General features: G+C 68.0%; 49 protein-coding genes, 1 tRNA gene and 2 pseudogenes (1 of these 52 running past the window's edge). 18 read left to right on the top strand and 34 right to left on the bottom strand.

The genetic code is table 11. The annotated features are described in order from the left end of the window. The 3 genes from metG to GOALK_RS05725 all read left to right on the top strand — a co-directional run. A protein-coding gene (metG, locus tag GOALK_RS05735) for a methionine--tRNA ligase (RefSeq protein ID WP_006357856.1) crosses the window boundary here: on the top strand, nucleotides 1-734 show its final stretch. Its footprint begins 856 nt before the window's first position; the window shows 734 of its 1,590 coding nt (coding positions 857-1,590); its start codon lies beyond the left edge, outside the window; it ends in the stop codon at nucleotides 732-734. Nucleotides 735-749: 15 nt separating this feature from the next. Further along, nucleotides 750-1,898 carry an aminodeoxychorismate synthase component I gene (locus GOALK_RS05730; RefSeq protein ID WP_006357855.1) on the top strand — a complete coding sequence of 383 codons (1,149 nt, stop codon included), beginning with the start codon at nucleotides 750-752 and terminating at the stop codon, nucleotides 1,896-1,898. A 62-nt stretch (nucleotides 1,899-1,960) separates the two neighbouring features. Then, nucleotides 1,961-3,208, top strand: a complete 1,248-nt coding sequence (locus GOALK_RS05725) for a helix-turn-helix domain-containing protein (protein ID WP_006357854.1) — start codon at nucleotides 1,961-1,963, stop codon at nucleotides 3,206-3,208. On the opposite strand, the gene rsmI is transcribed toward GOALK_RS05725, so the two are convergent. Continuing rightward, nucleotides 3,132-4,031, bottom strand: coding sequence for a 16S rRNA (cytidine(1402)-2'-O)-methyltransferase (rsmI, locus tag GOALK_RS05720; RefSeq protein ID WP_006357853.1), 900 nt, complete (start codon nucleotides 4,029-4,031; stop codon nucleotides 3,132-3,134). The genes GOALK_RS05725 and rsmI overlap by 77 nt on opposite strands. A gap of 38 nt (nucleotides 4,032-4,069) precedes the next feature. Here rsmI and GOALK_RS05715 point away from each other — a divergent pair, with 38 nt between their 5' ends. After that, a complete protein-coding gene (locus tag GOALK_RS05715; RefSeq protein ID WP_006357852.1) occupies nucleotides 4,070-5,653 on the top strand; it encodes a dolichyl-phosphate-mannose--protein mannosyltransferase in 1,584 nt (527 codons plus the stop codon). 31 nt (nucleotides 5,654-5,684) lie between these two features. Here the strand turns inward: GOALK_RS05715 and GOALK_RS05710 are convergent. The 7 genes and pseudogenes from GOALK_RS05710 to GOALK_RS05680 all read right to left on the bottom strand — a co-directional run bounded on the left by GOALK_RS05710 (nucleotide 5,685) and on the right by GOALK_RS05680 (nucleotide 12,789). Further along, nucleotides 5,685-7,461: pseudogene (locus GOALK_RS05710) on the bottom strand (BCCT family transporter). 32 nt (nucleotides 7,462-7,493) lie between these two features. Continuing rightward, a complete protein-coding gene (locus GOALK_RS05705; RefSeq protein ID WP_006357849.1) occupies nucleotides 7,494-7,871 on the bottom strand; it encodes a GntR family transcriptional regulator in 378 nt (125 codons plus the stop codon). Nucleotides 7,872-7,880: 9 nt separating this feature from the next. Then, nucleotides 7,881-9,149 (bottom strand): arginine deiminase, encoded by a 1,269-nt coding sequence (locus tag GOALK_RS05700; protein ID WP_006357848.1) that lies wholly within the window; start codon nucleotides 9,147-9,149, stop codon nucleotides 7,881-7,883. A gap of 3 nt (nucleotides 9,150-9,152) precedes the next feature. Then, a complete protein-coding gene (locus GOALK_RS05695; RefSeq protein WP_035750334.1) occupies nucleotides 9,153-10,388 on the bottom strand; it encodes an MFS transporter in 1,236 nt (411 codons plus the stop codon). Next, the gene (locus GOALK_RS05690; protein ID WP_035750331.1) at nucleotides 10,385-11,404 is read right to left on the bottom strand and encodes a patatin-like phospholipase family protein; all 1,020 of its coding nucleotides are present in this window, start codon (nucleotides 11,402-11,404) and stop codon (nucleotides 10,385-10,387) included. Before GOALK_RS05690 ends, GOALK_RS05695 begins: the two co-directional genes overlap by 4 nt. A gap of 49 nt (nucleotides 11,405-11,453) precedes the next feature. Beyond that, entirely contained in the window at nucleotides 11,454-11,900 is a 447-nt protein-coding gene (gene soxR, locus GOALK_RS05685) for a redox-sensitive transcriptional activator SoxR (protein WP_006357845.1), read from the bottom strand. A gap of 25 nt (nucleotides 11,901-11,925) precedes the next feature. Continuing rightward, nucleotides 11,926-12,789: a universal stress protein gene (locus tag GOALK_RS05680; protein WP_035750863.1), complete on the bottom strand. Its 864-nt coding sequence runs from the start codon at nucleotides 12,787-12,789 to the stop codon at nucleotides 11,926-11,928. 154 nt (nucleotides 12,790-12,943) lie between these two features. On the opposite strand from GOALK_RS05680, the gene GOALK_RS05675 reads away from it, so the two are divergent. Together GOALK_RS05675 and GOALK_RS05670 are read left to right on the top strand one after the other, a co-directional pair. Beyond that, nucleotides 12,944-13,258: a hypothetical protein gene (locus GOALK_RS05675; RefSeq protein ID WP_006357843.1), complete on the top strand. Its 315-nt coding sequence runs from the start codon at nucleotides 12,944-12,946 to the stop codon at nucleotides 13,256-13,258. Between the two features lie 51 nt (nucleotides 13,259-13,309). Next, entirely contained in the window at nucleotides 13,310-14,800 is a 1,491-nt protein-coding gene (locus tag GOALK_RS05670) for a serine/threonine protein kinase (protein WP_006357842.1), read from the top strand. Nucleotides 14,801-14,825: 25 nt separating this feature from the next. On the opposite strand, the gene GOALK_RS05665 is transcribed toward GOALK_RS05670, so the two are convergent. Genes GOALK_RS05665 through GOALK_RS05645 form a run of 5 tightly spaced genes read right to left on the bottom strand, consistent with a single transcriptional unit; the run spans nucleotide 14,826 to nucleotide 21,222 of the window. Then, on the bottom strand, nucleotides 14,826-15,638 hold the full coding sequence (locus GOALK_RS05665; protein WP_006357841.1) for a protein kinase domain-containing protein: 813 nt from the start codon (nucleotides 15,636-15,638) through the stop codon (nucleotides 14,826-14,828). Nucleotide 15,639: 1 nt separating this feature from the next. Continuing rightward, entirely contained in the window at nucleotides 15,640-17,760 is a 2,121-nt protein-coding gene (locus tag GOALK_RS05660; protein WP_006357840.1) for a cation:proton antiporter, read from the bottom strand. Nucleotides 17,761-17,777: 17 nt separating this feature from the next. Continuing rightward, nucleotides 17,778-19,181, bottom strand: a complete 1,404-nt coding sequence (locus GOALK_RS05655) for an FHA domain-containing protein (RefSeq protein ID WP_006357839.1) — start codon at nucleotides 19,179-19,181, stop codon at nucleotides 17,778-17,780. Next, entirely contained in the window at nucleotides 19,178-19,627 is a 450-nt protein-coding gene (locus GOALK_RS05650; RefSeq protein ID WP_006357838.1) for a hypothetical protein, read from the bottom strand. The genes GOALK_RS05655 and GOALK_RS05650 overlap by 4 nt, the downstream gene beginning before the upstream one ends. Next, the gene (locus GOALK_RS05645) at nucleotides 19,627-21,222 is read right to left on the bottom strand and encodes an FAD/NAD(P)-binding protein (protein WP_006357837.1); all 1,596 of its coding nucleotides are present in this window, start codon (nucleotides 21,220-21,222) and stop codon (nucleotides 19,627-19,629) included. The genes GOALK_RS05650 and GOALK_RS05645 overlap by 1 nt, the downstream gene beginning before the upstream one ends. Nucleotides 21,223-21,649: 427 nt before the next feature. Between GOALK_RS05645 and GOALK_RS05640 the strand changes: the two genes are divergently transcribed. The 5 genes from GOALK_RS05640 to GOALK_RS05620 all read left to right on the top strand — a co-directional run bounded on the left by GOALK_RS05640 (nucleotide 21,650) and on the right by GOALK_RS05620 (nucleotide 26,644). Continuing rightward, nucleotides 21,650-22,693, top strand: coding sequence for an AurF N-oxygenase family protein (locus tag GOALK_RS05640; protein WP_006357836.1), 1,044 nt, complete (start codon nucleotides 21,650-21,652; stop codon nucleotides 22,691-22,693). Nucleotides 22,694-22,741: 48 nt separating this feature from the next. After that, entirely contained in the window at nucleotides 22,742-24,340 is a 1,599-nt protein-coding gene (locus GOALK_RS05635) for a 4Fe-4S binding protein (RefSeq protein WP_006357835.1), read from the top strand. Further along, on the top strand, nucleotides 24,261-24,734 hold the full coding sequence (locus tag GOALK_RS05630; RefSeq protein ID WP_006357834.1) for a hypothetical protein: 474 nt from the start codon (nucleotides 24,261-24,263) through the stop codon (nucleotides 24,732-24,734). The genes GOALK_RS05635 and GOALK_RS05630 overlap by 80 nt, the downstream gene beginning before the upstream one ends. After that, complete coding sequence (locus tag GOALK_RS05625) at nucleotides 24,731-25,681, top strand: EamA family transporter (protein ID WP_040004028.1); 951 nt, start codon at nucleotides 24,731-24,733, stop codon at nucleotides 25,679-25,681. Before GOALK_RS05630 ends, GOALK_RS05625 begins: the two co-directional genes overlap by 4 nt. A gap of 156 nt (nucleotides 25,682-25,837) precedes the next feature. Next, on the top strand, nucleotides 25,838-26,644 hold the full coding sequence (locus GOALK_RS05620) for a maleylpyruvate isomerase family mycothiol-dependent enzyme (protein ID WP_035750860.1): 807 nt from the start codon (nucleotides 25,838-25,840) through the stop codon (nucleotides 26,642-26,644). Nucleotide 26,645: 1 nt separating this feature from the next. Here the strand turns inward: GOALK_RS05620 and GOALK_RS05615 are convergent, their stop codons facing one another. Next, entirely contained in the window at nucleotides 26,646-28,295 is a 1,650-nt protein-coding gene (locus GOALK_RS05615; RefSeq protein ID WP_006357831.1) for a DEAD/DEAH box helicase, read from the bottom strand. A 310-nt stretch (nucleotides 28,296-28,605) separates the two neighbouring features. Beyond that, a complete protein-coding gene (locus tag GOALK_RS05610) occupies nucleotides 28,606-29,169 on the bottom strand; it encodes a helix-turn-helix domain-containing protein (protein ID WP_006357830.1) in 564 nt (187 codons plus the stop codon). A gap of 57 nt (nucleotides 29,170-29,226) precedes the next feature. On the opposite strand from GOALK_RS05610, the gene GOALK_RS05605 reads away from it, so the two are divergent. Continuing rightward, nucleotides 29,227-29,955 carry an AzlC family ABC transporter permease gene (locus GOALK_RS05605; protein WP_040004027.1) on the top strand — a complete coding sequence of 243 codons (729 nt, stop codon included), beginning with the start codon at nucleotides 29,227-29,229 and terminating at the stop codon, nucleotides 29,953-29,955. Continuing rightward, a complete protein-coding gene (locus tag GOALK_RS05600) occupies nucleotides 29,952-30,275 on the top strand; it encodes an AzlD domain-containing protein (RefSeq protein WP_040004026.1) in 324 nt (107 codons plus the stop codon). The genes GOALK_RS05605 and GOALK_RS05600 overlap by 4 nt, the downstream gene beginning before the upstream one ends. 87 nt (nucleotides 30,276-30,362) lie before the next feature. Here the strand turns inward: GOALK_RS05600 and GOALK_RS05595 are convergent, their stop codons facing one another. From GOALK_RS05595 to GOALK_RS05580, 4 genes are all read right to left on the bottom strand, one after another. After that, the gene (locus GOALK_RS05595; RefSeq protein WP_006357827.1) at nucleotides 30,363-31,634 is read right to left on the bottom strand and encodes a family 1 glycosylhydrolase; all 1,272 of its coding nucleotides are present in this window, start codon (nucleotides 31,632-31,634) and stop codon (nucleotides 30,363-30,365) included. Between the two features lie 59 nt (nucleotides 31,635-31,693). Then, nucleotides 31,694-32,638: an esterase/lipase family protein gene (locus tag GOALK_RS05590; RefSeq protein WP_040004024.1), complete on the bottom strand. Its 945-nt coding sequence runs from the start codon at nucleotides 32,636-32,638 to the stop codon at nucleotides 31,694-31,696. Nucleotides 32,639-32,760: 122 nt separating this feature from the next. Next, nucleotides 32,761-33,192 carry a DUF5994 family protein gene (locus GOALK_RS05585; RefSeq protein WP_006357825.1) on the bottom strand — a complete coding sequence of 144 codons (432 nt, stop codon included), beginning with the start codon at nucleotides 33,190-33,192 and terminating at the stop codon, nucleotides 32,761-32,763. Nucleotides 33,193-33,399: 207 nt separating this feature from the next. Next, nucleotides 33,400-33,475: transfer RNA gene (locus tag GOALK_RS05580), tRNA-Ala, on the bottom strand. Between the two features lie 90 nt (nucleotides 33,476-33,565). Here GOALK_RS05580 and GOALK_RS05575 point away from each other — a divergent pair. Then, the gene (locus GOALK_RS05575; protein ID WP_081474319.1) at nucleotides 33,566-34,315 is read left to right on the top strand and encodes a hypothetical protein; all 750 of its coding nucleotides are present in this window, start codon (nucleotides 33,566-33,568) and stop codon (nucleotides 34,313-34,315) included. Nucleotides 34,316-34,390: 75 nt separating this feature from the next. Here GOALK_RS05575 and sepX read toward each other — a convergent pair whose 3' ends face one another. The 5 genes from sepX to GOALK_RS05550 all read right to left on the bottom strand — a co-directional run bounded on the left by sepX (nucleotide 34,391) and on the right by GOALK_RS05550 (nucleotide 39,409). Then, nucleotides 34,391-35,587, bottom strand: coding sequence for a divisome protein SepX/GlpR (sepX, locus tag GOALK_RS05570; RefSeq protein ID WP_006357823.1), 1,197 nt, complete (start codon nucleotides 35,585-35,587; stop codon nucleotides 34,391-34,393). A gap of 126 nt (nucleotides 35,588-35,713) precedes the next feature. Next, nucleotides 35,714-36,361, bottom strand: coding sequence for an SIMPL domain-containing protein (locus GOALK_RS05565; protein ID WP_006357822.1), 648 nt, complete (start codon nucleotides 36,359-36,361; stop codon nucleotides 35,714-35,716). A 13-nt stretch (nucleotides 36,362-36,374) separates the two neighbouring features. Then, complete coding sequence (locus GOALK_RS05560) at nucleotides 36,375-37,031, bottom strand: GNAT family N-acetyltransferase (RefSeq protein ID WP_040004022.1); 657 nt, start codon at nucleotides 37,029-37,031, stop codon at nucleotides 36,375-36,377. A gap of 38 nt (nucleotides 37,032-37,069) precedes the next feature. Next, complete coding sequence (gene glp, locus GOALK_RS05555) at nucleotides 37,070-38,374, bottom strand: molybdotransferase-like divisome protein Glp (protein ID WP_006357820.1); 1,305 nt, start codon at nucleotides 38,372-38,374, stop codon at nucleotides 37,070-37,072. Between the two features lie 93 nt (nucleotides 38,375-38,467). Continuing rightward, complete coding sequence (locus tag GOALK_RS05550) at nucleotides 38,468-39,409, bottom strand: UTP--glucose-1-phosphate uridylyltransferase (protein WP_006357819.1); 942 nt, start codon at nucleotides 39,407-39,409, stop codon at nucleotides 38,468-38,470. 133 nt (nucleotides 39,410-39,542) lie between these two features. On the opposite strand from GOALK_RS05550, the gene GOALK_RS05545 reads away from it, so the two are divergent. Beyond that, nucleotides 39,543-40,121, top strand: coding sequence for a 5-formyltetrahydrofolate cyclo-ligase (locus tag GOALK_RS05545; RefSeq protein WP_174324720.1), 579 nt, complete (start codon nucleotides 39,543-39,545; stop codon nucleotides 40,119-40,121). A gap of 84 nt (nucleotides 40,122-40,205) precedes the next feature. Here GOALK_RS05545 and GOALK_RS23360 read toward each other — a convergent pair whose 3' ends face one another. Together GOALK_RS23360 and nhaA are read right to left on the bottom strand one after the other, a co-directional pair. Beyond that, nucleotides 40,206-40,532, bottom strand: coding sequence for an FmdB family zinc ribbon protein (locus tag GOALK_RS23360; RefSeq protein WP_081474318.1), 327 nt, complete (start codon nucleotides 40,530-40,532; stop codon nucleotides 40,206-40,208). Between the two features lie 111 nt (nucleotides 40,533-40,643). Further along, nucleotides 40,644-41,870 carry a Na+/H+ antiporter NhaA gene (nhaA, locus tag GOALK_RS05535; RefSeq protein WP_006357816.1) on the bottom strand — a complete coding sequence of 409 codons (1,227 nt, stop codon included), beginning with the start codon at nucleotides 41,868-41,870 and terminating at the stop codon, nucleotides 40,644-40,646. Between the two features lie 226 nt (nucleotides 41,871-42,096). Between nhaA and GOALK_RS05530 the strand changes: the two genes are divergently transcribed. Together GOALK_RS05530 and mscL are read left to right on the top strand one after the other, a co-directional pair. Then, entirely contained in the window at nucleotides 42,097-42,768 is a 672-nt protein-coding gene (locus tag GOALK_RS05530; RefSeq protein ID WP_050918656.1) for an SAF domain-containing protein, read from the top strand. A 156-nt stretch (nucleotides 42,769-42,924) separates the two neighbouring features. Next, nucleotides 42,925-43,764: a large conductance mechanosensitive channel protein MscL gene (mscL, locus tag GOALK_RS05525; protein ID WP_006357814.1), complete on the top strand. Its 840-nt coding sequence runs from the start codon at nucleotides 42,925-42,927 to the stop codon at nucleotides 43,762-43,764. 124 nt (nucleotides 43,765-43,888) lie between these two features. Here the strand turns inward: mscL and GOALK_RS05520 are convergent, their stop codons facing one another. From GOALK_RS05520 to GOALK_RS05485, 8 genes and pseudogenes are all read right to left on the bottom strand, one after another. Next, nucleotides 43,889-44,509, bottom strand: a complete 621-nt coding sequence (locus tag GOALK_RS05520) for a GNAT family N-acetyltransferase (protein WP_006357813.1) — start codon at nucleotides 44,507-44,509, stop codon at nucleotides 43,889-43,891. A 1,474-nt stretch (nucleotides 44,510-45,983) separates the two neighbouring features. Beyond that, a complete protein-coding gene (locus GOALK_RS24480; protein WP_255219188.1) occupies nucleotides 45,984-46,112 on the bottom strand; it encodes a hypothetical protein in 129 nt (42 codons plus the stop codon). A gap of 270 nt (nucleotides 46,113-46,382) precedes the next feature. Then, nucleotides 46,383-47,069, bottom strand: coding sequence for an MspA family porin (locus tag GOALK_RS05515; RefSeq protein ID WP_006357811.1), 687 nt, complete (start codon nucleotides 47,067-47,069; stop codon nucleotides 46,383-46,385). A 68-nt stretch (nucleotides 47,070-47,137) separates the two neighbouring features. Beyond that, complete coding sequence (locus tag GOALK_RS05510) at nucleotides 47,138-47,779, bottom strand: MspA family porin (RefSeq protein WP_006357810.1); 642 nt, start codon at nucleotides 47,777-47,779, stop codon at nucleotides 47,138-47,140. A gap of 696 nt (nucleotides 47,780-48,475) precedes the next feature. Beyond that, nucleotides 48,476-49,141, bottom strand: a complete 666-nt coding sequence (locus GOALK_RS05500) for a MogA/MoaB family molybdenum cofactor biosynthesis protein (RefSeq protein WP_006357808.1) — start codon at nucleotides 49,139-49,141, stop codon at nucleotides 48,476-48,478. A 97-nt stretch (nucleotides 49,142-49,238) separates the two neighbouring features. Beyond that, nucleotides 49,239-50,714 carry a S1C family serine protease gene (locus GOALK_RS05495; RefSeq protein WP_196813061.1) on the bottom strand — a complete coding sequence of 492 codons (1,476 nt, stop codon included), beginning with the start codon at nucleotides 50,712-50,714 and terminating at the stop codon, nucleotides 49,239-49,241. Nucleotides 50,715-50,951: 237 nt separating this feature from the next. Beyond that, nucleotides 50,952-52,425 (bottom strand): annotated as a pseudogene (locus GOALK_RS05490) (HAMP domain-containing sensor histidine kinase). A 38-nt stretch (nucleotides 52,426-52,463) separates the two neighbouring features. After that, nucleotides 52,464-53,150: a response regulator transcription factor gene (locus tag GOALK_RS05485; RefSeq protein ID WP_006357805.1), complete on the bottom strand. Its 687-nt coding sequence runs from the start codon at nucleotides 53,148-53,150 to the stop codon at nucleotides 52,464-52,466. A 239-nt stretch (nucleotides 53,151-53,389) separates the two neighbouring features. On the opposite strand from GOALK_RS05485, the gene GOALK_RS05480 reads away from it, so the two are divergent. After that, entirely contained in the window at nucleotides 53,390-57,478 is a 4,089-nt protein-coding gene (locus GOALK_RS05480) for a bifunctional nitrate reductase/sulfite reductase flavoprotein subunit alpha (RefSeq protein WP_006357804.1), read from the top strand. Nucleotides 57,479-57,671 lie beyond the last annotated feature (193 nt).

The following is a 57,671-nucleotide window of genomic DNA, read 5'->3' as shown; positions in this document are numbered from 1 at the left end:
TCATCCGGTTCCACTGCGTGTACTGGCCGGCCTTCCTGATGAGCGCGGGCGTCGAACTGCCCAAGCGGGTCTTCGCACACGGCTTCCTGTTCAACAAGGGCGAGAAGATGTCCAAGTCGGTCGGCAACGTCGTCGACCCGGAGAACCTCATCGACGAGTTCGGCCTCGATCCGGTGCGCTACTTCTTCCTGCGCGAGGTGTCGTACGGCCAGGACGGGTCGTACTCGGCCGAGGCGATCGTGTCGCGCATCAACGCCGACCTCTCCAACGAGTTCGGCAACCTCGCCCAGCGCACCCTGTCGATGATCGGCAAGTACTTCGACGGCGTGGTGCCGGCGGCTGCTGACCTCACCGACGCCGACAAGGCCCTGCTGGACCGGGCCGACTCGCTGCTCGGGACCGTCCGCGAGCACTTCGACAACCAGGCCATCCACCTCGGCCTCGAGGCGCTGTGGTCGACGCTGGCCGAGACCAACCGGTACATCTCCGCGCAGGAACCGTGGAAGCTCGCGAAGACCGACCTCGACCGCACCGGCACCGTGCTCTACGTGTGCGCCGAGGTCGTGCGCATCGTCGCGGTACTGAGTCAGCCGGTGATGCCGGAGTCGTCGAACAAGGTCCTCGACCTGCTCGCGGTCGGCGACGACCGTCAGTTCAGCGCCGTCGCCACCCGCCTGGCGGCGGGAACCGCGCTGCCGAAGCCGTCACCCGTGTTCCCGCGTTACGAGAACTGACCGACCTCGCCACACATGGCCGCGTCCGCGCTCGATGCACTCCGGGCCCTCCACGCCGAGACCGTCAACCGGGGACTCCCGCCGCCCGCGGCGCTGATCGGCGACTGGCTCGGCGCCGACGCGGTGATCGCGCCGAGCATCGAGATCGTCCCGGGCTGCACCCCGCCCGACGACCCGGACCGCTTCTGGTTCGGGCACATCGGCTTCCCGGTGCGCGCCGACGAGTCGGCGCTGCCGACGAATGCCGGCGGCCTCACCGACGGTGTTCTCGTCCTCCGCGACGGCGAGTGGTCCACACTCGGCACCGGCATACCCGACTGGGCGCACGCGGTGCTCGACGCCCCGCACCCGCAGGTCGAGCGCCCCACGACGACCGCCTGGAACCCGCCGGCACGCGAACCGCATCTGGCCGCGATCGGACACTGTCTCGACGCCATCCGCGCCGGCGAGGTGTATCAGGCGTGCGTGTGCACCCGGTTCACCGGCACGTTGTCTTCAGACCCGGTGGACTTCTTCGCCGACCTCGCCGGAGCCACGGCCCCTCCGAAAGCGGCTTTCCTGCAGGGTGTTTGGGGTGCGGTGGCAAGCCTGTCGCCGGAGACCTTCCTGCGTCGTACCGGCAACATCATCAGTTCCTCACCGATCAAGGGGACACTGCCCGCACACGCCGACCCCGACGCACTGTCCGCCTCCGCGAAAGACATCGCGGAGAACATCATGATCGTCGACCTCGTCCGCAACGACCTGGGGCGGATCGCGGTCACCGGCAGCGTCCGGGTGCCCGAACTCCTGTCGGTGGTGCCCGCGCCCGGCGTCTGGCACCTGGTCTCGCGAGTCGAGGCGATCGTGCGGCCCGGCACCGGCAACGACGCCGTGCTCGACGCGACCTTCCCGCCCGCGTCGGTCACCGGCACCCCCAAGCTGCGCGCGATGGAACTGCTCGCCGATTGGGAGCATGCCGCCCGCGGCGTCTACTGCGGGGCGATCGGCATCGCCGGACCCGACCGGGCCCTCGATCTGAACGTGGCCATCCGTACGGTCGAGATCGCGCCGGACGGCAGTCTCGGACTCGGCGTCGGCGGCGGCATCACGATCGACTCCGTCCCGGAGAGCGAGTGGCAGGAATGTCTCGACAAGGCTTCCAGCATCGTCGCTAACATTTGACCGCATACGCTGCAGCATCCTAAATTCCGGACTTGATCGTTGATTTCGGTAACATTCCGTCCATGACTCTGTCCATCCAGGCGACAACCGACCTCACGGAGCTCGTCCGGGAGATCAATCGCGACCGCGAGGCCATCATGTCCGGCGCGACACCGCCTCCCGGATTCGCGGGTGAGGTGGTCGAGTCCTGGAGCCGCGTGCAGGCCGCGGACCATCCCTCGACGGTCGACGATCACCATCGCGGACGCATCAGCCGCGACGAGCTCGAAGCCCGCCGGGCCGCCCATCCGCTCCGCCACGCGGTGGACTCCCTCAAGCGGGTGTTCGCCCAGTCGACCGACGACCCGCTGATGGCCCTGGGCATCTTCGACGCCGACGGCGTGATGCTGTGGCGCGGCGGCTCGCCCGCGGTGTTCCCCGAGGCGAACCGCCTCGGTCTCGTGGAGGGCAGCCGGTGGGACGAGGATTCCGCCGCGACCACCGCCGTGGGTTTGGCGATCCGCAACCGCCGACCCAGCCGTCTCTTCGGCCCGGAGCACTACAGCCGATCGCTGCACGGGTTGTACTGCACCGCGACACCGGTTCACGACCCGCGCACCGGCGAGATGATCGCGGTCGCCGGGCTCGCCGGCCCGGCGATGCAGATGCAGCCGGCGGTCTCGGCGTTCACGGCCGCCCTGGCCACGCTGGGCGAGCACGAGGTGACGCTCGCCCATCAGCGCGCACTCGCCGACCTCCGCTACCACGGCGCGGCCCAGCTGGCCGGCCTGCACGGGCCCGGACTCCTCATCGACGACGACGGCTGGGTCGCCGAAGGTCGTGGGTGCACGCCACCGGTCCGGGTGGCCGCGCCGACCGAGGACATGCGTCAGTTCGTACCCGGACTCGGGATGTGCGTCGTCGAACGACTCGGGACGGGCTGGCTGGTGCGTCCGGCGGGCCCCTCGGGCCCGGTCATCGCCGAACTCGACCTCGACGGAGAGCCGACGATCACGGTCTCCGGCGACGACGACCCGTGGCGCACGGTCCTCACCCGTCGCCACGCGCAGATCCTGCTGCTGCTGGCCGATGCGGGCGACCAGGGACTGACCTCACAACAGTTGAGCCAGTTGCTCTTCGGCGACCAGAATCACACCGTCAGCGTGCGCGCCGAGCTGTCGCGACTGCGCCGCGTCGTGGGTGCGCTCGTCTCGAGCCGGCCCTACCGGCTGGCGCCGCGCGTCGAGCTGCGGGTCAGCTCGGATCAGCTCGACGCCTATCGAGAACCGACTGGTAGACGTCGCGCCGCGAGGCACCCGAGCCCTGCGTGACCTCTGCGCAGGCGTCTTTGAGCCGCATCCCGCCGGCCACCAGTTCCTCGGCGCGGTCGGCCAGTTCCTCGACGTCGGGTTCGGTGGGCACCGCGCCGGCGATCACCACCGTGATCTCGCCCCTGACGCCGCCCGCCGCCCAGTCGGCCAGTTCGGCCAGACCGCCGCGGCGGACCTCCTCGTAGGTCTTCGTCATCTCCCGGCACACCGCGGCGCGCCGGTCGGGTCCGAGGATCTCGGCCGCCGCGGCCAGGGTGTCGGCCAGCCGGTGCGGCGACTCGAAGAAGACGGCCGTGCGCGGCTGGGTGACGAGTTCCCGCAGCCAGTCCGCGCGGGCCCCCGGCTTGCGTGGCGCGAATCCCTCGAAGCAGAACCGCTCCGACGGCAACGCCGACACCGCGAGTGCCGTCGTCACCGCCGACGGGCCGGGCAGTGCCGTCACGGGCAGGCCGGCCTCGGCGCAGGCCACCACGATCCGGTAACCGGGGTCGCTGACCGACGGCATCCCCGCGTCGGTGACGAGCAGGACCGTCTCGCCACCGGCGATCGCTTCGACGAGTCCGGGTGTCCGGGCCGCCTCCACCTGGTCGTAGTAGCTGACGACGCGTCCGCCGATCTCGACGCCGAGCGCGGTGGCCAGCGCACGGGTGCGGCGGGTGTCCTCGGCGGCGACGATGTCGGCCGTCTGCAGGGCCGACCGCAACCTGGGCGAGGCGTCGCCGACCTGCCCCATGGGTGTGGCGGCCAGCACCAGCCGGCCCGTCGTCCCGGTGTCGGGTGCGGGGTCGTCGGTGGAGTGCGTGTCGGGCTCGGCGGCATTCATCGTCAGCCAGCTTACGAGGGCCCACTAGGATCGAGCGGGTGACCATCACCGCCGCGCGTGACACCTCTGTGCCCGCCGGTGTCCCGGTCCCCGCCGCGGTCCCGCCGCCCCGCCTCGGACCGGAGGTCCCGGCCCCGCTGTTCGGTGCGCCGGATCGCGGTCGCGGCCTGGTGGTCGGCGTCGTCATCACGCTCGTCGCCGTCCTGACCCGGTTCTGGAATCTGAGTCACCCCACGGACAAGGGCACCCCGGTCTTCGACGAGAAGCACTACGTGCCGCAGGGCTGGCAGGTGCTCACCGGCGGCAACTGGATCGAGGACAACCCGGCGTACGGGCTCGTGGTGCATCCACCGATCGGCAAGTGGATGCTCGCAGCATCAGAAGCCGTGTTCGGATACGGCCCGCTCGGCTGGCGGGTCGCGCCGGCGATCTCCGGCGTCCTCATCGTCGTCCTCGTCTACTGCGTCGTGCGCCGGCTGACCCGGTCCACACTCGTCGGTGCGATCGCCGGGATCTTCGCGATCTGCGACGGCGTGTTGTTCGTGCAGTCCCGGATGGGGATGCTCGACATCTTCCAGGCCCTGTTCATCGTCGCCGCCTTCGCCGCGCTCGTCGCCGACCGCGACCAGGTCCGCGAACGGATGTATCGCGTCTACCTCGAGGGCCGGGTGGGCGACAGTCCGTTCGGACCGCGCCTCGGTTTCCGCTGGTACCGCTTCACCGCCGGCGTCATGCTCGGTCTCACCTGCGGGACCAAGTGGTCCGGCGTCTACTACGTCCTCTTCTTCATGGCGCTCGCGATCGGTTTCGACGTCGCGGCCCGCCGCGCGTATCACGTGCAGCGCCCGTGGGTCGGCACGCTCGTCCGCGACGTCGTGCCCGCCGGTGCGAGCCTCGCGGTGATGCCGGTGGCCATCTACTTCCTGACCTACATCCCGTGGTTCAACAGCGAGACCGCCGTCTACCGCTACTCCGAGGGCAACTCCATCGGTACCGGCGGCACCTTCTCCTGGGTGCCCGGGGCGTGGCGTTCGCTCTGGTACTACGAGTCCGGCATCCTCGAGTTCCATTCCGGGCTGACCAACTCGGCAGGCAACCAGCATCCGTGGGAGTCCAAGCCCTGGACCTGGCCGATGAGCCTGCGCCCCATGCTCTACGCCCTCGAGAACGGGCCCGACCAGTGCGGCACGGGTGAGTGCGTCCGTGCGCAGATGCTGATCGGTTCGCCCGCGCTGTGGTGGCTCGCACTGCCCATGCTGCTGTGGGGTCTGTGGTCGTGGATCGTCCGCCGCGACTGGCGTTACGCCGCGGTCGTCGTCGGCTACTGTGCCGGCATCCTGCCGTGGTTCGTGTCCCTCGACCGGCAGATGTACTTCTTCTACGCGACGGCGCTGGCCCCGTTCCTCGTGATGGGTCTCGCGCTCTGTTGCGGTGACCTGCTGCGCGCGACGGCGACCACGGCCCGCGCGCGGCCGGAACGCCGGGTGCTGTCGATCATCGTGGTCGCCGTCTACGTGGCGCTGGTCGTCACCAACTTCGTGTGGCTGTGGCCGATTCTCACCGCGTCCCCGATCTCACCGGGACTGTGGCGGCAGCAGATCTGGCTGCCCAGCTGGGGCTGAGTACTGCCGCCACAGTGCATCGGCCGTGCCGTCAGGCCGGGGAACCGTCCTTCTTGGCGGCCGGGACCGTCCCGTCGCCGTTGAGTCCGGCCTGCTCGACGATCTCGGGTTCGATGATCTCGAGATGCCGCACGGCGTCGGCGTGGATGGAGTCGAGTTCTCCGGTGGCGATCGCCTCGGCTTGTTCTCGGACATGCTCGTCGACGCGTGCGGACAACACGGTGCGGGACACGATGAGCGGATCGTGCCGGAGGTCCGAGTACAGCGACAGGCACATGCCGATCATCACCAGGACGAACGGCAGGGCTGCGATGATGGCCATCGTCTTGATGCCGTCGAGGGCGTCATCCCCGCTGATCGCCAGGAGCAGTGCGGCCACCACGCCGGTGAGGCACACCCCAGAACACCGTGATCAGGCGTGAGGGTTCCTCCGCGCCGCGCTGTGACAGCGTCCCCATCACCAGCGAGGCGGAATCGGCGCCCGAGACGAAGAAGATCGCCACCAGGATCATCACCAGCGCCGACGCGACGCCGGCCCACGGCAGGTTCGCCAGCACGTCGAACAGGGTGTCCTCGCTGGCGTCGTTGGCCGCGTCGAAGTCGAGCACCCCGGTCATCTGTTCCCGGATCGCGGTACCGCCGAACACGCAGAACCAGACCAGCGACACCGTCGTCGGGACCACCATGACGCCGATCACGAACTCGCGGATGGTCCGCCCGCGACTGATCTTGGCCAGGAACAGGCCGACGAACGGGGTCCACGAGACCCACCACGCCCAGTAGAAGATGGTCCAGTCGGAAAGCCACTGCTGGCCTGCCTCGGACGCCACGGTCGCATCCGAACGGGCCGCGAAGGTCGTCAGGTCGGTGAAGTAGGCACCGAGTGTGGTCGGCAGCAGGTTGAGGATGAAGATCGTCGGGCCGACGACGAAGACGAAGGCCGCGAGCACGACCGCGAGCACCATGTTGATGTTCGAGAGCCACTGGATGCCGCGGGCGATGCCCGAGACCGCGGAGGCGACGAATGCGGCGGTGAGGATCGCGATGATCCCGACCAGGAGGAGCTTCGTGGGTTCATGAACCCAACCGATCTTGTCCAGGCCCGAACCGATCTGCAGTGCACCGAGACCCAGCGACGCGACCGTGCCGAACAGCGTCGCGAAGATCGCGAGGATGTCGATGACCTTGCCGGCCGGACCGTTGGACACCTTCGGACCGAACAGTCGCTCGAACACCGAGCTGATCAGCTGCGTGCGCCCCAGCCGGAATGTGCTGTACGCCAGGGCCAGTCCGACGACCGCGTACATCGCCCAAGGGTGGAATCCCCAGTGGAACATCGTGGTGGCCATCGCGGCGCGCACGTCCTCGGCGCCGATCTCCGGTGGCGGACTGACGAAGTGGAAGAGCGGTTCGTAGGCACCGAAGAACATCAGGCCGATACCCATTCCGGCGCTGAACATCATCGCGATCCAGCTGATGGTACGGAACTGCGGCGTCTCGTCGTCGCGGCCGAGAGGGATGCGCCCGTACTTGGACACCGCGAGGAACACCGCGAAGATGACGAAACCGGTCGCGGAGAGGATGAACAACCACCCGAGGTTGGTGGTGATCCACCCCAGGACGTCGGCACTCGTCGAGTTGAGGCCGTCCTTGTCGGCGAGACCCCAGGCGACGAAGGCGATGACGATGAGGGCAGTGACCGAGAAGACCACGGGATCCAACCGTGGTCGTGCGGGCCGACTCCCCCCACCACGTCCGTGCGAGGAGTCCCGCGCACGGCCAGACGGCACGTTCTGTTCACTTGTCATGAGTCCACCAAAGCAACGTCGGTGCTGCCATTTCAAGTCGCGCGCAGCGCCCGCTCCACCAGAGCGACGATCGTTTTGTCGTCAAGACCCAGGTCACGGGCGGTCTCGACGTAGGTCGTCGCCGCCGCGAACCCGGCATCGTGGGCGTCGTGCCGGCCGGCCCTGATGAACGAGCCCGAGCGTCCGCGGGTCTCGATCACCCCGGCCGCCTCGAGTTCGCGGTAGGTCTTCGCCACGGTGTTGGGGGCGAGGTCGAGATGCGCGGCGAGTGCCCGGACGGTCGGCAGGCGTTCACCGGTGAGCAGCGTGCCGTCGGCGATCAGTTCGATGATGCGGAGCCGCACCTGCTCGAAGGGTGGCCGGTCCGAAGCCGGGTCCACCGTCAGATTGTCCAGCAGCGATGAGCTCATGGCCGGTCCTCACAACAGATCCCGCGCCAGCGGACACGACATGCACCGGGGCCCACCACGACCCGAGCCGAGTTCACGACCCTCGATCTCGATGACCTCGATACCCGAATCACGCAGGCGTCGATTGGTTTCCACGTTCCGGTTGTAGGACACGACGACACCCGGGGACAGGGCGAGGGTGTTGTTGCCGTCGTCCCACTGCTCGCGCTCGGCGGTCACCGGGTCGAGGCCGGTGTCGATCACCCTGAGCTTGCCGATACCCATCGCCTCGGCGGCCGCTTCGACGAAAGGCCGCTCCCCCGTGACGTGTACGGCGTCGGTGGCCGGGTCGTGGGCGAGGGTGAACGCCGACATGTGGTCGCGGATGTTGGGATACATCACCACCGCATCGGTGTCGACCATGGTGCAGACGGTGTCGAGGTGCATGAACGCCCGCGCCTGTTCGATGGGCACCGCGAGCACGGTGTGCGCGAGATGATCGTCGAAGAGGCTGCGCGCCAGCGCTTCCGCACCGGCCGGCGTGGTGCGCTCCCCGACCCCGACGGCGACGACACCCGGGGCGAGGAGCAGCACGTCTCCGCCCTCGACCGGCGCGACCTGCGACTCGTAGGCGCGTCGGGCACCGGTGAAACGAGGGTGATGCGCGTAGATGAGGTCGGTCAGCGATGTCTCGCGTGCCCGCGCGGGAAGTGCCAGGGAGGTGATCGCGAACCGCGAACCGATCCAGAACGAGCTGTCGCGGGTGAACAGCAGGTTCGGCAGCGGTTCGATGGCGAACTCGGGGCCGTGATGCATCCGGCGGACCAGCGACGAACGCTCCGCCGACGGCGTGATCGGGAGCTCGTCGAAGGTCATCCCGGCGGTCAGGACGTGTGACAGCTCCGCGGGCGCGAGTCCGCGCAGGTGCCTCGCGAGATCCTCGGCGAGATGCGTCCCCAGACGGCGTGCGCTGACGGCGGCCGCGATGCCCTGGATGCGGGCGGCCCCGCTGTGCGCGATCGTCTCGGTGAGCAGGTCGCCGAGCAGATAGACGTCGACGCCGCGATCCCGCAGCACCGCGGCGAACGCGTCGTGTTCCTCCTGCGCACGGTCGACCCAGGGCAGCCCGTCGAACAGCAGTTGATCGTTGTTGCGCGGCGTCAGGCGCCGCAGCTCGTCACCGGGACGGTGCAGCATCACCGCACGCAGCGTGCCGACCTCGGAATCGGCCCCCAGGGCGTAGTCCCACCCGGTCGCGGCACTCCCGTTCGCAGCGTCCTGCTGCCCGTCACGCGTCATCGCTCAACCGTAATTCGTTCCGTCACGATCGGCCGCCTCATCGTGGGTGAACGTCGGACCCTGACCGACGATCGCCGGCGCGGTCTCGCGGGCGAACAGCCACGTGACCAGAGCGATCGACGCGACCACGCCGGTCAGCACGAACGCGGGGCCGAAGCCGACACGGTCGGCCACGAACCCGACGATCACCGGCCCGGTCACCGCGCCGAGGTCGGAGGACATGCCGAACGCCGCGAGTGCCGACCCACCCTGCTGGCGGTTGCCCAGAACATCGGCCAGCGCGGCCTGATGGGTGGGGGCGAACAGCCCGGACCCGACGCCGGCGAGCACCGACAGCGCCAGCGCGACGGGCACGTTCGGCGAGAACCCGAGTGCGATGGTGGCGACGACGGTGATCGTCAGCCCCGGCAGCATGATCGGCCGACGACCGAACCGGTCGGAGAGCCTACCCGCGACGAGGATCGCGAGGACGTTGCCGGCCGCGTAGACCGCCAGCACGATCCCGGCCATCCCCGCCCCCGCACCGAGCCCCTCGGTGATGAACAGCGGGACGACCGCGACGCGCACGCCCATCGATGCCCAGCCCTGCGTGAAGTTCGACGCGAGGATGGCCCGATAGGCGCTGTCGCGCAGGGCGGTCCGGAAACCGATGAGGCCGGCCGTCGGGCCCTCGGCCTGATCGGGGGCGATCACCTCGCGCAGCTGCGTGGCCACGACCGCCGATGCAACCAGCAGCGCGACGGCGTACACGACGAACGGCACGCGCAGGCCGAAACCCACCAGGGCGGCACCGATCAACGGTCCGGTGATGCTGCCGATCAGGAACCCCGCGGAGAACAGGCCCGACACCCGACCCCGAATGTCGCTGGGCGACATCCGGATCAACAGTGCCATCGCCGAGATGCTGAACATCGTCGACCCGATGCCGCCCAGACCGCGGAAGACCAGGAGCTGCCAATACGACTGTGCGAAGGCACAAGCCAGGGTGCTGGCCGCGACGATGAGGAGCCCGGTGAGGTAGATGCGTCGTTCGCCGAACATCGTCACGAGACGTCCGCCCGTCGGGGCGAACAGCAGGCGCATGATCGCGAAGGCGGACACCACCGCGGTGGCCGCGGTGAACGAGACGTTGAACGCGCGAGCGAAACTCGGCAGGGCGGGCGCGATGAAGCCGTAACCGAGTGCGATGACGACGTTGGCCGACAGCAGCACCCAGATGCCGCGAGGGATCTGCCTCATGGCAGCTCGGGCAGATCGTCGAGAGCCTTCGCGGTGAGTTCGCGTCCGAGATCGATCATCTCGGTGGCCTTGTGGAAGTCGAGGGTGCGCACCGCACGGCGCGGCACGCGGATCAGGACGTCCGGCGGATAGCCGGCGACCTGATAGCGGGTCAGGGCCTCCTGCATGATGTCGAGCGACCGGCTGAGCACCTCGACGCGACCCATCCGCTGAGGCTCGTCGGCGGTGTCCGGGGACACCGCGGCGGTATCGACCACGACCGCGCCCTCCTCGTCGGGGACGGCAGCCGGCGCGACCTCGTCCGCGCCGTCGGTCGCGACCTCGGTATCCGCGAGGTCGCCGGTCTCCGAACCGAAGCGGTCACGCACCGAGCGCACGAACTCGTTGTCGAGGATGGGCGCGACGTTGCGTCGGAGCAGGCCCTTCGCCTTGGGCTGCCGGCTGGCACCCGTCTCGGGCCCGCCGTCGGAGCCGAGGATCACGCCGATCGTGACGTCGCTGGGGACGCCCGAGGTCGGCGCGACGGGCAGCGGGTCGAGGATGCCGCCGTCGGCGAGCAGTCGCCCCTTGTGTTCGTGCGGGCTGATCACGCCCGGGATCGCGATCGAGGCACGGAGCGCGTCGGCGAGGTTGCCGCGCTGGAACCACACCGCACGACCGGCGGACAGGTCGGTGGCGATGGCCGTGAACGGGATCGGCAGATCCTCGATCACGGTGTCGCCGAGGATCTCCCGCACGCGGGTGAGGATGCGTTCGGCACCGATGACGCCGGGTTTGGTGAGGGAGACGTCGAGGAGCCGCACGACGTCGAGCTGGGACAGGCCCGAGGTCCAGTCGACGTAGTCGTCGAGCTTGCCCGCGCAGTACAGTCCCCCGACCAGCGCACCCATCGATGATCCGGCGACGGTGACGATCTCGAATCCACGTGCCTCGAGCTCGGCGATCACGCCGATGTGCGCGTACCCGCGAGCGCCGCCACTTCCCAGAGCCAGCGCCACGCGCGACGGTCGAGCCATGCCGCAACCCTACCGCCGCAGGTTCGCCCGCCGAGATCGCGGGAGGTGATCACTCGGTCATGAGGCGGCGGGGGCCGGGACCGAGTTTGTTCAGTTCGTCTCCCGGGTTGAGCAGGTGACATTCGCCGAGCGACAGGCATCCACACCCGACGCAGGAACCGATCATGTCGCGCATGCTCTCGAGCAGGGAGATGCGGTGGTTGATGTCGTCCATCCAGCGTTTCGACGCCGCCTCCCACATCGACTTCGACGGGGATTCGTGGTCACCGAGTTCGGCGAGCACCTCGCCGATCACCGACAGCGGGATGCCGGCGACCTGCGAGGCCCGGATGAACGCGACCCGGCGCAGCATCGCCCGGTGGTAGCGTCGCTGGTTGCCGGCGGTCCGCCGGCTGAAGATCAGCCCCTGCTCCTCGTAGAACCGGACCGCCGACGGTGCGATACCCGCCCGCTGCGCGAGCTCCCCGACCGAGAGCTCGAGTCTCTTCAGCGTCATGCGTCGATGGTAGGCACCGCCCCGGTCAGTTGCGCACCACCATGACCGGACATTCGGCGTTGTGCATGACTTTCTGGCTGGTCGAGCCGAGCATCAGTCCGCGGAATCCGCCGCGTCCGCGGCTGCCCACGACGACGAGCTGGGCGTCGGTCCCGGCCGCGTCGAGCAGCGCCTTCGCCGGTTCCTCGGGCAACACGCGTCGCTCCACCCGGACGTCCGGGTAGTCCTGCGCGTACCCGGCCAGTCGCTCGGCGAGCACCTCGACCGCGTCCTGGGTCATCCGCTCGACCTCTTCGGGGCCGATCCCGTACCCGTGCAGGGCGTCGGCGTCGAGCGGGGTCCAGGTGTGGACCGCGACCAGCGGGGCGTTGCGCAGCGACGCCTGCCGGAACGCCTCGGCCACGGCCACATCGCTGATCGGCGAGCCGTCCACGCCGACCACCACCGGACCGGTGTCGGAGCCCTCCGCGGCGACGACGGCCACGCGGCCGTGCGCGTGGGCTGCGACGTTGATGCTCACCGAGCCGAGGAACAGGCCCTTCACGCTGCCCAGCCGCCGGGTGCCGACCACGATCATCGCGGCGTCCTTGCCCAGCTCGAGGAGTACGCGCGCCGCGTCCCCGTCGACGATCGACGTCGTGACACTGACGTTCGGCGCTGCCGTCTTGGCGACGTCGTTCGCAGCATGCACGGCGTCCGATGCGTCCTGCCGGATGGCGTCGACGACATCCTGCGGGATGATCAGGCCGGGCGCGTAGTCGCTGGTGCTCGCGTCGTAGGCGCCGACGATCTTGAGATCGAGACCTTCCGCCGCCGCAGCCTTGGCCGCCCATCGCACCGCGCCGGTGGCCGCCTCCGAACCGTCCACGCCAACGAGTATCGCGTTCATGTCGGTGATCTCCTCTGGGCTCATCTCGTCTCGTCACGACCCCCTCGTGGAAGCCGAGTCCTCGACCTCCATCCTGCTCCGGAGAACTGCCGGCATCAATGAGCACTAAGTCCTTCCGACCGGCGTGTCGGGGCCGTGTAGCGTGGTGTTCACCATGACCTCCCCGACTCCGCAGAACTCCAACGACTTTCGCGCAATCGTGATCCACGTCGCCATCACCGTCGTGTTGGGACTGGGCCTCCTCCTCATCGGACTCGCCGCGTCGGAGTCGGTGCAGAACGTGCTCGTCATCGCCTCACCCGTGGTGGTGATGATCGGTGCGATCGCGATGCTGGTTCGTGCCTACCGGGTCTGGAAATCCGGTGGACGCTGGCAGATGTGGCAGGGCGGGGCATGGTTCCTGCTGGTGTTCTTCATCGTGATGCTGTTCAATTCGGCACCCGTGCTGTTCGAGTCGAACACCGAATAGCGCCTCCGGCGGCCGGTAGAATTCGAGCTCTCACACCACAGGGAGCCAAGCGTGTCCTTCGACCTCACCCGCGGCGCGTCACCCGCCCACGGCTCGGTCGTTCCCGGATCGGTGGTCGCCGGGCATCGCATCGAGCGGGTGCTCCGTGAGTACGAGGTCGGCACGACCTGTCGCGCGATCCCGGTGCCGCCGGTTCCTCCTCCCGCGGGCCGACCGGAACCCGACCCGGTCGTCCTCACCGTCATCGACCGCGCACGTTCGACGGATGCGCGGTTCCGCAACTGGTTCGCCCACTCCAATGAATTGGTCTCGGGCATCAGGCATCCCGCGATCGCCCGGATCGCCGGGCACGGTCTCACCGACGGCCGGCTGTGGGTCGCCACCGCGCCGATACCCACCACCGACGCCGCGGATCTGATCCGACGCCACGCGAACGGTGTCGACATCGACCTGGCCGTACGGATCGTCGCCGCGGTCGGCGAGGCACTCGACGCCGCCCACCGTCGAAGGCTCGTGCACGGCGGAGTCACCACCGCCGACATCCTGATCACGACCCGCAGAGACCCCGCCGCCGAGATCACCGCATCCGACCTCACCGACCCCGGTGCGGTCACACTCCGCGGCTTCGGCCTGACACCACCCGCGCCCGGGGAGACCACCCCGCACCCGGACTCCGACGTGGCCGCCCTCGGCCGCACGCTCGTCGAACTCCTGACCGGGACCACATCGGTTGCCCGGCACCGGATCTCCGGCGCGGTGTCCCCCGCCTTCCATTCCGTCCTGGCGCGGGCCCTCGATCCCCGGCCCGACCACCGTTATCGAACCTGCGCCGAGTTCGTCCGGGCCGCCGACCTCGCCCTCCACCTCACCCACACCGACGGGGAGCCACCGACCGAGAAGATCGACTCGCCACCGCGCGTCTTCCAACCCGCCGGCAATGCCGACCGGCTGACCGAGCTCGTCGCCGGCCGCCCCGAGGATCGTCGCCTGGATGTCGAGTCACGTCCTGTCCGGCCGCCAACCCGGTCTGCCGCCGCGCGACGACACCGGAATCTCACACCGATCCTGGTGGCGCTCGTCGTGGTCTCGGTCTGTGTGGGCGCCGTGATCGTCCTCGGCGCGCGCAACGCGCCACCACCGTGGCCGGCGTCGGTCGGACCGATCGCCGACGCGTTCCCGCGACTGCTGCCCGACTCCCCCGATCAGCAGGGCTGGCGGGATGCGTCCTGCCAGGCCACGTTCCGCGACGGCCTCGACGCCATCTCCTGCTCCGACGCCGAGCAGGTCACCTACGTCGTCTGGCACACGGCCACCCCCGGCGCACGGAACAGCGTCACCGCACCGCTCAAGGGTTATCCGGGTGACGAGATCCAGTGGCGGGACGGTCCCGCGTCGTCGAGCCGCGACAGCCTCGCCGACGGCTGGGTGGTCACCAACTTCGTCGAGCCGGTGCGCGAGCCGTACACGGTGATCACCACGTGGCCGGGCCATTCCGGCCGGCAGATCCTCGACGCCTGGTGGCGATCCGCACCACTCGGGTGACCGGCGCCCGGTTCGGCAACGATCCTCAACGACCCCGCAGGGCGTCGATCCGTTCGGCCACCTGCAGCGCGGTCGACGGCCGGCTCCCGGCCAGCGCCAGACAGTTGGCGATCAGTGTGCGCTCGTCACGATCGAGCTTCTCCGACAGCGCAGGTGGGGTCGACAGGGCGGCTCGGATCGCCAGCAGCGGCTGGGCGTCGGGCACCTCGCCATACACCCCTTCGTCGGTGAGAGCACGGTGCAGACACGCACCGAGAGACCAGATGTCGGTCGCGCGGGACGGCACGTCACCGGCCAGAAGTGCCGGGTCCATGTACTGCACGGCGCCCGGCTGGGCGAAACTGGTGATCGGCTCCTCGGCCGCGAGCACCCGGGCGAGACCGAGATCGGAGATCTTCCCGCCGGTCTCGGTCACCATGATGCTCGACGGGGTGATGTTGGCGTGGGCGATCCCGGCCTCGTGCAGGGCGTCGACGCCGCGCGCCGCGTCGGCGACCGCGGCCAGGCGTTCGTCCCGGCTGAGGGGACGCGCCGGCGTTCCGAGCGAGCCCATCGGGAAGTACTCCATCGCATACATGAACTGGCCCTGGAGGACCGCGTCGTACAGACCGGCCAGATAGGGCGAGGCGACCGCGGCGAACGCCCGGAGTTCGCGCACGCCGCGACGGTAGGCGTCGTCGCTGCACACCCCGCTGAAGACCTTGACCACCACGCGATCGGCCGCCAGGCCGAGACGTGCAGGAGGCACCGCGAGGTAGAAGGTTCCGTTGCCGCCGACTCCGAGCTTCTGGAGCACGGTGAAATCCGCAAGCTGTTGCGGGATCTCGACAGTGGCCATGTCAGTGCCTCTCTGGTGATGACGTGGTGTGAGTGGTACCGGCGTTCGGCGTGGGATCGGTCGATGCCGTCGCCTCGGCGTACAGCGTGGTCATCCGGTCCCCCAGTGCTTCTTCGCTGGTCTCGGTGTGGTCGACGACGATCACGGGCGTGTCCGGACCACGCCCGTGGGTGGGGTCGTCGGCGGCGGCAACGGTGAAGGCGGCGTCCTCGCCGCGGTGACGCTTCGGCTCGACCAGGGAGACCCGGACACCGCGATCGATCACGGGCCGCAGGTCGGCGAGCCAGCGCCGCCGTGAACCGGTGGACACGATCGTGAGGGACCTCGACCCGAACAACGCCAGACCGGCTCCCACCACGGCGGCGGTCCGACCGCTGCGGCTGTCGGCGACCACGCAGGTGATGACGCTGCGGCTGGGTGCCGCACCGGCCGCGGCGTTCTCGTCGACGATCGCCACCGGCGCAGCGCGCAACATCTCGCCGAGTTCGCGGTCGGCGGCGTCGATGACGATCACGTCGGCGTTGGCGTTGCGGGTCATCGCGTCGAGGTCGCTGGCCGGGTCGGAGCCGAAGCGGCACAGGACCGACACCGATCCGGCTCCGCTCAGCGAGGCACCGAGCAGGTTCAGCTTCTCCACGGCCGAGGCCATGGCCGCGAAGTCGGGCACCACCGGCACGCCGACCTCGAGGCGTTTGGCCGGGTTGTCCGTCGTGGTGAGCAGGCCGGCCAGCACGACGTCGTAACCCGTTGTGCAGTCGAACAATCGACGGTGTCGAGCGCGCAGGTCCTCGACCGTGCCATCGGGGTCGCGCAACACCACCAGCACCCGCGGGGCGGTCGCCGCGGCCAGCGCCCGACGTTCGGCCGCGGCGATGTCGTTGGCCACCACCGTGTCCGGGTAGACGAGCCGCAGCAGTGGTTCGGTCAGCACCGTCGTCACCAGCGCCATCACCACGAGCATCGCGAAGAGGTCGTCACTGAGGACACCGAGATCGCGTCCGGCCGAGAGGATCACCAGCTCGGTGAGTCCGCGGGTGTTCATGAGAACGGCGATGGCCGCGCTCTGCCGTGTGGGGATCGCCGAGACCCGGGCGCCCGCATAGGCGCCGAGGAACTTGCCGGCGATCGCGACGACGAGCACCAGGCCCAGCTGCCACAGCCCCGACAGTCCGATCCCGGCGAGATCGACGCTCAGGCCGGTGACGACGAAGAACATCGGCAGCAACAGCAGCACGCTGACCTGTTCGAGCCGTTCCAGGATCTCGCGATGCAGCTGCTCGGCACCGACCTTCGGCATCACCGCGCCGAACATGAAGGCACCGAAGATCTGGTGGATGCCGATGACGTCGGTCGCCGCCGAGGACAGGAACACGCCGATGAGGATGACCGCCAGGATGTCCGGGGTCAGGCGTCCCGCCGAGTCGCGCCACTCGACCAGCTTGGCCAGCAGCGGGCGCACGATCCCGAACATGATCGCGGCGTACACCAGGGTCATCCCGACGATCTTGGCCACTTCCAGCGGACTGCCGCCCTCGATGATCGCGATGATGAACGCGAGCAGGGTCCAGGCGAGGATGTCGTCGACCGCGGCGGCGGCCAGGCTGAACACCCCGGGGACGGTCCGCATCATCCCGCGGTCGGCGAGGATGCGGGCCAGCACGGGAAACGCGGTGATCGACATCGCGACGCCCATGAACAGGACCATGCCGAGCCGTTCGATCTCGACTCCCCCGACGGTGTCATGCGACGGGTACAGCAGAAGTCCCAGTGCGGCACCGAGTCCGAACGGCAGCACGATCGAGCACGCCGAGATGCTCGCCGCCGCACGCTCACGCCCGCGGGTCAGTCGCATGTCGAGTTCGAGTCCGACGATGAACATGAAGAGCACGAGCCCGATCTGGGCGAGTCCGCCGAGGAGTGGCCGCACCTCTTCGGGGAACAGCCACTGGTCGGGGTTTCCCGGGAGGAGCCCCAGAAGACTCGGCCCAAGGGCGATCCCGGCCGCGATCTCGCCGACGACGGCCGGCTGCCGCACCGCGCGCGCGATCATCCCGCCGATGCGGGCGACCGCGATGATGACCGCGACATCCAGGAGGAGGAACGCGACCGTGTGCTTGTCCATCTCAGATCCCGGCTGTCTCAGATGCGCGCATGATGCGACTCGAAGATGAAGTGGCGTCCTCCGATTCGTACGTGCGACCCCGGGACCAGGACATGCGGACGGTGCGGGAGCAGGCGCACCTCCCGGTTACCGCTGCTCGGGTCGGCGACGAACGTGCCGTTCGCCGAGCCGAGGTCGACGAGCTGAACGGTCCACTCGACCAAGCGGATCTCGACGTGGCGACGCGAGAGCTGTCCCGTCTCGTCCTGCACGCGAATCGGTTTCGGGGAACCTACCCGTCCTCCGCCGGAGGATCCGGGTTCACGACCGATGACCAGGTCCTCGTCGAGCAGGAAGGTGAAACCGTTGTCGAGCAACAGCCAACCCAGCGGCGGGCGCTCCCCCTCGACCAGGAATGTCGTCAGCTGATCCATCCGGATGCCGCAGACACCGCACAACCAGGATTGCGGGTGGTTGAGATGTCCGCGCGAGCATCGGATGCCGTGCACCTTCGCCCGCGACGCCTCGATCTTCACGACCTCGGTCGCGGGACGCTGATGTTCTTCCTTCGGCAGCGGGGCGCGCGGTTCGAGGGGTTCGGCGAGCGGGTTCGGTCGAGCAGCGGGTGCGACCGGCATCGGGTCCGTCGGGAGCGGCTCACCCGGCTCCGGCTGTTCTACCGGCGTCCCACCGAGGGGGGTCGACGTGAACGGCAGGGGTTCGGCGACGTCCGGTCGCATCCGCTCGGTCGTACCCATCGGGTCGGGTTCGGGAACAGCCGGTTCAGACGGGGCCGGCGCAGGCGGGGTGGGCGGCGCGGACCGAGACGGGAAGTCGGCGAACGAGTCAGATGCCGGCTCGGGCTCCGGCTCGGGCTCGGGCTCGGGCCCGGGTTCCGGCGCCGCGGTCTGCGTAGCCGCGGGCAGCGGGTGGAATTCGGTGCCGCGCAATCCGAGCGGCGTGTGCAGCAACGTCCCGGAGGCGGGCACGACACCGTCGACGAGGTCGAACCGTTCCTCCCCGACCTCGGCCGGGACGGAGCCCTCGAGGTACAGGCCGAGCCCCTCGAAGGGCCACGGGATCGCCTTGTCGTAGGCGTCGCCGGGTGGCGGTTCGATCCGTTTGCCGTCGGTCTCGCCGTAGACCCTCCCCGACATGAAGATCGCGATCCCCACGTTGTCCGGCGCGGCGAAGGCGATGTCGATCTGCTCATCGGCCGTTAGCACGAGCTGCGCCAGTGCGCGGACGAGATGGCGGCCGCGCCGGGGTGCCGAATCCGGTACGGACACTGCGGATTCGATGTCGAGCAGGTCCGTGATGAACGCGGCGGGCACCGTGTCGGAGATCAGGCAGAGGAACGCCGGCTTGCGGATCACGATCCCGGCGCCGGGGATCAGCGTCACCGTCGGGGTCACGCTCGGGATGTCACCCGGAATGGTCACAGGAACCGGCCTCCTCGGAATCGCCAGTGCGGGAAGACCGCTCGCAACGGGCCGTTGACCGCGACCCACACCAGCAGCCAGGTGGTGAGGAACTGGACCGTGAACACGAACGGCGACGGCCGCAGTTCCTCCGGCAGCAGACCCGTCCCGTCCACGACGAGCCACACCACGACGCCCTCGTTGATCGCGGTGAGCAGACCGAACAGGGTGGGCCAGTCCTTCTCCCAGCGGAACTGCTGCAGGAAGTGGTAGACGAACTCCCAGGCGACGCCGAGCACGATGACGGTGAACAACACCGTGAACGCGACGCGGTAGACCTCGACGACGGTGGGGTCACCCGACGAGATCAACCACAGGAACGGCACCAGGACGATGGTCCACGCCCCACCGAGGATGCCGAGCACCAGCACGCGGGTCTGGATCCGCCCCCACAGGGTGGGCAGCATCAGTCGACTCCCTTGTTGTTCATCCACCGCCACCACTGGGCGGTCGAGCGCCACGGTGTGAGTCGTTTGCAGAAACCCTGCCGCGCGAGGTCGTCGACGATCTCGAGAGCGGCGATCTGCAGACCGAGGAAGGTGTCGACACCCGGGAAGTACCCGCCGAGCGTCGCGCTGCCCGATGCGTACAGCTTCCCGTCGCCGTTGCGGGTGCCCTTCAGCTCGAAGTCGCGTTCGACGTCCATCCGGCCGACCGGGTTGATCCCCGCCCCGGTGTGGTCGAGAAGGTCGCGCAGCAAGCGGTGTTCGCGCACGTCGGCCTCGAGTCCGGTGCAGTCGATGACGTAGTCGGCGTACAGCTCGAAGGTGCCGTCCGGCCGGTGCTCCTGCCTGATGGGGGCGTGCGGGTCGACGCGAACCGTCGTCACCACCCCCTGGCCGCCCGGCCCGGGTACCAGGCGCTCGGCCTTGCCGACCGCGGCGCGGTACCACCCTTCGCGGCGGCCGCGCGCGAGCTGTTCCTGCCAGTCGTCGCGGACCGGGGTGTTGGTACCGCCCATCTGTTTGTACGCCTCGGCACGGTCGTGGCCCTCGAGTTTGCGGATGCGCGCTTTGAGCTGACCGCCCCACACCGATTTCGGGTAGTTGAATCCCTGGTAGGCCCAGCCGTCTTTGCCCTTGCGCCGCATGAAGATGTGCGGGCCGTGCGGTTTGTCGTAGTACGTGCGGAACAGGTGCACGATCTGCGTCTGCAGGCCGAGCGCGTCGCGGTCGTCGATGAGGCGTTGCAGCACACGGGATGCGACGATCCCGGCGCCGCGGATCAGGACGGTGCCCGGCTTGCGCTGCAGCGACTGGTAGACGTGTTCGTGGGATTCGTAGGCGTTGACGACCTTGCTGGCATCGCGATAGGTCTCGCGGAAAGCCTGCAGGTCCGGCAGCAGTTTGATCCCCGGATACCCGATGGCCACGTGCACCCAGCGACTGCGGAACGCCACCCGTTTGGTCGGCGAACTCCCCTGTGGCGGTGTGAGGATCGTGAAGTAACCGCCGCCCGCGCGGCGTCGGATCATGCGCACCTGCCCGCGGCGCAGGCAGTTCAGGTAGCCGATGCGGTGGCACTCCTTCTCCATCGACTCGAACGCCTGCCCCGCCTTCGGGGTGTAGTAGTTCGCGAAGATGGGTTCCACCAGGACGTTCCAGAGCGGTTTGAACTTCCTGTCGGCCCACGCCTCACGGACCGCATAGGACGGAAACCCCCAGATGTTGTCCGGTGTCGACGCCGAGTCCGACCGGAGCCGTTCGCCGCGCGGGATCTGCGACACCCGGGTCAGGTACTCGTAGCTGTGCCACGGCACGTCCTGCGGACCGAGGACCGCGATCTGCTCGAGCGGGACACCACAGATCCGCAGATAGTCGACGGTCACGAAGGAACCGATCCCCGAGCCGACGGTGACGAACGGGACGTCGACGATCGGGATGCCCGCCGCCTCCACCATCGCCTCGGTCCAGACGTCGGTGTCGACGAGTTCCGGGGTGAGATCACCGAGGCCGCCGGGGACGGGCCGCGCGGCGCGCCGGGGCGGGACCGTTCCCGGCATCCGGGGCGGATCGGGTACGCGGGGGCCCGGCGGGAACTGACCCGGGGCGGGGAATCGCGTCGGTCCCTGCGGGGGTCGGCTCACCGGCGTCCCCGGACGGATGCGCGCGCACCGGGACCCGGTTTGCTCGGCGCGTACGGGACACGACGGGACATCGCTGGTTCCTCCGATGAGGTCGGGTGGCACGGGATCGTGCGGTAACTCTAGCGCGCGAAGCGGTCCGGAACGGTGTGAAACCAACCGATCGAATTACGGCCGTCTCGGCTGGTCAGCGGGTGAACCGGACATGGTCCGGCGCGCCCCGCGAACCCGCCCCGACCACGGAACGTGACATTGAGTGTTGACAAATAGCGGAGCGTCGAAATACGTTCGGATCATCCGCTGTGGCCGCCCTCACGCGGCCCGGCCCACCTCGAAGGACGCGACGATGACCAAAGCATTGACGAATCCGAACTCCGTTCACACCGCCGGCGACGGCCCGGCACGCTACGTTCCCGAACACGACAAAACGGGCAGCGAGCAGGACTACGGACAGGTGCTCGACGACCTGTCCTCGGCCTCGGTCCACCGGAATTTCGATCCCTACGTGGACATCGACTGGGACGCGCCGCACATGGCGATCACGGAGAACGATCCGCGCTGGATACTCTCCTACGAGGTCGACCCGATCGGGCGACATCCCTGGTACCAGCAACTCCCGGAGAGCAAGCAGATCGAGATCGGCATGTGGCGTCAGGCCAACGTCGCCAAGGTCGGCCTGCAGTTCGAGTCCGTGCTCATCCGCGGCCTGATGCAGTACAGCTTCAAGCTCCCCAACGGCGCACGCGAATTCCGGTACACCACGCACGAATCCAAGGAGGAGTGCAACCACACCCTGATGTTCCAGGAGTTCGTGAACCGCGTGGGCATGGACGTTCCCGGCGCGAAGGTCGGGTACCGACTGATCTCGCCGTTCGTCCCACTGGTCTCGACGGTCTTCCCGATCGTGTTCTTCTTCGGCGTACTCGGCGGCGAAGAGCCGATCGACCACATCCAGAAGGACTTCCTGCGGACCCGCGCCCGCCTGCACCCGACGATGGCCGCGGTGATGCAGCTGCACGTCGCCGAGGAAGCACGGCACATCTCGTTCGCCCACCACTTCATCCGCGAACAGGTCCCACAGCGCAACCGCTTCCAGCGTTTCCTGCTGTCGCTCATGCTGCCGCTGACCATGCGCACCCTGTGCAGCGCGATCGTGGTTCCGCCGCGTTCCTTCGCCAAGGAATTCGACGTCCCGCGCGAGGTCATGAAGGACATCTTCTGGCGATCCGAGGAGTCGAAGCGCTTCCTGCGCAACGTCTTCGGCGACGTCCGTATGCTCGCCGACCAGAGCGGGCTGATGAACCCGGTGTCGCGCCTGCTGTGGCGCGTGCTCGGGATCAGCGGCCGCCCTTCGCGTTTCCGTAGCGAGCCGACCTACACGGCCGCCTGACCCGCCGGCGGAGATCCGCCCCTCACACACAGGTAGCGAACCGACCTCATGCCTCACGTCGTCACTCAGGCGTGCTGCGGCGACGCGTCGTGCGTCTACGCATGCCCCGTCAACTGCATCCACCCCACCCCGGAAGAGCCGGATTTCGGCATCGCCGAGATGCTCTACATCGACCCGGCGACCTGCGTCGACTGTGGTGCGTGCGTCAGCGCCTGCCCCGTCGGCGCCATCGTTCCCGGTCACCGCCTGCCCGCGGGGCAGGAGCGATTCGCCGAGGTCAACGCCTCGCAGTACCGCGAAACCGTCGACGGTGCAGCACGTTTCCCCGTCGATCCCGCACGCCGGCTCCCGCTCGCCCCGATCGACCGGCCGCGTCAGCTGGCAGTCGAGGAGAAGGTGTCGATCGGCATCGTCGGATCGGGCCCGTCGGCGATGTACGCCGCGGACGAACTGCTGCGGCATCCCCAGGTCTCGGTGACGATGTACGAGCGTCTCGACCGGCCCTTCGGCCTCGCGCGCTTCGGCGTCGCCCCGGACCATCTGCACACCCGCAAGGTGATGCGCCTGTTCGACGACATCGCACGCAACCCGAACCTGGAGATCCTCCTCGACACCGAGGTGGGTCGCGACATCACGCTCGACGACCTGCGGTCCCGCCACCAGGGCGTCATCTGGGCCGGCGGCGCCCCCACCGACAAGACACTGGACCTGCCGGGGATCGGCCAGGCAGGAGTCACCAGCGCCACGTCTTTCGTCGGCTGGTACAACGGCCATCCGGATTTCACCGACCTCGACGTCGACCTGTCCACCGACCGCGTGGTGGTCGTCGGCAACGGCAACGTCGCTCTCGACGTCGCACGCATCCTCGTCGCCGACCCGGCTGCACTCGTCGACACGTCCATCTCGCCGGCCGCGCTGGCCGCCCTGAAGGAGTCGTCGGTGCGCGAGGTGGTCGTGCTGGGACGACGCGGACCCGCCCATGCCGCGTTCACACTGCCCGAACTGATCGGCCTGGTGGATTCGGGCGTGGCGGTGACCGTCGATCCCGCCGATCTCCGATCCGCCCAGGTGGACGGCGAACTCGACGCCACCATTCGCGCCAAGCTCGACATCCTCGCCGAATGCGCCGCCGCCGGCGAACCCGAGGGTCGTCGTATCCGGTTGGCGTTCTTCTGTTCTCCGCTCGAAGTGTCCGGCGAGGACGGACGCGCGACCGGCGTCGTCGTGGGCCGAAACCGGCTGACGGTCGACGATGCGGGTGTCGTCACCGGAATCGAACCCACCGGTGAGATCACCACCCTCGACGCCGGCCTCGTGCTGACCTCGGTCGGTTACCGCGGCGTCGCCGTGCCGGGTTTGCCCTTCGACGACGCCACAGGTGTCATCCCGCACCGCGCCGGCCGGGTGATGGACGGCGAGCAGCCGGTGCCCGGCGTGTACGTGACCGGCTGGATCAAGCGCGGACCGTCCGGCTTCATCGGGACCAACAAGACCGACTCCGCGGAAACCGTGGCGTCGTTGCTCGCCGATCTCGAAACCGGTGCGCTCTCGGATAGATTGATCGACCATGGGGCACGCGTACCAGCGCACCACCGTGCGCGCCGATTTGTCCGCTCTTCCGGCCGACCTCGCGGCGGCGTTGCGTGATCATGCCGAGTCGCGCCAACTGACCATCACCGACGATCTGCCCGCCTGGAGCACCCGGAGCATCAACCCACCTGCCTCGTCCACGATCGGCAGACTGCTCGGCCGGCGCGCGAACCCCGTCGACCCCGACTCGGAGAACCAGACGCTCGTTGTCCTGCATCCGACGCACCTGCTGATCGTCAACTCCGGGGCGAAGCGCGGGATCTCGGCACTGTCGGTACCGCTGGGGATCGCCTCGATCGGGACGCCGGAATCCCCGGACGGGTTCGCGGTGACCGGCTTCGCCGGCGAGAGCGGTCGTCCGGGCAGCTACTACCTGGGCGTCGGCGAACCGCAGGGCGAGGAATGCCGGGAAGCGGTGCGTGCGGCGATCGTGGCCGCGAAGAACCCGTGAGCAGCCCTGTTCAGACCCGTGGCCGCTCCCGGCCGTCCATCGGAATCGCATTGGCGCTGTTCTCGTCGGCGTGCTTCGCCATCTCCGGGGTCCTGGCGCGGGCGATGATCGAATCCGGGTGGTCGGCGGGAGCGACCGTGACCGTGCGCATCGCGGTGGGCGCCGCCGTGCTGGCGATTCCCGGGTTGGTGGCCTTCCGTGACCGGCAGCCACTCTTGCCGCCGCCACCGCACCCCGGCCACCGATCCGGGTGGGTCGTGATCGCCTACGGACTGCTCGCCGTCGCGGGGTGCCAGCTGGCCTACTTCTATGCCGTGACCTACCTGCAGGTCGGGGTGGCGCTGCTGATCGAGTACACCGCACCGGTCGCGGTGCTGGTGTGGATGTGGTTGCGGCACGCTCAGCGACCCACCCGCGTCACCGTGTTCGGCGCCGCTCTCGCGCTCGCCGGCCTCGCCCTGGTCCTCGACCTGACCGGGGAGGTCTCGATCAGCGTGGTGGGCGTCCTGTGGGCTCTGGCCGCCATGGTGGGCGCCGCCGCCTACTTCGTGATCTCCGCCGACGAACGAACCGGCCTGCCGCCTCTCGCACTCGCGGCCGGCGGCCTCGTGATCGGTGCGATCACGCTCGCCACGGCCGGGCTCGTCGGAGCGCTGCCGATGACGGCGTCGACCTCGGCGGTCCGCATCGGCGACCTCTCGCTGCCCTGGTGGGCTCCCCTGCTGATGCTGGGTGTCGTGTCGGCCGCGATGGCGTACGCCTTCGGGATCGCGGCCGGCCGGATACTCGGCGCCCGGGTGATGTCGTTCGTCGCCCTGTCCGAGGTGTTGTTCGCGGTGCTGTTCGCCTGGCTCGCCCTCGACGAACTCCCGGCACCGATCCAGCTGCTCGGCGGTCTGCTGATCGTCGCCGGTGTCGTGTTCGTCCGATTGGGCGAGGCACCCTGAACCCGGACTCCAGACCTTGGATCACCGCGGCTCGATATCGGATGACGTTGTGCGCGTTCCGCATAGGCGCCGTGAACCGACCCCGTTCCGAAGGATGTGTCGCACGTCGCATCACGCACGAGTAGTCTTGCGGCCCATGTGGGGGAGGAACCACGCGTGACGGGGATGTTCTCGAGGTTTGACTACACCGACGCCGCGCTGACCACCGGGGAACGCTTTCTGGAACTCGTCGAGGGGGTCGACGAGCCGGAGACGCGTGTGCCGCACACACCGGGCTGGACGCTGGTCGACTGTCTGGGGCACGTCGCCCTGGCACCGACGCGATTTCTGGCGCTCGCGCGCGGTGAGGGGGAATGGTGTCGTCAGGCGATCGACGTCCCGGACTTCAACGCGAAACAGATCGCGAATCTGCCGACCCGTGAGGTCTCGGCTCTCGCCCGCCAGCTGAGAGAAGACCTCGACACGCTGGTCGACGCCGTCTCGCACTTCAACGCGCAGGTCCCGAAGATGCGATTCGACGGTGACCGGCACATCCGGGCCGACGCCGCGCTGGGCATCCTCATCGGCGAGTTCGTGGTGCACGGCTACGACGTCGCGCGTGCGGTGGGTGCCCGCTGGTGGGTCGAGCCCGAGGTGGTGCTGATGATCATCCGCGGACGACAGCAGATACTGCCCAGCTGGGTGGACACGACGGCGGCGGTCGGACACCAGGCCACCTACGACATCCGGCTGCGGGGATGTTCGGAACGCTATGTCTACGAGTTCACCGACGGTGAACTGATCATCAACCCCGACCAGCCCCGACGCCCCGACGTCCACATCAGCGTCGACCCGACTGCCGCACTGCTGACCGGCTACGGCCGAATCTCACCCACCTGGGCCGCGCTGACCGGCCGGGCCTTCGCATGGGGAAGCAAGCCGTGGCTTGCGCCACGGCTTGCTCAAAAGTTCTTACCCGCCTGACTCAGCGGCTGGTCGGCGAACCGGCCGGACGGCTGGAGGAACGACGTCCGCCCTGTGCACGTCCACCGGCACGATGCTGGTCACCGGTGCGGGGCTGACCCGCCGAGCGACCCTGCCCTGCCGAGCGCGACTGTCCTGCCGAACGGGACTGACCGGCCGAGCGAGCGTCGGTGGAACGCTGTCCACCCGAGCGGTGCGACGATCCGGTGCCACCGGTACGCGACTCGCCGCCCTGACCGCGTGCGCCGCCACGGCTCTCACCGCGACCAGCACCATTGCCACGGCCTTCGCCGCGAGCGCGTCCCGGGCGTCCGCCACCACGGCGACCACCCTGGGAACGACCACCCTGCGAACCACCGCGCTGGCCGCCACGAGCGGCTTCGGCAGCCGCACGCTCGGCAGCGGAGACGCGGGGTGCACGCTCGCCGACGAGCTCGTCGACGGCGCCGGCCTTGGCGTCGACCTGCTTCGGGGTGACCTTGATCTTGGCCTTGCGCAGCAGCTGCGAGACCTCACGACGCTGCTCCGGCAGGCACACGGTGACGACGTCACCGGAGCTGCCCGCACGCGCGGTGCGGCCCGAGCGGTGCAGGTATGCCTTGTGCTCGGCGGGCGGATCCACGTGGACGACCAGCTCGATGCCGTCGACGTGCACACCGCGGGCGGCGACGTCGGTGGCCACCAGCACGCGGACGTCTCCCTCACCGAAGGCGGCGAGGTTGCGGTCGCGCTGGGCCTGGCTGAGGTTGCCGTGCAGATCGACTGCGGGGATGCCCTGCTCGCTCAGCTTCTTGGCGAGCTTCTTGGCCTGATGCTTGGTGCGCATGAACAGGATTCGACGACCGGCGCCGGACGCGAGTTCGGCGACGAGGTCGGCCTTGCCCGCGGACGACACCTCGAAGACGTGGTGGGTCATGGCGGCGACCGGCGACTCGGCGGAGTCGACCGAGTGCAGGACCGGATTGTCGAGGAAGCGCTTGGCCAGCTTGTCGACGCCGTTGTCCAGGGTTGCCGAGAACAGCATCCGCTGGCCCTCCGCCGGGGTGGCGGCGAGGAGCTTGGTGACGACCGGGAGGAAGCCGAGGTCGGCCATGTGGTCGGCCTCGTCGATGACGGTGATCTCCACCTCGTCGAGCTTCACGATGCCCTGGCGCATCAGGTCTTCGAGGCGTCCCGGGCAGGCGACGACGATGTCGACGCCGCGGCGGAAGGCCTGTTCCTGACGGGCCTGCTTGACGCCACCGAAGACGGTGGTGACGGTGAGGCCGACCGCAGCGGCGAGCGGCTCGACGACGGCGGCGATCTGGGTGGCCAGTTCGCGGGTCGGAGCCAGGATGAGGCCGGTCGGTGCACCGACGTAACGCTTGACCTCCATCTCGGCCAGTCCGGCGACCAGCGGGATGGAGAAGGCGAGGGTCTTGCCCGAGCCGGTCTTGCCGCGGCCGAGGACGTCCTTGCCGTCGAGGGTGTCGGGCAGGGTGTCGGCCTGGATCGGGAAGGCGTCGGCCTTGCCCTGCGATGCCAGGACCTCGACCAGTTTGCTTGGCACGCCGAGGGATTCGAAGGAAACCTGGGGGGCGGTGGTGTCGGCGGGAATGGTCTCGACGATCTGGGTTGCAGTTGCCGAGGGGGTCTCGAGGACAGCAGTCATTATGTGAGCGGAGCTCTTCCTGTGCGTGGCACGCGAGCAGGACGGCAGATCACTGCCGAAGGTCGGTGCCGATGGCGAACACGCGGGTACGCGGGCTCGTTCGCCGTATGAAGTCAATGGCAGGCGGTGGACATCTCGAGTGTCCGACCTCGGCGACCACGTTCAGTGGGCCCCGACCTGCGAGAGAAGCGTTCTACGACGCGTTGATGCAACCAATCAGGGTGCAACACTGCGATCGACACTACGCGCCGGTAACGAAAGAAGCGAACCGGTGTGACCGACGTCGCGGTCACCCGCCCCCACAGACCGGTCAGAACGCCTCACTCAACATGACCGCGACTGTGCCGGGTTCCAGGGCGTCGAAGACATGCTCGACATCGCCGGGGTAACAGATGTAGTCACCGGGACCGAGGACCTCGGCGGCATCGCTGGGCCCGAGGCGGGCGCGACCTGCACTGATGACGACATGTTCGAGGACTCCGCGGGCATGCGGCGCGGACACCCGCGGCTTACCCGGTTCCGCCCGGATGACGTACATGTCGCGTCGAGAACCGGGCGCGGCAGTCGACAGAAGCGTGGCCGAGTAGTCGGCATCGGCGGCCGGGATGACCGGCCCCTCTCCGAAGCGGATCACCTCGACGGTCGGCGCCGGCGAGTCCAGCAGCGCCGAGAACTGCACGCCCAGGGCGGTGGAGAGTGCCCACAACGTCTCTACGCTGGGGTTTCCTTCTCCGGATTCAAGCTGGGACAGCGTCGACTTACCGATTCCTGCACGTCGCGCCAGCTCCGTGAGGGAAAGGCCCGCACGGGTGCGTTCGCGCTTCAGCGACGCGGCGACCAGCTCTTTCGGATTCACCTGCCCGGCATTGTTCATCTAACCGTCCGATCGTCCATCTTGACGAACACTTGTCTCGTGTTCACTATGATAGTCATGCGTTCGGCATGGAGAACACTCGATTCGGCGACTCTGCGCGCCGTGGTCGTGATGTGCCTGTCGGTGCTCGTGATCGGCGCGTCGTACGGCGTTGCCGCGCACAGCGCCGGGCTCGCACTGTGGCAGATCGTGCTCGTCGCGACCGTCGTACTCGCCGGGTCGTCGGAATTCGTGTTCGTCGGCGTACTCGCCGCCGGTGGCGTCCCTGTCGTTGCAGCCCTCGCCGGACTTCTGGTCAACACAAGGAACTTCGGATACGGCCTCGCGGTGGGTAAGCACCTGCGCGGACTGCCGGAAATGGTTCTCGGGGCGCATCTCATCAACGACGAGACGGCGGCGATGACCACCGCGGAATCCGAGCCGCGTCGCGCCCGGGCCGCATTCCTGCTGTGCGGATCGGGAATTCTCGTCTGCTGGCCCGTCGGCGCCGGACTGGGCGCTCTACTCGGAAGCAGCGTCGCCCGCCCCGAGACGCTGGGGCTCGACGCCGCGTTCCCCGCCCTGCTTGCCGCACTTGCCGTTCCGGCGCTGCGCACGCGCACCACCTGGGCCGCGGTCGCCGTCGGCGGTGCCGTCGCGATCGCCTCGACACCGTTCCTGCCCGCCGGACTGCCGATCCTTTGTGCGCTGGCCGGATTCGCCGCCGTCGAAGCCGTCCGGAGTCTGCTACCGCGCCCGGCCCCTACCCCGCCCCGAACTCTCGTCGGCAGCGACGCGCCCCGATGACCTCCGGACTGTCCCTCGGCATCGGAATCGCGGTTCTCGCCGTCGGCACCTACCTGATCCGACTGGCCGGACCACTCCTCCGCAACCGTCTCACCGTGTCGGCGAACACGGAGGAGCTGATGGACCGGGCCACCGTGGTGTTGCTGGTTGCGGTGGCGCTGACCGGCGCCTTCTTCGTCGACCACGACTTCGCCGGATGGGCACGGCCGGCTGGTGTTGCCGTTGGCATCCTCGCGGCCGTCCTGCGCGCCCCGCTCGCGGTCGTGGTGATCCTCGCCGCGGCGACCGCCGCCGGTCTACGCGCGGTCGGAATCGCCTGACCGACAGATACACTCACCCTTTTTCCGTATTCCCGCCCTCCATCGGGGTGGTGGGAATACGGAAAAGCGGAGGGTTTGCGGGAGTACTTAACGCACAACCGCCGGCTCGGCACAGCTGTCCGGGACATCCACCAGCGAGCACGGGACCGGCAGCCGCGTCGGGCGATACCCGGGCGGGACTCCCCCGGCCCGCGTGATGTCTCGGTACGCGGCGACAGCGTCGGTGGGTCGCCGCGCCAGCGACGGGTCACGTTGCGCGTCAACGGTGTAGAGACCGAAGCGGGAGTCGAAATCGCCCCACTCGTAGTTGTCGGTGAGGCTCCAGTAGTTGTACGACTGCACGTCGATGCCGTCCTGCTTGGCCCGCTGCAGCCAGTACACCGTGTCGCGCAGATGATCTGAGCGACGGTAGCCATCGGGGCGCAGGCCATCAGGATCGGTGGCCAAGCCGTTCTCGATCACCCGGATCGGCTTGCCCGGAAACTGCCGAGCCACGTGCCGGAGTACGTAGTAGATGCTCTCTGGCGCCTGCGAACTCTTCCAGAACTCACCGAGCGCACCGTAGGCCACCGACGCATCGGTGGTCGAGAACGAGTAGTAGTGGTCGACGCCGACGAAGTCCAGGGAGTCGCGCATCCGTTGCGGGAAGATCGATTCCAGCCATGGCTGGAGACCCGCGATCGGGTAGTACGCAAAGTTCGACGACACGTGCGCACCCTTCTGCACGCGATGGATGTGCCGGTAGATGGCTCGATGGGCGGCGACGATCCCGTCGGCCATCCGGCCCACGTGGTGCGGGGCCACGCCGCCGTACTGGGCTTCGCGCCGAACGTATTCGGTCGGTTCGTTGAACGTGATCCACAGCGGGTCGGCCCAGGCATACCGGTCGACGACCCTGGACGCGAACGCCACCATGTCGTCGGTCATCCCGGGCCGGTTCCAGCCACCGAGATCGACCGCCCAGCCGGGATGCACCCAGTGGTTGAGGGTGATCATCGGCCGCATACCGGCGTCGACGACCTCGCGGATCACGCGATCGTAGAACGCCCAGCCCGCCGGATCATCGTGCCCGCGTGCGGGTTCGACACGAGACCATTCCACCGAGGTGCGGTAGATGCCCACCCCCAGCGACGCGGCCCGATCGATGTCCTCGGCGTAGCGATGGAAGAAGTCGACGGCGTTGCCGACAGGCTGATCCACTTTGCTCTGTTTGCCGTATCGCAGCCAGTTCGAATCCCGGTTGAATCCCTCCGACTGGAAACCGGATTGGGCGACGCCGAAGTCGAAGTCAGGACCCAGTGGCGGAACCCCGGCTCGGGCAGGCGAGCTGACGCCGACGAGCAGCAGCACCGCCGCCACCGCGATCACGAGGTGAAGAGCGCGGTGAGGAGCGCGGCGCAGAACTCTGTGCACGACGCTCAGAACGGGCTGCCGGTGAACGGCGCAGCGCGGTCACAGGGCACGCGTCGTGGATGTTCGGGATCGAGCGCGTTCAGCACGAGGTACGCCGTGCGACGCGAGCCCGCCATCCCCGCGTGTTCGGTGTAGTCGACCGAACAACCGTCCTGCACAACGATGTTGCGGACGTTCTTCCCGCCCGGCGGGAGGCCGTACCAGTACGGGACCACCAGTTCGTCGTAGCGGGTGGCGATGTTGGTGTACTCGATGCCCGGCTCGTAGTAGCCGCCGTCGGCGACCTTGCGCAGGAACGCAGCGCCCGGGTCGAGGTCAAAACACGCCTGACACAACGGAACCTGCTCGGGTCGCACGCCGAGGCCGCGGACGAACGGGCCGATGGCATCGGCGGCGGCGACGGTCGTCCCGCGCCACACGGGAGCCAGCGAGACATATTTGTCGACGCTGTCCTTACCGCCGAGATACTTGACGTAGTACGCCGGGACCACGGTCCCCTGCGAGTGACCGATGATGTCGACCTTCGATGCGCCGGTCGTGCGCCGAACCTTGGTGACGAAGTCGCCCAGTTCGCGTGCACTCTCGGACATGAGTCCCATCCCGCCGATCGCACTGATCGGCCACGGGGCGCCCTTGATCGCGCCGTACGTCGGGGTGAAGACGCAGTACCCTTCGTTCTTCAACAGCGGGACGTAGGTTCCCCAGTTCGTCTGCTGTGAGCCCCCTGTCCCGTGCACCAGGATGACCGGGTTGGGGTGGCGTGCCGACGGCTTGCAGTTCCAGTCGTTCGCCCCGGGCAGCGATCCACCCGGGTCGGTGAGTTCTCCGGGGATACCGGAGAGGAAGTTGTAGGTCACAGGTAGGTCGGCCCGCGCGGGCGCGGCGGTGGCGACGAGCACTCCGGCCAACGCCGCCACGACCAGCCCCAACAGCAGCTTCGAGGTCCTCATGGCTGGAAGCTAACAAACCGATTCGCACCAGGTGGTGCGTTTGACGCAGACCGGTCAGGTCGGCTCTCCTCCCGGTGCCGGAGGTCGCGGATGCCGCGAATGGCCTGGCCGAGGCCTCGCGATCACCCGGCGGGAGAAGACAACGACCGCGCGGCCAGCTCCAGAATCCGTTCTGCGCGGCGGAATTCCAGCGAATGCAGCTGACTGTCCGGTGCCACGGTGTTGCTCGCCTGGCGAAGCAGGATCGCAGCCAGCGACGACGCGGTTCGCGGCGGGATGACGAGAAGCGTCACGACGATCCCGCCGGCCGTCAGTGTCATCAGCGGCGGTGTCATGGGTGAATCCGGCGAGTCCAGTCCGGGGATGCGGCGAAAGCTCTGCCAGTTGACGTCGATGCCGGTGACATCGCCGATCTGGGCGCGTGCTGCGGCGAGGACGCCGGGCAACTCGTCGGCGAGCTGGACGGTATACGGATACCAGGCCCCACCGACCGCAGCGGACGGGTCGATGCCGAACCGCACGCGGGGCGGCCCCAGGAGCGGCGGGGCGCTCATCGACGGACCGTCTCGACGGTGGCGATGGTGCGGGGCTCGGAGGTCACATTTCCACCTGACGTGGTCACCAGACGGAGAGTGCGCTGTCTACTGTCTGACACCGGAGACGCCGACAGCAGTCTGTCGGGTGTTCGATCCGGATGACTCAACACTACCCCGGCGGCGCCACGAGGACTGGCCCGGCCTGCCGCCGCAGTCCTCGATCTGTGGTGGAGCTAAGGGGAATCGAACCCCTGACCTACTCGATGCGAACGAGTCGCGCTACCAACTGCGCCATAGCCCCGGAGGGTCGTCGTGCGACCAACCGGGAGCCACTTTAGCAGCCCCACCGCGGTGGATCCCAAACGCCTGGACTCATGGCTAGGCTGGGCCGGTGCCTCGGATGTCTGATCAGCAGTTGACCGGTGTTCTCAGCAACGTCGTGGGGGTGATCAACCCCGTTCTCGACGTGCTCGCCGAACGCGACCCGCTCGGCCTCAAGGGCCACACGTTCCACGACCACGACCACCCCGATTCCCGCATCGAGCAGGCTCAACACGCGGCGGCGAAGCTCCTCGACGTCGCCGACTGGCCCGGCACCAAGGGTTGGAGCGAGCGGTCGATGCAGAAGCGCGCCAGCTGGTGGGTGACCCGCATCGGGACGCTCAACACCGGTGCGGTCGCCTTCCCCGGCGTCTTCGGCATCTGGGCGAAGCGCCTCCCGATCACGCCCTACCTGGGGTTCGCCAACCAGGCGATGGTGCTCGTCGCGATCGCCCGCGAGTACGAGGTGACCGACCGCGGCCGTCAGGTCGCGCTGCTCGCGTCCGTGCTGTGCGGGCGGGACATCTCGACACCCGATCTGTCCTCGGAGTCCGGTGCTCCCCTGCCCACCGAACCCGAGGAACGCAAGAAGTCGCTGTTCCGCGGGATCTGGGACGCCGCGGAGCTGCTGCGGGCCGTCGACGAGGAGTTCGAGAAGCGCCCCCAGCCGATGATCCTGTTCCGCATGCTCGGGTACATCCCGGTGGTCGGCGCGCCGGCGACCTATCTCGGTGAACGGTTCGCCCTCTCCACGGCCGCCAAACGCGGTCAGGCGTGGCTGGATTCGCACGGGAAAGCGTCGCTGACCAAAGGTCGCTGAAACGAGTCAGCAGTAGGTTTCGCTGAGCGAAACCTACTGCTGATCGAGTTTGCTGCTGTTCGGGTCTTCTGCAGGTCAGCCGACCCGGCGGAACTCCAGATCCTCGCGGTCCATGCGACGACGCTGGAACGGCGGCAGGTGTTCGAACACGGGGTCCTCGTCGTCGATCTCGAGAACCACTGCGCCACCGGGGCGTCGGAGGCGCGGAGGCGGCGGTGCGGCGGCGAACTCGGGCACCGCGGCGGCGCGTCGACGACGCTCCTCTTCGGCGCGCTGCGCACGCTTGGCACGGGCGAGTCGCTGAGCCCGGATCTGTTGCTCCACCTTCACGGCCCGACGCAGATACGCGAGGTAGCCGACCAGCATCAGGCCGACGAGACCCGTCGCGACCCAACCGGTGGTCCCGATCAGGAAGCCGGACACCAGCGCCAGGATCAGGAGTGCGAACAGACCCAGCGTGACCCGCTGGCGCTCGCGGTACTTCAGTTCGCGTTCCTTCTCCGAGGAGTAGACGTTGCGTCGACCCCGCTCGGGCTGCGGCTTGCGCGCAGCCGGACGATCGTCTTCCACCTCGTCGACGACCGCTTCCGGCTCGGCCTCGGTGTGCCGGGACGCGCGGGCGTAGTCGTCGTATTCGTCTTCGTCGAGATCGTCGGTCGCGTCCTCGTACTCGTCGGTCTCCGAGTCCTCGTACTCGGCGTCCTCGTACTCGGCGTCTTCGTGCTCGGCGTCTTCGTACTCGGCACCGTCGTCGTACTCGGCGACCTCCGAATCGTCCTCGTACTCAGCTTCTTCGGAGTCCTCGACCTCGAGATCCTCAGCCTCGTCGGTCAGATCGTCGTCGGCTTCGGCGGTTTCGTCGTCCTCGACATCGTCGGTGACATCGTCGGCCTCGTCATCAGCGACGTCCTCGGTATCGTCCGTGGCCTCGACCGTCGGCTTCTCCGCCTCGACGTCCGCGACGCGCTGAACCTTGGTGGTGACGTCGGCGTCCTCGGTTTCGGTCTCGGTGTCGTCCTCGACCTCGTCGACGACGGCGGTCGCGGTCGCGGTGCGAGAGGACTTCCAGGACGGGTCGTGCGGGTGGCGAGCCGACGAGCGGCGTCGCGCGGTCGACGGTGCCGTGGCGCGCGAACCACCGCGGTGGAGCAGTCGCGTCTTCTTCGCGGCCTCGGTCGATTTGAGGATCTGGGGACGACCCTTGATCACCATCGGGACCAGCACGAAGAGCCAGACCGCGACGAGACAAACCCACAGTACGGAGTTGGGCATGCGACTCTCCCTTCATTCACTCTGGTCACACGAGGCCACTCCACAATCTAGGGCCCGAAAGTCCCAGTTCCGCGCCGACGCGCCGTAGCGCGACCAGGTCGATGCGAATTCACATGCCGCTCTCAGTCACTCGGCGCGGAACCGCGCGTCGACCGCGACGTCGATCTCGATGTCGTCGGCCCGCAATTCCAGACTCGGCGCCGAACCCGGAACTGCGGCACTCATCATCCGCCCGCGTGGTGACGGGACGTGGTCGATCATGTCCGGGTCGGACAGCAGGGTCGGGGTCACCGGTCCCCGGCCGACGGCGTCGGAGTAGGCCTGCGCCTTGGCGATTGCGTCCTCGACCGCTTCCCGACGCAGCTCGCGTTCGTGGGCGCGACGGCTGGCCTCGTGGACGTCCCACCGGACGTCGTCGACCGTCACCCCCTCCTCGCCGGACCAGGTGTCGATGAACTCCGAGAGCTTCTCGAAGTCCACGAACTCGGCGTCGAGACGAATGCGGGTGTTGTACATCGGGTCCCGCGGCTCGCCGTCCTGCGAGTAGGGCCGGTACGAGTACACCCGTACCGATTCGGCGGTCCACCGGTTCACCGCACCGGCCGATTCGAGTTCGCCGAGGGCGCCGGTGATCCGGGAGTGCAGCGCCACCGCCGCCTCGTACACCGCGGTCTTCACGGGACCTTCGAGATGGACGGCGATGTCGAGCACGCCGCGTTCCGGGGCGTACCGACCGCGTGCGTTACCGCGAACCACGATTTCGAGATCAGTCATGCCGCGAGCTTAGTTATGAAAAGGACGCCCGACCCGAACGGACCAGCGCCTCGGCCGCGGACCCGACGACCTCCTCGGCCGTCAACGCGAACAACATGTGGTCGCGCCAGCGCTTGTTGACGTCCATATACCGGACCAACAGGCCTTCCTGTCGAAAACCGATGTTCTTCAACACCTTTTGGGACGCCTCGTTGGCCGGCTGCACCGTCGCGTCGAGCCGGTGCAGCCCGACCGGACCGAAGCAGTGGTCCACGCCGAGTGCGACGGCCGCCGTCGCGATGCCCTGGCCGGCGTGCGCGTTGTCGACCCAGTAACCGATCCACGCACTGCGGACGGCTCCGCGCTGGATGTTGCCGACCGTCAGCTGCCCCACGTACTGATCGTCGAGCTCGATCACGAACGGCAGGATGGCGCCGCGCTTGGCCTCCGACTTCAGCACCGCGAACAGGGGCGGCCACGACGCGGGCTGATGGCGGTCCGCCCAGCTCCCGACGCCGGTGGGTTCCCAGGGCAACAGCGAGTTCTGGTTACGGATGCGCAGTTCGCTCCAGTTCTTGCCGTCGCGGACCTTCACCGGGCGCAACGTGACCGTCCCGGCCTTGGTGCGCAGCGGTCCGAGGGTCGCCGGCCAACCCGGGCTGCCCGCACTGCCGCTCAACCACCTGAACACGATGAGTCAGTTTAAGCGCAATCACGCCCCGGATGCGGTCAGCCGCGCTGGGCGAGGAACGCGACCTCGACCTCGTCGCCGGTGCTCATCTCCTCGACCTCGGGGTCGACCATGATGAGACAGTTCGCCTCGGCGAGTTCGGCCAGCAGGTGCGACGAGCCGGTCGGCGACGCGCCGAGCACCTGGACGAGGTAGTCCCCGGTCCGTTCGTCGCGCATGAGCTGTCCGCGGAGGTATCCCTTGCGACCGCGCACCGAGGCGATCGGCCCGATGGTGCGGGCCTTGATGATCCGACGCATCGGCTGCCGCTTGCCGAGTGCGATGCGGATCAGCGGGCGCACCATCACCTCGAAGGTGACCAGCGCGCTCACGGGGTTCGCAGGCAGCAGGAAGGTCGGCACCTCGTCGCGACCGAGCCGGCCGAAACCCTGTACCGATCCGGGGTGCATGGCCACGCGGACGATCTCGAGTTCACCGAGGTCGGCGAGGGCGTCGGCGATGGCCTTCGACGCACTGCCGCCGACCGCGCCGCAGATCACCACGATCTCGGACCGGATGAGCTGCGCCTCGACCACCTCACGCATCCGGGAGGCGTCGCGTTCGGCGATGCCGACCCGGTTGACGTCGGCGCCGGCGTCGCGCGCGGCGGCCGCGAGGGCATAGCTGTTGACGTCGTAGATCTGTCCCGGTCCGGGAGTGCGGTCGATGTCGACGAGTTCGCTGCCGACCGAGATCACCGACAGACGCGGTCGGGGATGCACCATCACGCGCGACTGTCCGACGGCGGCGAGCAGACCCACCTGGGCGGGACCGATGATCGCGCCGGCGCGGACCGCGACATCACCGGGCTGCACGTCGTCGCCGACCCGGCGCACGTAGTTGCCGCTCTCGACGCCGTGACCGATCTTGACCTTCTGATCGCCGCCGTCGGTCCAGCGCAACGGCACGACCGCGTCGGCGAGCGTCGGCATCGGCGCACCGGTCTCGACGCGGACGGCCTGGCGCGGTTGCAGTCGGGTCGGGGTCCGCGACCCCGGGCCCACCTCCCCGACCACCGGCAGCGACACGATCATGGGCTCGCCCGTCTCGAGGTCGACGAGTTCGGCACCGTTCGGATCGAAATCCTCGAGATCCTCGGGCGCCAGAACACCGGCCAGGGCCACGTCGACCGCACGCACCGCGTAACCGTCGATGGCCGCCTGGTCGAAACCCGGCATCGGATGTTCGGTGACCACTTCCTCCGCGCACATCAGACCCTGCGCCTCGGAGATCGCGACACGCACCGGCCGCGGCGCCACCGCGGCGGCGGTCACGAGCGTCAGATGATCTTCGACCGACCGCATCTCACCGCACTTCCCGCACTGCTCGATACAACACAGACGAACGGTATCGGTCCCGCGCGCCGGAACGGCCGAGGCGCGCGGGAGCCCGGGCGATCAGCTGTCGGCGAGCCTCTTCTCGAGCCACTCACGCAGATCAGGCCCGTAATCGTCACGGTCGAGCGCGAAGTCGACCGCGGCCTTGAGGTAGCCACCCGGGTTGCCCAGGTCGTGGCGGGTGCCGCGGTGCACGACGACGTGCACCGGTTCGCCCTCTTCGATGAGCAGCGCGATCGCGTCGGTGAGCTGGAGTTCACCACCGGCACCCGGCTTGATCCGGCGCAGCGCGTCGAAGATCTTGCGGTCGAGGATGTAGCGTCCAGCGGCCGCGAGGTTCGACGGTGCGTCCTGCGGCTCGGGCTTCTCGACCATGCCCTTGAGCTTCATCACATTGGGATTGTTCGCATCCGGCAGCGGCTCGACGTCGAAGACGCCGTATGCGCTGATGCGGTCCTCGGGAACCTCGATCGCGCACAGTACCGAACCGCCCCGGCGCTGACGGGTACGTGCCATGACCTCCAGCACTCCACCGGGCAGGACGAGGTCGTCCGGCAACAGGACCGCGATGGCGTCCTCGTCGTCGTCGAGGAGGTTCTCGACGCAACCGACCGCATGACCGAGACCCAGAGGCTTCTCCTGGATCACCGAGGCGACCTCGAGGAGGTTCGGGGCCTTGCGGACCTTGGCGAGCATGGCCTCCTTGCCGCGCTTGGCGAGGGTGCTCTCCAGCACGAGGTCCTTGACGAAGTGGGCGACCACCCCGTCCTTGCCCGGGGAGGTGATGATCAGGAGCCGTTCGGCGCCGGCGGACTTGGCCTCCTCGGCGACCAGCTCGATGCCCGGGGTGTCGACCACCGGCAGCAACTCCTTGGGCACCGTCTTGGTGGCGGGGAGGAACCGCGTCCCCAGCCCGGCAGCCGGGACCACCGCGGTACGGGGGATCGGCGGAGTGTTGGGTACCGCCTCGTACTCACTGAAGCCTTCTTTGGACGCAGTCATGAATCCACCCTAGGACAGGTGTCCCCGGCCGGCCGGACGGACGGCAGTGACCCGGACCTCACCCGGATCGAGACCGTGGTCGGATACAGTTCGGTCGTCGGCGAGCCACCACGGGATGAAGGACGGACGCGTCGTGCGAACCCTGAAGGACCAACGGCGCGAGGAAGCCGCGAAACGCCGGTCGGCCATACCGAAGGCCGCGCGCGAGCGGGCTGCGGCAGACCTCGCCGAGTGGATACACACCTGCCCGTTCCGGCTCGAGTACGACGTCACGGTGGCCGCGTATGTGCCGGTCGGCGACGAGCCGGGATCGACGGCGATGCTCGACGCACTGCTCGATCGCGGCGTCACGGTGCTGCTCCCGGTGGTTCCCGCCGGCGAACCCGCACCGCTCGACTGGGCGCGATACACCGGTCCGGGATCGTTGTCGCCGGGGAGATGGGGCCTACTCGAACCCACCACCGACCGCCTCGGTGTCGCCGCGATCCGCGCGGCGTCGGTGATCCTGATCCCCGCCCTGTCCGTCGACAAGACCGGCGTCCGCCTCGGCCGTGGTGCCGGGTACTACGACCGCACGCTCGTGGGGCTGTCCGCAGAACTCGTCGCGGTGGTCTACGACGAGGAGTTCGTCGACTCCCTGCCGGCCGGCGATCACGATGTGGCCGTGGGCTGGGCGCTGACCCCCGGCGGCGGGTTCCAGGAACTCGGCTGAGACGACAGAACCCGGGCGGTGCGTCCGTCGCGTGACGGGTGAGCTCCTGCCCAGGTTCTGGTCTGAAGTTGTGCGCCCCGCGTGTCAGGCGGGCGTGGCGGCCTTGCTGTCGCTCTTGGTGGCGCTGCTCGAGCTCGACGAATCCGACGAGGTCGAGGAACTGCCGGACGTGGAGCTGCTCGACGACGAACTGTCCGACGACGAGGACGACGCGGCGTCCGAGGAGGACGAACCCGACCGCGAGTCGGTGCGGTAGAAGCCGCTCCCCTTGAACACGATGCCGACCGAGTTGAACAGCTTGCGCAGGCGACCTGTGCACTGCGGGCATTCGGTCAACGAATCGTCGGAGAACGACTGGACGATGTCGAACTTGTTGTCGCACTCCGTGCAGGCATACGAGTAGGTGGGCACCTGAACCTCCGAAAGTCAGTAAACGCTGACAAGTGTAACCGATTTTGGCACTCCCACATTCCGAGTGCTAACGCGGGTCCACCCAGCCCGCCCGGCGACCACTCCCGACCTCTATCCGCCGATCACGTCGCGGTTGACGTCGGGGATGTTGTCGCGGTTCATGTCGGCGTCGCGCGCCTGGTGCGCATCCCAGCGCAACAGGACCGCGGCGAGCACCGCGGAGATGAGCGAACCGGCCAGGATGGCCGCCTTGGCAGCCGCGGCGTGGTCGTCGGAGCCGCCCTCGAAGCTGAGTTCGGCGATGAGAAGCGCCACGGTGAAGCCGACGCCGGTGAGCATGCCGATCGGCAGCAGGTCCCGGATTCCGATGGCATCGGGCAGCCGTAACGGCGTGAACCTCGTCATCAGCCACGTCGATCCGAGGACGCCGACGAGTTTGCCGGCCACGAGTCCGAGCACGATGCCGATCGACACGGGCTGCACGATCGAGCCCTCACCGCCGATCACCGTCACGCCGGCGGCGGCGAAGGCGAAGACCGGGAGCGCGATCGCCGCGGAGTAGGGACGGACCGCCTCGTCGAGCCGTTCGGTGCGGGGGATCTTCTCGCCGCGGATGGCGACCGCGGGCACGGCGAAGCCGAGCAGCACACCCGCGACGGTGGCGTGCACGCCGGACGCGTGCATGAGGCCCCAGGCGACGAGGCCGACCGGGATCAGGAGCGGCCAGAGTTGCCACGACCGACGCACCAGCACGGCGAACACCGCGACCACCGCGATCGCGCCGCCGAGCATGACGAAGTCGATCTCGTCGGTGTAGAAGGTCGCGATCACGACGATGCCGAGCAGGTCGTCGACGACGGCCAGCGTGAGCAGGAACGTCCGCAACGGCAGTGGGAGGCCGCGACCGAAGATCGCGAGGACGGCGAGCGCGAAGGCGATGTCGGTGGCCGTCGGGATGGCCCATCCCCGAAGCCCCTCGGGGTCCCCCGCCGCGACGACGACCACGTAACAGAGCGCGGGCGTGACCATGCCGCCCACGGCGGCCGCGATCGGCACCCCGGCGAGCTTCACGTCGCGGAGGCTGCCGGCGACGAACTCGTGTTTGAGCTCCACACCGACCACGAAGAAGAAGATCGCCAGCAGTCCGTCGGACGCCCAGTGCGCCAGCGAGAGATGCAGATTCAGGGCTTCGGGACCGATCTCGGTGTGCAGCAGCGACGAGTAGCTCTCCCGCCACGGCGAATTGGCCCACACGACTGCGATGGCCGCCGCGATGAGCAGCAGCACGCCGCTGGTGGTGTCGAGAGCGGCCCACTGCCGCAGTCGGTCGCGTGTCATGGAACTCCTCTGTCCGCGGGGCACACGTACACGTGCCCTCTTCACGCCACCCTTCACCGGGCGGCGGCCGACCAGACTTCCCGGCACACCATGATTTGTTTCCGACGTCACCCTAGCGGAGGCCGACCCGGCGGTCGCTTGTGCACAGCACGACGCCGGACTCCACGACTGTCCACAACGAGTCCGCGGCACCATTTCCCGGGTGGTCGACGCCTATCGTCCAGCCATGCCACTGACTCGGATGTCGTTGCCGCGCGAGCGGCTCGGCCCACGCCTGGGCGACCGGATTGCTCACGCAGTGCGTCCCGGATGGACGCGCAGTCTCGCGGTCCGACGACTGGTCGCGGTAGCGCTGATCGTCGCGGCCGCCGTCGTCGCAGTGGTGGGGGCCCGCGCCGACGGGGAGTTCGAGGTGCTCGTCGCGGCACACGATCTGATACCCGGCCAGATGGTCGACGCCGGTGATCTCACCCCTCGGCTCGTCATGGGGAGCACGGTCCCCGCCGGGGCGATCTCCGATGCCGCACTCGCGACCGGCCGTACCGTCACCGGTCGCGTACGGACCGGGGAGATACTCACCGACACCCGGCTGTTGTCCTCGCGTCTGCCGGCCGAGCTGACCGGGGTCGACGACGCCCGTCTCGTACCGGTCCGGTTGTCCGACGAGGCGGTCACCTCGTTGCTCCGGCCCGGGGATGTGGTTGATGTCCTGACCGATTCGGCCGATGTCCTCGCACGACGCGCCGTCGTGGCGATGCGCACCGGTCAGTCCTCCTCGGGCGGGATCGCCTCCGGTCGAAACTCGGTGGCACCGGTTCTCCTGGCGATGGATGCCGCAGCCGCCCATCGCGTCGCCGCCGCGGGTCTGGAGTCTTCGCTCGCGGTCGTCCTGCACTGAACCCGCGACACTCCGGACGATTCAAGGCAAATGGATCGCGCGGTTCACGATCGTGGATAGGGTAGTACGAGTTCGCACAGCACATGTCGGATTTGCACCGACCGAAACCGAATCGCCGGAAACAAGAGCGGGATTACCAAGGAGAGGCCGCACACCGTGCTCAAGGGATTCAAGGACTTCATACTCAAGGGCAACGTCGTCGAGCTGGCTACCGCAGTCATCATCGGTGCGGCCTTCACCGCCATCGTGACCGCGTTCACCGACGGCATCGTCCAACCGATCATCAACTCGATCCCGATCGGTACGGACGCCGCACAGGGACTCGGCTTCCAGATCACCGACAACGCCTCGACATTCGTCGACCTCGGCGGCGTGATCACCGCCGTCATCAACTTCCTGATCATCGCGGCGGTGGTGTACTTCATCATCATCCTGCCCTACAACAGGCTCGCGGAGCTGGGCGGCTTCGGCAAGAAGTCCGAGGTCACCGAGGTAGCTCTGCTCACCGAGATCCGCGACCTGCTCGATCCGGAGGGAAAGTCGAAGGCCAAGGCCGAGGCGGAGAGCGATCTGCCGCCACATCTGGCCGAGCCATCCGCGCCGGCCGGTGACGTCTACACGCCCCAGTCGGGCCCCCTCGCACCGTACGAGTCGCCGTCCGGTGCCGGTACCACACAACGGATTTCGACTCCCCCGTCGTCGGGTCAGCCGTTCCAGCACGGACCGTCGCAGTCGGGACCGCAGTCGTCGCCGCTGTTCAACTCGCCGCAGGGTCAGCCCGCCGGCCCGGGAGGCCAGCCGTATCCGACGCCGCAGCCGGCTCCGGGTAACTACCCACCGCCCGGAAACTATCCGCCTCCCGGCAACTACCCGCCCCCCGGCTCCCAGTACCCCGGTGAGCAGCCGTACCCGGGCGAGCAGTACCCAGGTGAGCAGTACCCGAGCGAACAGTTCCCCGGTGACGGTCCGGACGCGCCGGGACGCCACTCGCGCTGAGAGTTTCACCCTTTTTCGGCCCTCGCCCACCAGGCGGGGCCGAAATCGTCGGTGACATCGACAGCCACCCCAGGAGGCTCCGAGTTCGCCGGATTCAGTCGCATTCGTCAGTTGGATTCGACCGCTACGGGTCGAGCCGCTGAACCCACACCGTCGGACCGTCGGTGAGGGTGAACTCCGCGCGCACCAGACAATTCCACTTGCGGGCGTAGAGCTCCGACAACCGCGGGTCCGACGTGCTCGCCGTGACGGGCATTCCGAGGCGCCGTGCCCGCTCGACCACCGGGTCCACCAGTGCCGCGAGCGTCCCGCCGCCGCGTCGCTCCGGGTGGACCAGAGCGAAGATGACGCGGATCGCTTCGTCGGCGACCTTGGCTTCGTCTGTCTTGCTCTGCAACTCCCGGAAACGGTCCACGAACCCGTCGATCCTCTGGACCCACCGACGGGTGCGGTCCTTGAGTTCGCCGTCGACGACACCGGCTTCTTCGGAGGACTCGGACACCGCGATCACAGCAGTCAGATTGCCTGTGTCGTCGAAGATTCCCTGGAGACCATTCATGCACTCGACCAACAGGACCTCGCCGTACCACCGGTACGCATCCGCCGGTGCGTCGTCACCGATCAGCCACCGGTAGACCGGAACCTCCCGCAGTCCGTTCTCGAGCAGGTCGAGCGCGCCGTCGCGGTCGGAGACGACCAACGGACGTGCTGCCTGATTGCGATAAGCCGCGTGCTGGGTCACCACTTAATATCAGCACACCAACGACGGCCGGGGCGAGTATGGCGGTTCACGGCTGCTTCGGAGCACCGAGACATGTTGCCGCCACGTAAGATATTCGTCACCGAGAATTCAGCATTCGCCCGCCACGACAGCCGGGACCGGGTGCGGTATTGTCGACCGCGAGGCCGTCTGAGACGGACTTCCGTACTTCACAACGAAGTGGCAATGAGTAGGAGATTCACGTGTCCGACGCGATCAGCATTTCCTGGATCCGCCTCTACATCGAAGAATTGGTCACCGGGTCCACCGAAGGCGAAACCAACGAGTAGAACAAACGGCGGCTGTCCGCCGATCGAATTCTGAACAACACAACGTTCAGTACGACGAAAACGCTCAGTACGACGAAGGAGAATTCTCATGGGCCAAGTTGTCGGTGGCGGAATCGAAGATGCCATCAAAGACCTGATGACCGGGTCTCTTGACAGCGACGGCGTTCCCATCGATCCCGAGGACTGACAGGCACCTTCCCAGGCGCCTGATCCCGTACAGCACAAAGGAGGAGACCACATGGCCACCGGAATCGACATCAACATCTCCGAACTCTTGAGGGACCTGCAGAGCGGTTCGATGGAGTCGGAGCCGGAGACGACCGCTTAGGCCGTCCGAGCTTCACACCGCCTTCTGGCCTCGTGCCGGGAGGCGGTGTTTTCTTGTGTGTGCCGAGTTTCTACCTCAGGGGAGACAACCGAGGAGCGTGAGGAATGAAATGTGCCGAACAGTTGATTTGTGCCGATTCGTCCACTGATGGCCATTCTCTGGTTGTCGATATTTCACTTCCACGTCCACTTCGGACCGCGAGATACTGTAGTCTTGGTGTCACGGCTGTTCGGCGCCTCTGTGGACCGACAGTCAGAACATTTTCCGACGAGGGAGGCACAACATGGCGGAGATCATTCAAGGCGCAATCACCGACGCGATCGTCGAACTGGTGACCGGCTCGCTCGAGGCGGGCTCCGACAGTATCGCCGAGTAGACCCGATTCATCGGTCAGCCGTCCTGCCGTGAATGGCAGGGCGGCTTTTCCATGTCCCACTCCGGACTGGCGACCCACGCTCGGATGACTGCCTTTTCGGCGCCAGAGTGCTGAATCGCCCATTGCTCAGCTCGACCGGTGCGCGGGGTCAATGACCCCGGGTGACGTGTGATCAGCCCCCCCGCATCGCTGACGACGGCGCTCATGTCCAAGGTCAGGTCGTGGTTGTGGCTTCCGGGTGGTGCTGCTGGGCGGAGCCGGCCTCGACCGCTCGTCGCTGCCACGTAGGAAAGCACTTGAGATCTGTTCCCGTACAACCCAACCGACGCGTCGAATACCTGCGCTACGCGTTCGGCGCCGGGTGTCGCCGAAATGCCCTTGACCGCCAGTCCGTACAGAGCCTGCCTGGCGTGTCTGTAACCACAGATCCAGACTCGGTCACTGCGTCACGAATACGGCTGCGTCCTAGACGATCGGGCTCACGACGGCGGCGGTGACCACGCTCGACGGCAGCGGGCCGTCGGCCGCCTCCACGTCGGAGGTGTTGCGCGACGCGAGATCTCCCGTACCGAAGCGGTGCCGCGCATGCGGCACGAGCCGTTGCGTGTGCTGGTACAGCCGGACGCCTCACTCGAGTGTCGTCTTCCGCCCACTCCTCGAGGTCACGCAACGCCACACTCTGCCGGCGACGGCTCCCTCACCGCCGCGATCGACATCAGCGCACGATCCCGATGAAAGCCGTTGTCCGCGCGCGGATCACAGCAGATCACAGGACTTCATCAGCACCTCCGCAGCAAAACGCCGCGGGGCGGGGATCCATGATGGATCCCCGCCCCGCGGTGCTGCTGAGGGTCAGCGAGTCGATCAGCCGAGGCTGAACGGCTTGCCGTTGAGCGCGACGACGCCCTTGACGGCGTCCGTGCTGACCGTCACCTGGATGAAGGCGCGAGCAGCGGCGTAGCCGGCGCAGCTCTCCACCTTGAACTGCTCCTGGCTGTAGGCCACGCCACCGGCCTTGCCCTTGAAGGTGTAGCCGTTGAGCTCGTAGTCGGTGTAAGCGGTGTTGTCGCCCGAGGTCTCGTTGATGAGCCACTTGCGCTTGACCTCACCCGGGCCGAGGCTGAAGCCGCCGCCGACCTCTTGGCCGTCGAGTCCACCACCGGCAGTGACGTTCAACGGATCGCTGTAGTCGATACCGGCCTTGAGACCGGGGAGGCCGACCTCGCCGCCACCGAAGTTCACCTGGCAGCCGACGTCGTAGCCGACCTTGACCGCGCCGCCCTTGGCCTTACCACCGACGGTGACGCGGACCTTGCCCGACAGCCACACCTCACGGGTGGTCGGGACGTTGCTGATCGGACGCTGCACGTTGACGTACTCGTCGAACAGCTGAACCGTGACCGGCGTGCCGTCGACCAGGGTCTTGGTGATCGTGCCACCGGCCAGCGGGCCGGCGGTGGCGCCACCGGCGCCGAGGCTGGTGAGGCCCATCGCGACGGCACCGGCGAGACCGGCCGCCGCAACCACGCGACGCGTGATGTTCTTCTTCATGATTCCCCTTCGTGGAATATCAATCTGCACAGGGCAGATAAGTCAGGAAGTGCTAGTTATCTGCCCGGTCAGTTGATGGTGAAGGGCTTGCCGTACAGGGTGGACTGGATCAGGGTGCCCTCGCCGCTCAGCTTGCCGTCGTCGGTGCTGTATCCCTTGGCACCGATGACCTTGGCCGCGGAGCGTGCCGAGGCGTAGCCACCGCACTGGTTGAGGTTGAACGTGAGCTGCGACAGCTGGACGGCGGCGATGCCACTGTCCGAGAAGTCCTTGTCGGTGATGTCGACGACCGCGACCTGACCCGGCTTCAGCGGGAGGCCGAGCGAACCGGACAGCGTGGTCGCGGTGAGGCTGATGGCGCCGCCCAGATCGAGCGAGATGCCGCTGACGTCGACCTGGCAACCGATGATGTACTTGACGGCGAGCTTGCCGCCGACACCGGCCGAAGCCTTCGCGGTGTAGGTGCCGGAGATCGCGAAGCCACGCGATGCCGGGTTGTTCGCCACAGTCGAAACCGGGTACGCGCTCTCACCGGTGCGCCACGTCTGGATGGACTCGCCGTCGATGCCGGCGGCCTTCTTGTAACCATTCGGCAGACCGGCAGCCGCGGCATCGCCGACGCCCATGCCTGCCAGGCCCACGACCGCGGCCGAGGCGATCGCGACCGCGCCCGCGGCGCGGCGCAGCCCAAGCTTGCTGAACTTGCTCATTCGTTCCCTCTCACAGGATTCGGCTGTTACCCCCGCGGAATGCATTCACATCCGCAAGTCATGACCTCGACGTTCGATGTGCTCCCCACGGTGGTGCTCAGCATGCTCTGACGCACTACTTAGCTTCCGTTGAGGATTCATCGAATTCCTGGTCACTGCTGCGTCGTCACTCGCGACAGATCGCAGGACACTGCTCATGTCCCCTTTACGGGGGCACCGAGCGTTGTCGAGCCGAACGTTATCGGAGGGGTCTCAGAACAGGCAACAGCTGGACTCAGCCGTGTCACGAACTGGAGACGCAGCATCACAAATATCGAATACGTGATCCATCAACGGACCAAAGTTAACGGTAGATAAACACGCTGATGCGGCTATGTAGAAGAAGTCGCATTTCACTCGTAATGAGGCGGGCGCTGCGCTTCGAACCAATCCTGAGAGTGGCCTTTGTGATCTTCGCCACACTCGTCTGTGGTGAGATCCGGGAGGTCGTCACCGAACACGGAATCGAGCTTCGCCCGCCGTGCAGCACGACGAGCAGCAGCGTCATCGCTACTGCTCATCGGTCGTTTTCCGGGGTGCTCACGGTCAGCCGCCGGCGGACGGGACGCCCCGTTTCCGGTCGGTCGATCGTCCCTGTGTTCCGGGAGATCCTTAGCCTTGCTCAACAGTACTCGAGACGAGTAATCGCGGCCATAATCAGAATTCACTTATGGACTCGATCACATATTTGGCGAGTGGTGCCGCGGTCGCCATTCCGTCGCGCACCGCGGCGCGGGAATTGGCCAGATTGACGACTAACGTCTGCCCGGAGATTCCGGCCAGCCCGCGCGAAAGTCCGCCGTCCGTCGCGCCGGCGGCGAGACCGGAACTGCGGACCGCCTCCTCGATGCCGCGGAGCCGGCGATCGAGCAGGGGCTCGGTGGCCTCCGGGGTGACGTCGCGGGCGCCGACACCCACCCCGCCGACCGACACCACCAGATCGACGCCACCGATCACCGCGGTGTTCAGTGCGTTGCGGATCTCCACCTCGTCGCCGGATACGACAACGGCCGCATCGACATGGAACCCCGCCTCGGCGAGCAGTTCACCGACGAGCGGCCCGAGCAGACGCTGGTCCTCTCCGTGCGCCGCCTCGTCGTCGACGACGACGACGAGTGCCCGGCCGATCTCCTCGCCCTGCGGCCGGTGGGTGGCCTGCTCGTGGCGCGCAACGAACTCCCGCGCGGCGGCGTCGGCGGCCACCACGTCGGCCGGATCGACCTGACCCGGATCACCAGCGAGACGGACGTCCAGGGACTGCCCTTCGTCGGTGTCGCCGGAGATGGCGGGGTTTCCGGGAACGGGGGATCCGGCGTAAGTCATGGCAGGCCCTTTCTCTATCTTCTCGGACCGTCCGATGGACGGTCGTGGTGCGCTCTGTAGTTGTGCGATTCGTACTCGCGGGCGGACGCGCAGCGCGTCACTTCACCTCGAGCGTGCCCAGCTTGACCTGCGCGGTCTTGCTGTTCCCGCCATCGGAGTAGGTCACGGTGACCGTGTCCCCCGGCGCGTGCGACCGGATGGCCGCCACCAGAGCGTCTCCCGACGCGATCGGACGGTCGTCGACCTTCGTGATGACCGCATTCTTCGGGATACCCGCGGTCGCTGCCGGACCTCCCGGGGTCACATCGGTGACGACGGCGCCGGGCGTGTCGGAGTCACCACTCGGACGCACGGACACACCGATGTTGGCGTGGCTGGCCCTACCCGTGGACTCGAGCTGTTTGGCCACGCGGATCGCCTGATCGATGGGGATCGCGAACCCGAGTCCGATGCTGCCACCGGCCTGTTCCTCGCCTCCACCGAGGGTGGCGATGGCAGTGTTGATGCCGACCAGCGCTCCCCTGGCGTTGACGAGCGCACCGCCCGAGTTGCCGGGATTGATCGCGGCGTCGGTCTGGATGGCGTCGATCACCGAGGTGGTGTTGGTGCCCGGATCGCGCGAGGTCAGGACCGGTCGGTTCAAGGCGCTGATGATGCCCGTGGTGACAGTCCCGGCCAGGCCGAGCGGGGAACCGATGGCGATGACGTCCTGCCCCACCGCCAGGTTGTTCGAGTTACCGACCGTGACCGGGGTCAGATCGTTCCGGTCGACCTTGATCACCGCGATGTCGGAGATCGGGTCGGCGCCCAGCACCCGGGCCTGCGCACGCGAACCGTCGGAGAAGTTGACCGCGACCCTGGCCGCGGGGCCGTTGCCGCCGGCGCTCACGACGTGATTGTTGGTCATGATGACGCCGTCCTCGGTCAGGACGACCCCCGATCCCGAGCCCAGCGCGCCGCCCGAGGCGACCTCGATGGAGACCACCGACGGGAGCACGCGGGCGGCCACCTCCTGGACCGAGCCGGCCGGTGCCTCGACGGGCGCGGTGTTCCCGTTCGCCTTGGGGTCGCCGCCGAGCGGGCCGCTGCTCGTGCTGCTGCTCGACGACCCGTCGGAACCGTCGGCCAGTGTGTAACCGATCGCACCGCCGGCACCACCGGCGACAAGCGCGACCACCAGCGCACCGGCGCCGAGTGCGGCCAGGCGTCCGCCGCCCTTGTTCTTCGCCGCCTGGGGCGGCGGGTTGCCACCCGACCCGCCGAACGCGGGCTGCGGGTAGGCATTGCCGGCGCCGGGCCCGCCATACGGGGCCTGCGGAGGAAAAGGACTGGTTCCCGGGTTGCCGTAGACAGACGTGGGTGCGTTGTTGCCGCCGAAGACGGGCCGGCCGCCCTGCGAGGGGAATGCCCCTGAGGCCGGCCCTGGAGTGCCCTGGCCGCTGTAGGACTGCGTCGGTGACTCAGAGCCCGATGGTGTGGAGGGAGCGCTGCCCCCGTTCGACCGGCCAGCGTCGTGCTGACCGTGCTGGCCACCCCCGTACGGACCGCCACCCTGCGAACCGCCAGTCGTCATCTTCGTCTCTTCCTCGTCGTCTGACCGGCACACAGCCGGCTCGGTGGTCTCCGCCGGCCCTGTGCCGGCAAGGTTCACTTCGCTCGGGTTTGTCGGCCGAAACCACTCGACCGGCGTCCCGCACAGCGCCTTGGTCAACCCTATGGGATCGATGGGCAGGTCACACCGGGTAACCGCACAGCTGTCGATGATGTGGACGACGGCCGTCGTGACCCGCCGATGCACGGCGCTTCACCCTTATTGACGAATCACTTGCGGAGATGGTTCCGCGGGAGTTGCCCGGCGGCAAAGTCATCCGGATGAGTGCACCGCCGCGCGGCGACGTGTCGGCCACGACGGTGCCACCATGACGTTCGACGACCTGCCGCACGATCGCCAGGCCCAGACCGGATCCCGGCATCGACCTCGATTGCGTCGAACGATAGAAGCGTTCGAAGACGAGACCACGGTCCTCCTCGGGAATCCCGGGACCGGCGTCGGCGACGGTGAGCTGCGCGGTGGACATCCCGGTCTGCGTCAGCCCGACGGCCACCGATGTCCCCGGCGGACTCCATTTCGCCGCGTTGTCCAACACATTCAGTACCGCGCGGGACAGTCCGTGCTGTTCACCGAAGATGTACCAGGGCGACAGGTCAAGCTCGAATTCGATGTCGTTGCGGCGGCGTCGGACACGTTCGAGGGCCTGCTCGATGATCTCCGCGAGGTCGACTTCCTCGTACACCACCTCGGGGGCGTCCTCGCGGGCGAGGTCGACGAGATCGCCCACCAGCGTGGACAATTCCTCGATCTGGGCCATGACGTCGGCGCGCAGGTCGACCATGTCCTGCTCGGGGACGGCCGGTGCACCCGGCCTGCTCGCCGCGATCAGCAGTTCGAGGTTGGTGCGCAAGGAGGTCAACGGGGTTCGCAGTTCATGTCCGGCATCGGCGACGAGACGTGCCTGGCGGTCCCGGGATTCGGCGAGTGCCCGGAGCATCGCGTTGAAACTCGCGGTGAGCTTGGCCAATTCGTCGTTGCCGGTCACCGGTATGGGTGTCAGGTCGTTCGTTCGCGCGACTCGTTCGACGGCCCGGTTCAGCCGGGCAACCGGTCTCAGGCCGGCACGTCCGACCGTTGTGCCGGCGAGAGCCGCCAAAGCCACTCCGCCACAACCGACCACGAGCAGCACCCAGGCCAGGCGTTTGAGAACGCGATCGGTCTGGATGAGACTCTGCGCCAGGACAAGGGTGTTGCCGTCGTCGAGTTTCCGCGTCAGCACGCGCTGATTGCGGGTGGTGCGCAGGCTCAGCGGATTGGTTCCGGGAACCGACGGCGACCGCACGATCTCGCGCTCGGGGTCCTCGAACGGGACCTGCCCGATGAGGTACGTCTGACCGCTCGGGGTCACGAGGGCGACCGAGATGTTCGTCGAGAACACGGTTCCCGCCACCAGCTGCTCGGGCTGGTTGCGGAGCACACCGGCGCGCGCCAGAGCCGCCATGCCGTCGGCACGGCTCTCCAACTGCTGGTCGACCTCGTTGTACATCGCCCGGTACACCACGAAGTAGGCGGCCGCGGCCATCAGACTCACCGACACCAGCACGACGGTCGCCGACAGGATCGTGACACGCGAACGCAGGGACACCGCCCGCGTCAACGGCATCGGCGCCCGCATCTCCTTCTCCCCGGACGCCCCCTTCTCCCCGGACGAACCGGGACCGCCGGCGAGCATACGGGTCAGGTGGTCGCGCATCCGCGAGGGCGACGACACTAGGGCGGGGTCTCCCGCAGCACGTATCCGACGCCGCGCACGGTGTGGATGAGTCGCGACTCGCCGTCGGCCTCGGTCTTGCGGCGCAGGTAGCCGACATAGACCTCGAGGGCATTACCCGAGGTCGGGAAGTCGTATCCCCACACCTCCTCGAGGATGCGGCTTCGGGACAGCACCCGACGCGGGTTGGCCATCAACATCTCGAGCAGGGCGAACTCGGTGCGTGTAAGGCTGATCGGCCGCTCACCACGGGTCACGTCACGCGTCACCGGGTCGAGCGACAGGTCCGCGAAGGTGAGCGTCTCCGAGTCGATGTCGCCTTCAGGTGCCGCGCGACGCAACAGCGCCCGCAACCGTGCGAGCAACTCTTCGAGTGCGAACGGTTTCGGCAGATAGTCGTCGGCGCCGGCGTCGAGCCCGGAGACCCGCTCGGACACCGAGTCCCGGGCGGTCAGCACCAGGATCGGCAGGTCGTCACCGGCAGAACGGAGTCGGCGGCACACCTCGAGGCCGTCGAGTCGCGGCATCATGACGTCGAGGATGACGACGTCGGGACGATCGGCGAGGATCTTCTCGAGTGCCTCGATGCCGTCGCCCGCTGTCTCGACGGTGTATCCGTTGAAGGTGAGCGACCGCCGCAACGACTCCCGGACCGCCCGGTCGTCATCAACCACGAGGATGCGCATGGCATACAGTCTTATCCGCCTCGGCTGAGATCCGCCTGAGCAACGCCGCAACACGGACCATCCGGTCTCGGAATTGCGCGCGACCTGCAGTTTCTCCCGCCTTCACGCCAGTGACCATCGACTGTGAGATCAAGTTGATGGTTGCGTAACGCCGGCCTTCGGGTTGCGAAACATCCGACTTCGACGCTGGAACCGTGACCGCCTCACCCCCCACGCACCCCGTCATGTCCCGATCGGTCATGTCCCTGTGCGCCTACTGCGGCGTCGGCTGCGGTATGGAGATGCGGCTCGACGACTCCGGCGGGCTGGTCAAGACCGTCGGGCGCGGCGATCACCCCACGAACTTCGGCCGGCTGTGCACCAAGGGATCGACCACCGCCGACATGCTCGCCGCCGGCGGACGGCTCGACGCTCCCCTCGTCCGCGACGACCGCGGCGGTCAGCTACGCCGCGGCGACCTCGACGCGGTCCTCACCGACACCGCGCGCCGGTTGCGCGCCATCGTCGACGATCACGGCCCCGACGCGGTCGCGCTGTACGTGTCCGGTCAGATGTCACTCGAGGCGCAGTATCTGTCGAACAAACTCGCCAAAGGTTTCATCGGTACCAACCAGATCGAGTCGAACTCCCGGTTGTGCATGGCCAGCGCCGGCACCGGCTACAAGCTGTCGCTCGGCTCCGACGGTCCGCCCGGTTCGTACCAGGACTTCGACCACGCCGACGTCTTCCTGGTCATCGGGTCGAACATGGCCGACTGCCACCCGATCCTCTTCCTGCGGATGATGGACCGGGTCAAGGCGGGAGCGAAGCTGATCGTGGTCGACCCGCGGCGGACCGCGACCGCCGACAAGGCCGACCTGTTCCTGCAGATCGAATCCGGCACCGACCTCGCCTTCCTCAACGGGCTCCTGCATCTGCTGATCTCCGACGGCCACACCGACGACGAGTTCATCGCGTCGTTCACCGACGGATTCGAGCAGATGCCGGACTTCGCTGCGCAGTACTCGCCGGAGGTCGTCGAATCCATTACCGGGATTCCCGCCGAGGACCTGCGTACCGCGGCCACGATGATCGGCGAGGCCGGCGAATGGATGAGCTGCTGGACCATGGGCCTCAACCAGTCGACCCACGGCACCTGGAACACCAACGCGCTCATCAACCTCCACCTCGCGACAGGCGCGATCTGCCGACTCGGCAGCGGACCGTTCTCCTTGACAGGCCAGCCGAATGCGATGGGCGGCCGCGAGATGGGTTACATGGGGCCGGGATTGCCCGGCCAGAGGTCGGTGCTGTCCGAGGTGGATCGCACGTTCGTCGAGACCGCGTGGGGCCTCCCGGCCGGCACACTACGCACCGACGTCGGCGGCGGCACCATCGACTTGTTCCGCAAGATGGCCGATGGCGAGATCAAGGCCTGCTGGATCATCTGCACCAATCCTGTTGCCTCCGTCGGCAATCGCAAGACTGTCATCGAAGGACTCGAACGCGCCGATCTCGTGATCACGCAGGACGCCTTCGCCGAGACGGAGAGCAACCAGTACGCCGACGTCGTGCTCCCCGCGGCGCTGTGGTCGGAATCGACCGGAATCATGGTGAACTCGGAGCGGAACCTCACCCTGTTCGAACCCGCTCTCGACGCGCCCGGGCAGGCGATCCCCGACTGGGAGATCATCGCACGCATCGCCTGCGAGATGGGCTACGCGGACGCCTTCAGCTATTCGAGTGCCGAGGAGATCTTCGCCGAGATCAAGCAGTTCGCCAACCCCGACACCGGTTACGACCTGCGCGGCGTCACCTACGACGGCCTGCGCCGGGCACCGATGCAATGGCCGTGCCCACCGTCGTCCGACGGGGCCGACCTCCTCGAAGACGGCGCGCGCAACCCGATCCGCTATCTGAACGACGGCCGGAGCCAGACGCTGCACCGTCTCGATGACGGATCGACTCCGCGACTGGCATTCGCCACACCCACACGCCGCGCGCAGTTCTTCGCCCGGCCGCACCTCGACCCCGCCGAGCTCCCGGACGACGACTATCCGTTCCTGCTCAACACCGGCCGCCTGCCGCACCAATGGCACACGATGACCAAGACCGGCCGGGTTGCCAAGCTGAACAAACTCAACCCGGAGCCGTTCGTCGAACTCCATCCGGAGGACGCCGAGCGCATCGGTGTCGCGGCGAAGGACAAGGTCGAGGTGGCGTCGCGTCGTGGACGAGCGGTGTTGCCGGCCAGGATCTCCGATCGGGTGCGTCCCAGGAACTGCTTCGTGCCGTTCCACTGGAACGACGTCTTCGGTGAGCACCTCTCCATCAACGCGGTCACGTCTGATGCGGTGGACCCGCTCTCCCGGCAGCCCGAGCTGAAGGTGTGTGCCGTGACGCTGACAAAGGCCGCCGGGTCTACACCGGCCGTGGTGCCGGTCGCCGGGTCTTCCGAGTTGGCTGTCGCACTCGAGGTTTCGGACGTCACCTCTCCGGAGTTGTCATCGACCGAACAGTTGTATCTGGCCGGGCTGGCCGCCGGGGTCCCGGACGCACCGTCAAAGGTTCCCACGGTTCCGGCCGATGCACCGCTGCGCCCGGAGGTCCGAGTGTGGGTGTCGGGCCTGCTGGCCGGGATGTTCGCGCGCACCGAAGTCGCCCCGCCGAGCGAAGAGTCTTCGGAGCCGGCGGAGTCGACCGGCACGATCACCGTGCTGTGGGCGTCGCAGATGGGCAACGCGGAGGAACTGGCCACCGAGACCGCCGAACGGGTGAAGGCGAGCGGGCTCCGCGTCGATGCCAAGTCGATGGACGAGGTCGAGGTCGGCGACTTGCGGGGTACCGCGCTGTTCGTCACGTCCACGACCGGCGACGGTGATCCGCCGGACAACGGTACGGCCTTCTGGGAGGCATTGAATGGCGCTGAGGCACCGGACCTCTCCGGTGTCGACTACGCGGTGCTCGCCCTCGGCGACTCGAACTACGACGACTTCTGCGGCCACGGGCGCAAACTCGACGAACGGATCGGTGAGCTCGGTGGTCGTCGGATCGTCGACCGCGTCGACTGCGAACCGGACTTCGAGGAGACCGCGGGCGGCTGGCTCAACGAGGTGATCCGCGCGATCAGCATCGGCAACCGCGCGCCCGTCTCCGGCGTCACCGACGAGCGGGTCAACGTCGTCAGCGAGCCCGCAGACTCGTCGGCAGCACCGTCGGTGAGGACCGCGCCGGCCTACTCACGCAAGAAGCCGCTGGTCACCTCGCTGGTGCGCAATGTGAAGCTGAACACCGAGGGATCGCAGAAGGACGTGCGCAACTTCGGGTTCCGGCTGCCCGCCGACACCTTGACCTATCAGGCCGGTGACGCGCTCGGCGTGTGGCCGCTGAACAACCCGGCCCTGATCGACGAGTTTCTCGACCGGACGGGACTCGACGGCGGACACTCGGTGACGGTCGGCGGCGACGACATGCCCCTGCACCAGGCACTGCGCGAACGGCTCGAGTTCGCGCGGGTCACTCCCGATTTCGTCCGATTCGTCGGCGAGCGTTGCGGTTCGGACGAGCTGAAGACGCTCGTCGCGGCCGGCAACAAGCAGGCGTTCAACGACTGGTCCTGGGGACGACAGTCGGTGGATGTCCTCGCCGAGCGCCCGATCCACGCCGACGTCGACGAATGGCTCGCGGTCCTCAAACCGCTGGCCCCACGGTCGTATTCGATCTCGTCGAGTCCGCTGGAAAGCCCCGACGAGGTGCAGCTGACCGTGAATGCGGTGCGCTACAACCGATGCGGCATCCAGCGCGGCGGCGTGTGCTCGACCTTCCTCGCCGACCACGCCGAGGACACCGAGGTCGGGGTCTTCGTCACCTCGACCACGCACTTCCGCCCGCCCGCCGATCCCGACACCCCGATGATCATGATCGGGCCCGGCACCGGCATCGCCCCGTTCCGCGGCTTCCTCCGCGAGCGGGAGGCGTTGGGCCACAACGGCAAGAACTGGTTGTTCTTCGGCGAACAGTACTCGGCCACCGACTTCTACTATCGTGACGAGCTGACGACGATGCTCGGCGACGGCCTGCTGACCCGCCTCGACGTCGCCTTCTCCCGCGACCAGGACCGCAAGATCTACGTCCAGGACCGCATGGTCGAGCACGGCGAAGAGCTCTACCGGTGGCTGCACGACGGCGCCCACGTCTACGTCTGCGGTGACGCGTCCCGGATGGCCAAGGACGTCGACGCGACACTGAAAGGCATTGTCGCGCAGCATGGTCGCCGCTCCCCCGCGAGCGCCGAGGCCTACGTCAAGGCCCTGGCCGCCGACAAGCGGTACGTGCGGGACGTCTACTGACGCTCTCGCTTCCTGAGATGCAGAAAGCCCACCCACCCCGCTCCATGAAGTGCGAGGAGCGCAAGCGACGACCCTCACCCCGCTCCCTGACGTGCGAGGAGCGTAAGCGACCGACCCCGCTTCTGAGGTGCGAGGAGCGTAAGCGACCGACCCCGCTCCCTGAGGTGCGAGGAGCGTAAGCGACCGACCCCGC

Origin of the sequence: Gordonia alkanivorans NBRC 16433, from assembly GCF_000225505.1 — a bacterium.
Classification (GTDB): Bacteria; Actinomycetota; Actinomycetes; order Mycobacteriales; family Mycobacteriaceae; genus Gordonia; species Gordonia alkanivorans.
Note: the sequence above shows the minus strand (reverse complement) of the source record. Positions and strands in the feature narration are given on the sequence as shown.

Excerpts from the sequence above, each read along its gene's own strand:
- GOALK_RS05550 (WP_006357819.1), bottom strand. The coding sequence starts at position 39,409 with ATGACTGCGTCCAAAGAAGGCTTCAGTGAGTACGAGGCGGTACCCAAC.
- GOALK_RS05665 (WP_006357841.1), bottom strand. The coding sequence starts at position 15,638 with ATGGCCACTGTCGAGATCCCGCAACAGCTTGCGGATTTCACCGTGCTC.
- rsmI (WP_006357853.1), bottom strand. The coding sequence starts at position 4,031 with ATGAATGCCGCCGAGCCCGACACGCACTCCACCGACGACCCCGCACCC.
- nhaA (WP_006357816.1), bottom strand. The coding sequence starts at position 41,870 with ATGACACGCGACCGACTGCGGCAGTGGGCCGCTCTCGACACCACCAGC.
- GOALK_RS05610 (WP_006357830.1), bottom strand. The coding sequence starts at position 29,169 with ATGAACAATGCCGGGCAGGTGAATCCGAAAGAGCTGGTCGCCGCGTCG.
- GOALK_RS05700 (WP_006357848.1), bottom strand. The coding sequence starts at position 9,149 with ATGACGCGTGACGGGCAGCAGGACGCTGCGAACGGGAGTGCCGCGACC.
- GOALK_RS05630 (WP_006357834.1), top strand. The coding sequence starts at position 24,261 with ATGGGGCACGCGTACCAGCGCACCACCGTGCGCGCCGATTTGTCCGCT.
- GOALK_RS05725 (WP_006357854.1), top strand. The coding sequence starts at position 1,961 with ATGACTCTGTCCATCCAGGCGACAACCGACCTCACGGAGCTCGTCCGG.
- GOALK_RS05485 (WP_006357805.1), bottom strand. The coding sequence starts at position 53,150 with ATGCGCATCCTCGTGGTTGATGACGACCGGGCGGTCCGGGAGTCGTTG.
- GOALK_RS05695 (WP_035750334.1), bottom strand. The coding sequence starts at position 10,388 with ATGAGGCAGATCCCTCGCGGCATCTGGGTGCTGCTGTCGGCCAACGTC.
- GOALK_RS05500 (WP_006357808.1), bottom strand. The coding sequence starts at position 49,141 with ATGACTTACGCCGGATCCCCCGTTCCCGGAAACCCCGCCATCTCCGGC.
- GOALK_RS05510 (WP_006357810.1), bottom strand. The coding sequence starts at position 47,779 with ATGAGCAAGTTCAGCAAGCTTGGGCTGCGCCGCGCCGCGGGCGCGGTC.
- GOALK_RS05515 (WP_006357811.1), bottom strand. The coding sequence starts at position 47,069 with ATGAAGAAGAACATCACGCGTCGCGTGGTTGCGGCGGCCGGTCTCGCC.
- GOALK_RS05680 (WP_035750863.1), bottom strand. The coding sequence starts at position 12,789 with ATGAACGCGATACTCGTTGGCGTGGACGGTTCGGAGGCGGCCACCGGC.
- GOALK_RS05480 (WP_006357804.1), top strand. The coding sequence starts at position 53,390 with ATGTCCCTGTGCGCCTACTGCGGCGTCGGCTGCGGTATGGAGATGCGG.
- GOALK_RS05590 (WP_040004024.1), bottom strand. The coding sequence starts at position 32,638 with ATGAGGACCTCGAAGCTGCTGTTGGGGCTGGTCGTGGCGGCGTTGGCC.
- GOALK_RS05495 (WP_196813061.1), bottom strand. The coding sequence starts at position 50,714 with ATGACGACTGGCGGTTCGCAGGGTGGCGGTCCGTACGGGGGTGGCCAG.
- GOALK_RS05605 (WP_040004027.1), top strand. The coding sequence starts at position 29,227 with ATGCGTTCGGCATGGAGAACACTCGATTCGGCGACTCTGCGCGCCGTG.
- sepX (WP_006357823.1), bottom strand. The coding sequence starts at position 35,587 with ATGCCCAACTCCGTACTGTGGGTTTGTCTCGTCGCGGTCTGGCTCTTC.
- GOALK_RS05730 (WP_006357855.1), top strand. The coding sequence starts at position 750 with ATGGCCGCGTCCGCGCTCGATGCACTCCGGGCCCTCCACGCCGAGACC.
- GOALK_RS05600 (WP_040004026.1), top strand. The coding sequence starts at position 29,952 with ATGACCTCCGGACTGTCCCTCGGCATCGGAATCGCGGTTCTCGCCGTC.
- GOALK_RS05675 (WP_006357843.1), top strand. The coding sequence starts at position 12,944 with ATGACCTCCCCGACTCCGCAGAACTCCAACGACTTTCGCGCAATCGTG.
- GOALK_RS05615 (WP_006357831.1), bottom strand. The coding sequence starts at position 28,295 with ATGACTGCTGTCCTCGAGACCCCCTCGGCAACTGCAACCCAGATCGTC.
- GOALK_RS05565 (WP_006357822.1), bottom strand. The coding sequence starts at position 36,361 with ATGACTGATCTCGAAATCGTGGTTCGCGGTAACGCACGCGGTCGGTAC.
- GOALK_RS05645 (WP_006357837.1), bottom strand. The coding sequence starts at position 21,222 with ATGCCGGGAACGGTCCCGCCCCGGCGCGCCGCGCGGCCCGTCCCCGGC.
- GOALK_RS05635 (WP_006357835.1), top strand. The coding sequence starts at position 22,742 with ATGCCTCACGTCGTCACTCAGGCGTGCTGCGGCGACGCGTCGTGCGTC.
- GOALK_RS05650 (WP_006357838.1), bottom strand. The coding sequence starts at position 19,627 with ATGCTGCCCACCCTGTGGGGGCGGATCCAGACCCGCGTGCTGGTGCTC.
- GOALK_RS05530 (WP_050918656.1), top strand. The coding sequence starts at position 42,097 with ATGCCACTGACTCGGATGTCGTTGCCGCGCGAGCGGCTCGGCCCACGC.
- GOALK_RS05705 (WP_006357849.1), bottom strand. The coding sequence starts at position 7,871 with ATGAGCTCATCGCTGCTGGACAATCTGACGGTGGACCCGGCTTCGGAC.
- GOALK_RS05640 (WP_006357836.1), top strand. The coding sequence starts at position 21,650 with ATGACCAAAGCATTGACGAATCCGAACTCCGTTCACACCGCCGGCGAC.
- GOALK_RS05660 (WP_006357840.1), bottom strand. The coding sequence starts at position 17,760 with ATGGACAAGCACACGGTCGCGTTCCTCCTCCTGGATGTCGCGGTCATC.
- GOALK_RS05690 (WP_035750331.1), bottom strand. The coding sequence starts at position 11,404 with ATGGCTCGACCGTCGCGCGTGGCGCTGGCTCTGGGAAGTGGCGGCGCT.
- glp (WP_006357820.1), bottom strand. The coding sequence starts at position 38,374 with ATGCGGTCGGTCGAAGATCATCTGACGCTCGTGACCGCCGCCGCGGTG.
- soxR (WP_006357845.1), bottom strand. The coding sequence starts at position 11,900 with ATGACGCTGAAGAGACTCGAGCTCTCGGTCGGGGAGCTCGCGCAGCGG.
- GOALK_RS05585 (WP_006357825.1), bottom strand. The coding sequence starts at position 33,192 with ATGAGCGCCCCGCCGCTCCTGGGGCCGCCCCGCGTGCGGTTCGGCATC.